At 56.2% G+C, this 56337-nt stretch carries 54 protein-coding genes (1 of these 54 only partly in view); 28 read left to right on the top strand and 26 right to left on the bottom strand.

Translation table 11 applies throughout. The features are described 5' to 3' along the window. Positions 1-358 carry the beginning of an inner membrane protein YpjD gene (locus J1C54_RS10580; RefSeq protein ID WP_229147253.1) on the bottom strand. It extends 443 nt beyond the left edge of the window, so the window shows 358 of its 801 coding nt (coding positions 1-358); it begins with the start codon at positions 356-358; its stop codon lies beyond the left edge, outside the window. 141 nt (positions 359-499) lie between these two features. Between J1C54_RS10580 and ffh the strand changes: the two genes are divergently transcribed. From ffh to rplS, 5 genes are all read left to right on the top strand, one after another. Further along, positions 500-1891, top strand: a complete 1392-nt coding sequence (ffh, locus tag J1C54_RS10575) for a signal recognition particle protein (protein WP_229147246.1) — start codon at positions 500-502, stop codon at positions 1889-1891. 178 nt (positions 1892-2069) lie between these two features. Continuing rightward, positions 2070-2321 carry a 30S ribosomal protein S16 gene (gene rpsP / locus J1C54_RS10570; RefSeq protein ID WP_229147242.1) on the top strand — a complete coding sequence of 84 codons (252 nt, stop codon included), beginning with the start codon at positions 2070-2072 and terminating at the stop codon, positions 2319-2321. After that, positions 2321-2851 carry a ribosome maturation factor RimM gene (gene rimM, locus J1C54_RS10565; protein WP_229147238.1) on the top strand — a complete coding sequence of 177 codons (531 nt, stop codon included), beginning with the start codon at positions 2321-2323 and terminating at the stop codon, positions 2849-2851. The genes rpsP and rimM overlap by 1 nt, the downstream gene beginning before the upstream one ends. A gap of 22 nt (positions 2852-2873) precedes the next feature. Next, on the top strand, positions 2874-3644 hold the full coding sequence (trmD, locus tag J1C54_RS10560; protein ID WP_229147535.1) for a tRNA (guanosine(37)-N1)-methyltransferase TrmD: 771 nt from the start codon (positions 2874-2876) through the stop codon (positions 3642-3644). 38 nt (positions 3645-3682) lie between these two features. Then, positions 3683-4048: a 50S ribosomal protein L19 gene (gene rplS, locus J1C54_RS10555; RefSeq protein ID WP_229147236.1), complete on the top strand. Its 366-nt coding sequence runs from the start codon at positions 3683-3685 to the stop codon at positions 4046-4048. Positions 4049-4117: 69 nt separating this feature from the next. On the opposite strand, the gene J1C54_RS10550 is transcribed toward rplS, so the two are convergent. After that, a complete protein-coding gene (locus tag J1C54_RS10550) occupies positions 4118-5935 on the bottom strand; it encodes a beta-ketoacyl synthase (protein WP_229147234.1) in 1818 nt (605 codons plus the stop codon). A 147-nt stretch (positions 5936-6082) separates the two neighbouring features. After that, complete coding sequence (locus J1C54_RS10545; RefSeq protein ID WP_229147231.1) at positions 6083-7297, bottom strand: CaiB/BaiF CoA-transferase family protein; 1215 nt, start codon at positions 7295-7297, stop codon at positions 6083-6085. A gap of 124 nt (positions 7298-7421) precedes the next feature. Between J1C54_RS10545 and J1C54_RS10540 the strand changes: the two genes are divergently transcribed. The 3 genes from J1C54_RS10540 to J1C54_RS10530 are packed head-to-tail and all read left to right on the top strand — an operon-like array spanning position 7422 to position 12134. Then, on the top strand, positions 7422-7967 hold the full coding sequence (locus J1C54_RS10540; protein WP_229147229.1) for a TetR/AcrR family transcriptional regulator: 546 nt from the start codon (positions 7422-7424) through the stop codon (positions 7965-7967). Further along, positions 7964-9082 (top strand): efflux RND transporter periplasmic adaptor subunit, encoded by a 1119-nt coding sequence (locus tag J1C54_RS10535; protein WP_229147227.1) that lies wholly within the window; start codon positions 7964-7966, stop codon positions 9080-9082. The genes J1C54_RS10540 and J1C54_RS10535 overlap by 4 nt, the downstream gene beginning before the upstream one ends. Before the next feature lie 4 nt (positions 9083-9086). Further along, the gene (locus tag J1C54_RS10530) at positions 9087-12134 is read left to right on the top strand and encodes an efflux RND transporter permease subunit (RefSeq protein ID WP_370635649.1); all 3048 of its coding nucleotides are present in this window, start codon (positions 9087-9089) and stop codon (positions 12132-12134) included. Here J1C54_RS10530 and J1C54_RS10525 read toward each other — a convergent pair. Beyond that, positions 12105-14048, bottom strand: a complete 1944-nt coding sequence (locus tag J1C54_RS10525; protein ID WP_229147215.1) for a hypothetical protein — start codon at positions 14046-14048, stop codon at positions 12105-12107. The genes J1C54_RS10530 and J1C54_RS10525 overlap by 30 nt on opposite strands. Positions 14049-14128: 80 nt before the next feature. Between J1C54_RS10525 and J1C54_RS10520 the strand changes: the two genes are divergently transcribed. Together J1C54_RS10520 and J1C54_RS10515 are read left to right on the top strand one after the other, a co-directional pair. Then, positions 14129-14818: a methyltransferase gene (locus J1C54_RS10520; protein ID WP_229147214.1), complete on the top strand. Its 690-nt coding sequence runs from the start codon at positions 14129-14131 to the stop codon at positions 14816-14818. A 75-nt stretch (positions 14819-14893) separates the two neighbouring features. Beyond that, entirely contained in the window at positions 14894-16267 is a 1374-nt protein-coding gene (locus tag J1C54_RS10515; protein WP_229147213.1) for a DegQ family serine endoprotease, read from the top strand. Positions 16268-16329: 62 nt separating this feature from the next. On the opposite strand, the gene J1C54_RS10510 is transcribed toward J1C54_RS10515, so the two are convergent. Further along, positions 16330-17931, bottom strand: coding sequence for a GMC family oxidoreductase (locus tag J1C54_RS10510; protein WP_229147210.1), 1602 nt, complete (start codon positions 17929-17931; stop codon positions 16330-16332). A 100-nt stretch (positions 17932-18031) separates the two neighbouring features. On the opposite strand from J1C54_RS10510, the gene J1C54_RS10505 reads away from it, so the two are divergent. Together J1C54_RS10505 and J1C54_RS10500 are read left to right on the top strand one after the other, a co-directional pair. Beyond that, on the top strand, positions 18032-18637 hold the full coding sequence (locus tag J1C54_RS10505; protein WP_229147207.1) for a DUF3047 domain-containing protein: 606 nt from the start codon (positions 18032-18034) through the stop codon (positions 18635-18637). Between the two features lie 68 nt (positions 18638-18705). Then, positions 18706-19263 carry an HNH endonuclease gene (locus J1C54_RS10500; protein WP_229147205.1) on the top strand — a complete coding sequence of 186 codons (558 nt, stop codon included), beginning with the start codon at positions 18706-18708 and terminating at the stop codon, positions 19261-19263. 26 nt (positions 19264-19289) lie between these two features. On the opposite strand, the gene J1C54_RS10495 is transcribed toward J1C54_RS10500, so the two are convergent. Genes J1C54_RS10495 through J1C54_RS10485 form a run of 3 tightly spaced genes read right to left on the bottom strand, consistent with a single transcriptional unit; the run spans position 19290 to position 22443 of the window. Then, positions 19290-20339 (bottom strand): ABC transporter ATP-binding protein, encoded by a 1050-nt coding sequence (locus J1C54_RS10495; RefSeq protein WP_229147202.1) that lies wholly within the window; start codon positions 20337-20339, stop codon positions 19290-19292. Continuing rightward, complete coding sequence (argF, locus tag J1C54_RS10490) at positions 20336-21241, bottom strand: ornithine carbamoyltransferase (protein WP_229147200.1); 906 nt, start codon at positions 21239-21241, stop codon at positions 20336-20338. Before argF ends, J1C54_RS10495 begins: the two co-directional genes overlap by 4 nt. Then, entirely contained in the window at positions 21238-22443 is a 1206-nt protein-coding gene (locus J1C54_RS10485) for an aspartate aminotransferase family protein (RefSeq protein ID WP_229147197.1), read from the bottom strand. The genes argF and J1C54_RS10485 overlap by 4 nt, the downstream gene beginning before the upstream one ends. A gap of 291 nt (positions 22444-22734) precedes the next feature. Between J1C54_RS10485 and J1C54_RS10480 the strand changes: the two genes are divergently transcribed. After that, entirely contained in the window at positions 22735-24837 is a 2103-nt protein-coding gene (locus J1C54_RS10480; RefSeq protein WP_229147196.1) for a TonB-dependent receptor domain-containing protein, read from the top strand. Between the two features lie 100 nt (positions 24838-24937). Next, on the top strand, positions 24938-25267 hold the full coding sequence (grxD, locus tag J1C54_RS10475; RefSeq protein ID WP_229147195.1) for a Grx4 family monothiol glutaredoxin: 330 nt from the start codon (positions 24938-24940) through the stop codon (positions 25265-25267). 46 nt (positions 25268-25313) lie between these two features. On the opposite strand, the gene J1C54_RS10470 is transcribed toward grxD, so the two are convergent. Together J1C54_RS10470 and rnt are read right to left on the bottom strand one after the other, a co-directional pair. Beyond that, a complete protein-coding gene (locus J1C54_RS10470; RefSeq protein ID WP_229147194.1) occupies positions 25314-27956 on the bottom strand; it encodes a serine/threonine-protein kinase in 2643 nt (880 codons plus the stop codon). 138 nt (positions 27957-28094) lie between these two features. Continuing rightward, a complete protein-coding gene (gene rnt / locus J1C54_RS10465; protein WP_229147193.1) occupies positions 28095-28808 on the bottom strand; it encodes a ribonuclease T in 714 nt (237 codons plus the stop codon). A gap of 131 nt (positions 28809-28939) precedes the next feature. On the opposite strand from rnt, the gene J1C54_RS10460 reads away from it, so the two are divergent. From J1C54_RS10460 to J1C54_RS10440, 5 genes are all read left to right on the top strand, one after another. Next, positions 28940-30160, top strand: coding sequence for an argininosuccinate synthase (locus tag J1C54_RS10460; RefSeq protein WP_229147192.1), 1221 nt, complete (start codon positions 28940-28942; stop codon positions 30158-30160). An 86-nt stretch (positions 30161-30246) separates the two neighbouring features. Further along, complete coding sequence (gene gloA, locus J1C54_RS10455) at positions 30247-30633, top strand: lactoylglutathione lyase (protein WP_229147190.1); 387 nt, start codon at positions 30247-30249, stop codon at positions 30631-30633. Positions 30634-30697: 64 nt separating this feature from the next. Beyond that, positions 30698-31132: an ATP-dependent zinc protease gene (locus J1C54_RS10450; protein WP_229147189.1), complete on the top strand. Its 435-nt coding sequence runs from the start codon at positions 30698-30700 to the stop codon at positions 31130-31132. A gap of 2 nt (positions 31133-31134) precedes the next feature. Further along, complete coding sequence (gene rimK, locus J1C54_RS10445; protein WP_229147188.1) at positions 31135-32043, top strand: 30S ribosomal protein S6--L-glutamate ligase; 909 nt, start codon at positions 31135-31137, stop codon at positions 32041-32043. Further along, positions 32040-33104 (top strand): succinylglutamate desuccinylase/aspartoacylase family protein, encoded by a 1065-nt coding sequence (locus J1C54_RS10440; protein ID WP_229147187.1) that lies wholly within the window; start codon positions 32040-32042, stop codon positions 33102-33104. The genes rimK and J1C54_RS10440 overlap by 4 nt, the downstream gene beginning before the upstream one ends. Here J1C54_RS10440 and nth read toward each other — a convergent pair whose 3' ends face one another. Genes nth through rsxA form a run of 7 tightly spaced genes read right to left on the bottom strand, consistent with a single transcriptional unit; the run spans position 33105 to position 39629 of the window. Beyond that, positions 33105-33746, bottom strand: coding sequence for an endonuclease III (gene nth / locus J1C54_RS10435; protein ID WP_229147185.1), 642 nt, complete (start codon positions 33744-33746; stop codon positions 33105-33107). A 3-nt stretch (positions 33747-33749) separates the two neighbouring features. Continuing rightward, a complete protein-coding gene (locus J1C54_RS10430) occupies positions 33750-34457 on the bottom strand; it encodes an electron transport complex subunit E (protein WP_229147183.1) in 708 nt (235 codons plus the stop codon). Further along, positions 34450-35097: an electron transport complex subunit RsxG gene (gene rsxG / locus J1C54_RS10425; RefSeq protein WP_229147181.1), complete on the bottom strand. Its 648-nt coding sequence runs from the start codon at positions 35095-35097 to the stop codon at positions 34450-34452. Before rsxG ends, J1C54_RS10430 begins: the two co-directional genes overlap by 8 nt. Beyond that, the gene (gene rsxD, locus J1C54_RS10420; protein WP_229147178.1) at positions 35094-36116 is read right to left on the bottom strand and encodes an electron transport complex subunit RsxD; all 1023 of its coding nucleotides are present in this window, start codon (positions 36114-36116) and stop codon (positions 35094-35096) included. The genes rsxG and rsxD overlap by 4 nt, the downstream gene beginning before the upstream one ends. Then, entirely contained in the window at positions 36113-38467 is a 2355-nt protein-coding gene (rsxC, locus tag J1C54_RS10415; RefSeq protein WP_229147177.1) for an electron transport complex subunit RsxC, read from the bottom strand. The genes rsxD and rsxC overlap by 4 nt, the downstream gene beginning before the upstream one ends. Further along, on the bottom strand, positions 38464-39048 hold the full coding sequence (gene rsxB, locus J1C54_RS10410; RefSeq protein WP_229147176.1) for an electron transport complex subunit RsxB: 585 nt from the start codon (positions 39046-39048) through the stop codon (positions 38464-38466). Before rsxB ends, rsxC begins: the two co-directional genes overlap by 4 nt. Next, complete coding sequence (gene rsxA / locus J1C54_RS10405) at positions 39045-39629, bottom strand: electron transport complex subunit RsxA (RefSeq protein WP_229147175.1); 585 nt, start codon at positions 39627-39629, stop codon at positions 39045-39047. Before rsxA ends, rsxB begins: the two co-directional genes overlap by 4 nt. A 264-nt stretch (positions 39630-39893) precedes the next feature. On the opposite strand from rsxA, the gene J1C54_RS10400 reads away from it, so the two are divergent. Genes J1C54_RS10400 through J1C54_RS10390 form a run of 3 tightly spaced genes read left to right on the top strand, consistent with a single transcriptional unit; the run spans position 39894 to position 40881 of the window. Further along, on the top strand, positions 39894-40163 hold the full coding sequence (locus J1C54_RS10400; protein ID WP_229147172.1) for a hypothetical protein: 270 nt from the start codon (positions 39894-39896) through the stop codon (positions 40161-40163). Continuing rightward, positions 40163-40600, top strand: coding sequence for a phage holin family protein (locus J1C54_RS10395; RefSeq protein WP_229147170.1), 438 nt, complete (start codon positions 40163-40165; stop codon positions 40598-40600). Before J1C54_RS10400 ends, J1C54_RS10395 begins: the two co-directional genes overlap by 1 nt. Before the next feature lie 8 nt (positions 40601-40608). Then, positions 40609-40881 carry a hypothetical protein gene (locus J1C54_RS10390; protein WP_229147168.1) on the top strand — a complete coding sequence of 91 codons (273 nt, stop codon included), beginning with the start codon at positions 40609-40611 and terminating at the stop codon, positions 40879-40881. Here the strand turns inward: J1C54_RS10390 and J1C54_RS10385 are convergent. Beyond that, positions 40841-42892 carry a site-specific recombinase gene (locus tag J1C54_RS10385; protein ID WP_229147165.1) on the bottom strand — a complete coding sequence of 684 codons (2052 nt, stop codon included), beginning with the start codon at positions 42890-42892 and terminating at the stop codon, positions 40841-40843. The genes J1C54_RS10390 and J1C54_RS10385 overlap by 41 nt on opposite strands. Then, the gene (locus J1C54_RS10380) at positions 42889-44781 is read right to left on the bottom strand and encodes an ATP-binding cassette domain-containing protein (protein WP_229147163.1); all 1893 of its coding nucleotides are present in this window, start codon (positions 44779-44781) and stop codon (positions 42889-42891) included. The genes J1C54_RS10385 and J1C54_RS10380 overlap by 4 nt, the downstream gene beginning before the upstream one ends. 104 nt (positions 44782-44885) lie before the next feature. On the opposite strand from J1C54_RS10380, the gene dbpA reads away from it, so the two are divergent. From dbpA to J1C54_RS10365, 3 genes are read left to right on the top strand one after another with little or no spacing between them, the layout of a single operon-like run. Then, on the top strand, positions 44886-46265 hold the full coding sequence (dbpA, locus tag J1C54_RS10375; protein ID WP_229147161.1) for an ATP-dependent RNA helicase DbpA: 1380 nt from the start codon (positions 44886-44888) through the stop codon (positions 46263-46265). Between the two features lie 11 nt (positions 46266-46276). Continuing rightward, complete coding sequence (locus J1C54_RS10370) at positions 46277-46651, top strand: oxidoreductase (RefSeq protein ID WP_229147159.1); 375 nt, start codon at positions 46277-46279, stop codon at positions 46649-46651. Positions 46652-46670: 19 nt separating this feature from the next. Further along, a complete protein-coding gene (locus J1C54_RS10365; protein ID WP_229147157.1) occupies positions 46671-47576 on the top strand; it encodes a glutathione S-transferase family protein in 906 nt (301 codons plus the stop codon). 19 nt (positions 47577-47595) lie between these two features. On the opposite strand, the gene J1C54_RS10360 is transcribed toward J1C54_RS10365, so the two are convergent. Further along, positions 47596-48258: a cupin domain-containing protein gene (locus tag J1C54_RS10360; protein WP_229147155.1), complete on the bottom strand. Its 663-nt coding sequence runs from the start codon at positions 48256-48258 to the stop codon at positions 47596-47598. A gap of 99 nt (positions 48259-48357) precedes the next feature. Between J1C54_RS10360 and J1C54_RS10355 the strand changes: the two genes are divergently transcribed. After that, positions 48358-49632, top strand: coding sequence for an NAD(P)/FAD-dependent oxidoreductase (locus tag J1C54_RS10355; protein ID WP_229147153.1), 1275 nt, complete (start codon positions 48358-48360; stop codon positions 49630-49632). A gap of 12 nt (positions 49633-49644) precedes the next feature. Here the strand turns inward: J1C54_RS10355 and J1C54_RS10350 are convergent, their stop codons facing one another. Next, the gene (locus tag J1C54_RS10350) at positions 49645-51279 is read right to left on the bottom strand and encodes an NAD(P)/FAD-dependent oxidoreductase (RefSeq protein ID WP_229147152.1); all 1635 of its coding nucleotides are present in this window, start codon (positions 51277-51279) and stop codon (positions 49645-49647) included. A gap of 3 nt (positions 51280-51282) precedes the next feature. Continuing rightward, on the bottom strand, positions 51283-51918 hold the full coding sequence (locus J1C54_RS10345; protein WP_229147151.1) for a TetR/AcrR family transcriptional regulator: 636 nt from the start codon (positions 51916-51918) through the stop codon (positions 51283-51285). Positions 51919-52069: 151 nt separating this feature from the next. Between J1C54_RS10345 and J1C54_RS10340 the strand changes: the two genes are divergently transcribed. After that, a complete protein-coding gene (locus J1C54_RS10340; RefSeq protein WP_229147150.1) occupies positions 52070-52795 on the top strand; it encodes a pseudouridine synthase in 726 nt (241 codons plus the stop codon). Here the strand turns inward: J1C54_RS10340 and J1C54_RS10335 are convergent. Further along, on the bottom strand, positions 52780-52965 hold the full coding sequence (locus J1C54_RS10335; protein ID WP_229147149.1) for a DUF6435 family protein: 186 nt from the start codon (positions 52963-52965) through the stop codon (positions 52780-52782). The genes J1C54_RS10340 and J1C54_RS10335 overlap by 16 nt on opposite strands. 228 nt (positions 52966-53193) lie before the next feature. Between J1C54_RS10335 and J1C54_RS10330 the strand changes: the two genes are divergently transcribed. Continuing rightward, positions 53194-54183: a nitronate monooxygenase family protein gene (locus J1C54_RS10330; RefSeq protein WP_229147148.1), complete on the top strand. Its 990-nt coding sequence runs from the start codon at positions 53194-53196 to the stop codon at positions 54181-54183. 15 nt (positions 54184-54198) lie between these two features. On the opposite strand, the gene J1C54_RS10325 is transcribed toward J1C54_RS10330, so the two are convergent. The 3 genes from J1C54_RS10325 to J1C54_RS10315 all read right to left on the bottom strand — a co-directional run. Continuing rightward, positions 54199-55041: an HAD family hydrolase gene (locus tag J1C54_RS10325; protein WP_229147147.1), complete on the bottom strand. Its 843-nt coding sequence runs from the start codon at positions 55039-55041 to the stop codon at positions 54199-54201. Between the two features lie 10 nt (positions 55042-55051). After that, the gene (locus tag J1C54_RS10320; RefSeq protein ID WP_229147146.1) at positions 55052-55384 is read right to left on the bottom strand and encodes a hypothetical protein; all 333 of its coding nucleotides are present in this window, start codon (positions 55382-55384) and stop codon (positions 55052-55054) included. A 129-nt stretch (positions 55385-55513) separates the two neighbouring features. Next, on the bottom strand, positions 55514-56337 hold an 824-nt coding region (locus J1C54_RS10315), incomplete at its 5' end, for a DUF5666 domain-containing protein (RefSeq protein ID WP_229147145.1).

Genomic DNA, 56337 nt, shown 5'->3' with positions numbered 1-56337 from the left:
GTGGGCCAGGTTGATATCCGGTTTTTATAAATAGTGCTGCAGCTATAAATATTGCATTGAACGGGAACACCATCAGGCTGACCCATTCCAGTCGTCGATACAGGCTGGACAGAATGACAATGGCTGCCCCGGTGGCGCCAATCAGTGAGGTGACAGGGAATAGGCCAAGGTGCACTCCCTGCTCGCTGACGATCAGGTGCCAGAGGGCACAGGCGTGGAACAACAGCGCCAGCGTGCCCAGCCCAAGAAAGCCAATCCGTTGGGGGGCGTTGGTGCTGCGCAACTGTTGTGCCGCCAATGCGCTGGCAAGCACGTACAGGATAAGGGCGACCAGTCCGGTCCAGAGTGCGGTTGTCATGGAAATCCTCAAACAGGCTGCCCCGGCAAGGGCGCCACTGAGCGCCAGAGTGTGTCACAGGGTTGGCCCTATTTGAAGGCACGGCATGACGGCGGTGCCGGGGCATGGCTATAATCGCCGGCCTGATGGAGGAACTGCACCATGTTCGAGAATCTTACCGAGCGCCTTGGCGAATCCCTGCGTGGCCTGACCGGCCAGAGCCAGCTGACCGAGGACAATATCCGCGACACCCTGCGAGAGGTGCGTAAAGCTCTGCTCGAGGCGGACGTGGCCCTGTCGGTGGTCAAGGATTTCACTGAGCAGGTCAAGGAGAAGGCGCTGGGCGCTGAGGTGCTGAAGAGCATCAATCCGGGTCAGGCCTTTGTCAAAATCGTCAACGACGAAATGATTCATGTGATGGGCGACAGTAATGTCGGCCTCGATCTGGCGGTCAAGCCGCCGGCAGTAATCATGATGGCGGGTCTTCAGGGTGCTGGTAAAACCACCTCCGTGGGCAAGCTGGCGCGTTTCCTGAAAGAGCGTGAGAAGAAGAAAGTGATGGTGGTATCGGCGGACGTTTACCGTCCGGCGGCTATTGATCAGCTTGCCACCGTGGCAAAAGAAGTGGGTGCTGAGTTCTTCCCGTCGACCACGGATCAGGATCCGGTGGCCATCGTTAACGGGGCGCTGGACGAGGCCCGCCGTCGCTACATGGATGTGCTGATCGTTGATACGGCCGGTCGTCTGGCCATCGATGAAGCCATGATGGCTGAGATCAAGCGCTTGCACAGCGCCATTAACCCGGCCGAGACCCTGTTTGTAGTCGATGCCATGACCGGTCAGGATGCCGCCAACACCGCTAAGGCATTTGGTGATGCCTTGCCGCTGACCGGTGTCATCCTGACCAAGACTGACGGTGATTCCCGCGGTGGTGCTGCATTGTCAGTGCGCGCCATTACCGGCAAGCCGATCAAATTTATCGGTAGCGGTGAAAAGTCCGATGCCCTTGAGCTATTCCATCCGGAACGTATTGCCTCGCGCATTCTTGGCATGGGTGACGTGCTGTCACTGGTCGAGGAGGCGGAGCGCAAGCTGGATAAGTCCAAAGCCGAAAAACTTGCCAAGAAGTTCAAGAAAGGCAAGGCCATGGACTTCGAGGACATGAAGGATCAGTTCCAGCAGATGCGTAATCTGGGTGGTATGACCTCGTTGCTGGACAAGCTGCCGGGTCTTGGTCAGATGGCGCAGATGGCCCAAGACCAGAAGTCCATGAAGCAGATGAAGCATATGGAGGCGCTGATTGATTCCATGACTCCGGATGAGCGGCGTGATCCGGAGATGATCAAGGGCTCGCGCAAGCGTCGTATCGCCCATGGAGCAGGTCTGGATATCCCGGATCTTAATCGTCTGCTCAAACAGCAGAAAATGATGGCCAAGATGATGAAGAAGATGCGTACCCAGGGCGGCATGAAGCAGATGATGCGCGGTATGCAGGGCATGATGGGTGGCGGTGGCGGTGGCGGTATGCCGCCAGGTGGCTTCCCGGGCATGTAAGTGGGCGAAAGCGACAGGGTGGAAATAAGTCCCTGAACCCCTTTCACTCTGCTGCCGAACTGGCTAGAATCTGCGCCCTTCGCAGTCTGCCTGTGTGAAAACGGGCAGATATTCAGGCGGATACGATGGCTCACAGGTCGTGGGCCGGGAAACCGGATTGAACTAAGGTGCTGAAATAATGGTAGTTATTCGTCTCTCCCGCGGTGGTTCCAAGAAGCGTCCATTCTATAGTCTGGTCGTAACCGACAGCCGCAATGCCCGTGACGGCCGCTTTATTGAGCGTGTTGGCTTCTTTAACCCGATCGCCCGTGGCGGTGAAGTGCGTCTGCAGATCAATGCTGAGCGCGTTGATCACTGGGTTGCTCAGGGTGCCCAACTGTCTGATCGCGTTAGCGGTCTGGTCAAGGAGTCCCGCAAGCAGAGCGCCTGATGGCCACTGCGACGGAACTCTTGCTTGTGGGCCGCATTGGTGCGGCCCACGGCATAAAGGGATGGGTAAAGCTGAATTCCTTTACCGACCCGCTGGATAACATTCTTCACTATCAGCCATGGACACTTCGTGGGCCTGATGGAGACAGAACGGTCAAGGTGACCGGCAGCCGCATGCAAGGCAAGGGCCTGGTGGTGCAGCTGGAAGGTGAATCTGATCGCACCCGTGCAGAAGCATTGTTCTGCGGCAGGGAAGTTCTGGTACCGGCGAGCGCATTGCCAGTATTGGAAGACGACGAGTTTTACTGGCGTGACCTGATCGGGTTGCGGGTTTGTCATAAGGACGGCCGCGATTTGGGCAAGTTGACCAGCATGATGGAAACCGGCGCCAACGATGTATTGGTGGTACGTGGCGACGGTAGCAGCATCGACACACGCGAGCGGCTTATTCCCTGGCTGCCTGACGACGTGGTGCTGAACGTGGATACCGCCGCCGGTGTGATTACGGTGGATTGGGACACGGAGTTTTAAAGTGACCCTGCAGAAGAAGACCCTGCAGGTCGCAGTGGTGACCCTGTTTCCGGGAATGCTTGAGGCAATCACCGGATACGGAATTACCCGGCGAGCAGTGGAAAGTAACGTGCTGGCGGTGGAAGCGGTGAATCCAAGGGACTTCACCAGCGACAAGCACCGTACCGTGGATGACCGCCCGTTTGGCGGCGGCCCGGGGATGCTGATGAAGGTAGAGCCGCTGGCAAAGGCGATTGGCCACGCTCGCGAGCAGTTACCCGAGGCAAAAGTGATTTATCTGTCGCCTACCGGCAAAAAGCTGGATCAGGTGAAAGTGCAACAACTCGCAGCGCAGCCGCAGCTGATTCTGGTGGCGGGGCGTTACGAGGGAATCGATGAGCGACTGATCGATACCGTCATTGATGAGCAGATATCCATCGGTGACTTTGTATTGAGCGGCGGAGAGTTACCCGCCATGACGTTGATCGACGCGGTGGCCCGCTGTATTCCCGGTGTGCTGGGAGACGAAGCCTCCGCCGAGCAGGATTCTTTCAGCGGTGATAACCGCAACCTGCTTGATTGTCCCCATTACACCCGACCAGAGGTGTTTGAGGAGCAAGCGGTGCCGGCAGTGCTGATGAGCGGGCATCACGAAGAAATACGGCGCTGGCGACTTAAACAGTCACTGGGGCGAACGGCAACATTACGGCCTGATTTGTTTGACGCGCGGCGACGCGAACAGGGATTAAGCCGGGAAGAAGAGAAACTGCTGGCGGAATATCTTCAGGAAATGAAGCACCGCGAGTTTGAATAGCAACAAGACAGCGAATTGAGTAACAGGAGCAAACAGTCATGAGCGGCAAGAAACCTCTGGTTCAGGAAGTTGAACAGGCACAGCTGAAGAGCGACGTGCCGGCGTTTGCTCCGGGTGACACCATCACCGTTCAGGTGAAAGTGAAAGAAGGCACCCGCGAGCGTCTGCAGGCGTTTCAGGGCGTTGTCATCGCGCTGAAAAACCGTGGTCTCAACTCCTCCTTCACCGTGCGCAAAATCTCCCATGGTGTTGGTGTTGAGCGTGTATTCCAGACCCACAGCCCTATCGTTGACAGCATCAAGGTTGACCGTCGCGGTGATGTGCGTCGTGCCAAGCTGTATTTCCTGCGTGACCGCGCAGGTAAGTCGGCTCGCATCAAGGAAAAAGTACGCACTGCCAACTGATCACGGCAGCTGCGTAAATAAAAACGGCCACCTTAAGGTGGCCGTTTTTGTTATCTGAAAAAGCGTCTCTCAGAGAAAGTCCTTGAAGTCAGGGTCGTCCCTGAATTCCACTGCCATTGCCTGTCCTGGCAGATTAATGCGGTCTGAGTGAATCTGCAGATCACTACCATCAAGTACCCCGGTACCGAACTGATAGATCGGTTTGGCTTCGCCACTTAGTACGGATTGCTCGTAGTCTGCCACCGCCGCCGTAGTGGCTTCCCGTTTGCCCTGCCACTGATCGATTGCTGCAGTGCCGTGTTTGCGTTGTAACAGCTCAAGACTGTGCTGCGCGGATAGCACCAACGCGGTGGCATTGTTGCCACCAAACCCCTTCGAGTTGAGAAATGCCGCTGCGGGCTGCTCCAGTTGACGGTGCTGCAGGACGAAGTCCAGATGTTTGCGATGCACGTCTTCGGCGATGCTGGTGGTGCTGGTAATGCCGGGTAGCCAGCCGCTATGAAATGTTCCCAGAGCGGACATCAACTGATCACCGGAGGCACTGGCCAGTGAATGACCAAGATAGGCCTTGACCGCATGAACCGGCCATTGGTCGATACCAAAGGCGCCGCCAATTCGATCCAGTACATCGGACTCTGTGACTCGGTTCTGTGGTGTGCTGGTGCCATGGGCGGAAACAAAACTGTGTCTCTGCAGAGTCTGCTCGCCGATTAATTGGCGGGCCAGGGCGGTGGCTCGGCCGAGGGTCAGGTAGTTACCAATACCGGGTGCGGAAATGGATTTCTTTACCCCGTCCGCATGGACAAATACATCTGGTACGGCGGCGAGAATATCGGCTCCCAACTCAAGCGCCAGAGCATCATCCATAAGCAGGAAAAATTGTGCAGACTCGGCCAGGGTGAAACCGCAGTTGTGGCCAAACGGGCGTACCGCGCGGCGCCAGTCCGGAGTACTTCGCTGGGGGTCCAGTTTGAGCAAATCCTCGTCTTCCGCCAGCGCTCCCATGGCCCGGTAGCCCTCAAAAATTTCCGCCACCAGAGGCGCCTCGGCGGCGCCCACCAGGGCTACTCTGGCGCGGCCGGAGCGGATGTCATGAACGCCAAGGGACAGGTTGTACAAGAAGCTGGCGCAGGCACCAAGCATGCCGCCGGTGCGACCGACGCTGCCCAGCACGTAGGCGTTGATAAAATCTGCTGGCATTTCTCCGAGGCCCAGCGGACATTGTTTGGAGGTAATGCGCTTGCCTTGGTGAGGGTACTTGAGCATCCCTCCCAGTCCATTGTCATCCAGCTGGCTCATGGCGCCGGAGGCGTAAACAGCAATTTGCTCCGGGGGTACGCTGGCTGCGATGGTCTGCCATGGAATACCGGCCATGCCGACGCATTCTGAGGCGCCAAAAATGGTCATCTGCAAGGCTCGTGGGTGGTGCCTTGATGCATATCTGGTGGACGGATCGAAGCCCTGCGGTAGTTGACCCGCTGCCTGCACCCGGGCCTGCTCGCCGGCGGGTAATAGCAGGTCGCCGGCGGGAATGGTCAATTCACTGCGGCTGCGATCCACTGGTTTGACCTGCCAGTGCGGCGGCAGTGGTGTCGGTAGATCCATATTGCGGACGGTAACGGTCATCGGAGCGCTGTTGCTGGCGGCCACATTGACCGGCACACGGCTGCTATCGAACAGGTTGTTATCCAGCCGTCTGACCAGCGTGCCATCAAGCAGTTGTTGCTCGTTCTGGTGGCCGCACAGGGAGCTTAGAGAGCTAAGGGTCTGCTGCCGTTGAGTGTCGCTCAGGACATCGAAGATCAGTCGCTGGAAGCCGTGGTGGCAGGCGCTACGTCCGGCAGGGCTGATGCCGCCGAGTGCGGTGATAACGGGCAGTACAGACAAGGGTGGGCTCCATATGTGACCACGAGGTCACGAATGGTAGCGGGGCGGCCGGCAAAGCACACCCACCAGACCACAGTCTGCCGCAGACAAGTTGAAACCAAATGTGAAGGGCTGCGTGATAACCCGCTCTAGCCCGGTGCTGACTGGTCAACCAGCACTGATAACGCCGCTGCGGGTCAGAGCAGCATAATCCTCTGGGGAAAGTCCAAGTCCCTCTAGCAGAACTTCCCTATTGTGAGCGCCCACTTCCGGTCCTGGCCAGGCTGTGCGGCCCGGAGTGCCTGCCAGTTTGGGTAGAATGGCAGGGATCTTCAGGGGCTTGCCATTGATTTCTACCTGCTCGAACAGGTTACGGGCCTGAAAGTGTGGGTCGGCCAGCATGTCAGCGGCGCTATAGATCGGCCCTGCAGGGACATTGGCCTGCTCCAGCGTGGCCAATACCTCGGCTGAGGAACGGTTGGCGCACCAGTCTGATAGGGCCTGATCGATTTCCTCCTCGTGCTCCACCCGACCGGCATTGCTGGCGAGGCGCGGGTCGCTGGACATATCCGGGCGGCCGGCGGCCTTCATCAGCCGTTGGAAAATCGAGTCGCCATTTCCCCCAATGATGACGTACTTGCCATCGCCGCATAGATAAGTGTTGGTCGGTACGATGCCGGTGACGGTGGAGCCAGAGGGCTCGCGGATCACACCAGCGCCATCGTATTCCGGAATAACACCCTCCAGAAGATTGAATACGGACTCGAACAGGGCCACATCGATAACCTGACCATCGCCACCACGTTCCCGTTCGAACAGCGCCAGCACGATGCCCAGAGCGGCATGGATGCCTGCAACGGTGTCTCCCATGGATAGATTCGGCCGCACCGGCCGGCCACCGGGGAAACCGTTGACGTAGCGGAATCCACCAATGCCTTCGCAGACAGAGGCATAACCAGGCTTGGGCGAATAGGGGCCGGTCTGGCCGTAGCCGGAAATACGCGCATACACCAGCTTCGGGTGGCTGCTGGAAAAATCATCCGGTCCCAACTGCCAGTTTTCCATGGTGCCGGGTTTGAAGTTTTCAATGACCACATCAGCGCTACCGATCAGCTTGCGCACAAGTTCAATACCGGCGGGCTGCTTCAGGTCGATGGTGACGCACTTTTTATTGCGGCCGAGGCTGCGCCACCAGAAGGACGTGCCGTTTTCATCCAGCTTGCGCCAGCCGCGGATCGGGTCGCCGCCAGGAGGCTCCACTTTGATTACTTCAGCACCGAAGTAGGCCAGCAGAGTGCCGGTAAAGGGGCCTGCCAGTAGCTGACCGAGTTCTATCACGCGAATGCCGGCAAGTGGCAGGCGGGGGGTGGGGGCGTCAGTCATCAGGGTCTCCAGCAGGCAAGGAAAGCGGATTGTATACAATCAACATTGGCCCGTCCTGCCTGTTTTTACTATACCGTCCAGTTGGTATAGTATCCGCCTACGAAAATATACTCAGGAGCCCGCCATGGGGCAGCCATCAACCCGGGACACCATTCTTGATGCAGCTCAGCGCATTGCTGCCGAGCGAGGTGCCGGGCGAATCACGCTAGACGAGGTAGCCAAAGAGAGTGGCCTGAGCAAAGGCGGCCTTTTGTATCACTTTGCCGGTAAGGAAGCGCTTATTAAGGCCATGCTGGAGCGGCTTATCGAGCGTAGTAGTGTGGTCCGCGAGGAGCATGCCAGCAGTCTGGTTGGCAAGCCGCATGCGACCTTGCGAGCAATGCTGGCGACCCGCAATCGCGACGATGTGCTTGACCCCCATGTGGCCATGGCGATTCTTGCCGCTGCGGCCGAGCAGCCCACCTTGCTGGATCCGTTACGTCAGCACATTGCTCATATGCGCGAGCAGATCATCGCGGAGTCCGGCGACCATCCAGCCTTCTGGTTGTTGTGGGCGGCGGCGGATGGCCTGTTATTTCAACAGTTGCTTGGCGTTGAGCCGTACTTGCCAGAGCAGCGCGATGCCATGCATCAACAACTGCAATTGCTTGCCGAGGGCATGCTGAAATGAACAAGACCCAGAGTTTTCTTACTTCCATGCGGCAGCATCACGATCGCTTGCCCCGGCTGGTGCAGATTGCGGGTTGGGTGCTATTGGCCCTGCTAATCGTTCTATTGGCTCGTTGTGGTAGTCATAGCGATGAACAGCCGGTTGAATCACTGCGCCCGGTAAAGTTGTATCAGGTTGGAGAAAGCAACCTGCTGGCAGTGCGTCATTTTGTTGGCAGGGTAGATGCGGTAAGTACGGTTGATCTTTCCTTTCAGGTGGGAGGCCGCATTACCGAGCTGCCGGTTCAGCAAGGCACCATACAGCGAGCGGGTTCCCTGATTGCGGCGCTTGATCCGGCGGATTATCAATTGGCGGTTCGCGAAGCCGAGTTGCAACTGGATCAGGCCAACAGGGATCTGGAGCGAGCACGGTCATTGTTCGAGCGCGGCAGTGTCTCTCAGGCCAGCCTTGATCAAGCGCAGACAGCGCACAACCTGCGCAGGGTGGCATTAGATACCGCCCGCCGCAATCTTGCCTATACTCGTATTACTGCGCCATTTGATGCGTTGGTAACACGTCGTCTGGTTGACCCCTTTACCAATGTAAGGCCGAACATGGAGATTGTTCGGGTGCAAAACGTGGAAGAGTTTCGGGTTCATATAAGTGTCCCGGAAAATCTGATGGGTGGTCTGGATCAGACTGACTCAATCAGTGCAGAGGCCGTGTTCCAAAGCAGGCCGGATAAGCCTGTAGCGCTGACCTACCGTGAACATGAAACCGAGCCGGACGCCGTGGCGCAAACCTACCGTGTAACTTTCGGTATGCCACGGGATGAAGAGTTTAATGTGCTGCCAGGGATGACGGTCACTGTGCGTTTGCGCGCGGCCATTCCTGATGAGGTTGCCTTTTTCGCTGTTCCTCCTTCTGCAATAGATAGCGACGAGCAGGGCGATTTCCGCGTTTGGGTGTATCAGCCAGAAAGTGGCAGCGTCACACCACGCCCAGTGAAGATGCTTGGCTTGAATGAAGAAGGTCAGGCTTTGGTGGGCGGCCTGGCAGGCAATGAAGAGATTGTCAGCGCTGGCTTGCATCTTCTTCATGACGGCATGCGTGTTCTGCCGTTTGAAGGCTTCTGAGGAGATGTCGGTGGATATTGCGCGCGCCTCCATAGATCGCCCGATCAACACTTGGCTAATTATTCTGGCCTGTCTTTTAGGGGGCTGGTGGGGCATTAACGGCATCGGCCGTCTGGAAGACCCGGCGTTTGCTATCAAGATGGCACTTGTGATTACGCCATATCCCGGTGCCTCAGCGGCGGAGGTCGAAGCAGAAATCACTGAGCCACTGGAGTCTGCAATCCAGCAGTTACCACAGTTGAAAAGACTGACTTCCCGATCCCGTCCCGGTGAGTCGATCATCAAGGTAGAAATCAAGAATACCTATGATGGCCATGCTCTACCGCAGGTGTGGGATGAACTGCGGCGCAAGGTCAGTGATGCGCAAAGAAGTCTGCCCCCTGCCGCCATGCAGTCTATGGTGCAGGATGACTACGGCGATGTATTTGGAATTTTCTATGCCGTCACAGCGCCAGAGTTTAGTGACGCTGAAATTCGTGAGCTATCCAGATTCTTGCGTCGAGAATTACTTACGGTGCCGAATGTTTCCAAGGTGACTACTTCCGGTGAGCCCGAAGAAGTCATCTACGTGGAAATTTCCGAGGAGCGTTTGGTTAGTCTTGGTCTACCGCTGGAAGTGGTGCTGAATAGTCTGCAAACCGAGAATCGGGTGCAGGATGGCGGTGCCATTACCGTGGATGGGCGTCGTCTGAGAATTTCCGCCCGTCCTGGCTTTGATTCTGTGGCCAGTATTGAATCGCTACGTATCGGCCGTCCAGGCACTACCGAACAGATCAGTTTGGTGGATGTGGCGACGGTTCAGCGTGGCACTACAGATACGCCAGACAACCTGATAATGCACAATGGGCTACCGGCATTTACTCTGGCCGTGGCCGGTCTTCAGGAGGCAAATATTGTTGAGGTGGGCAATGCGGTTAGCGCCCACCTGGAAAAGCTTAAACATAATGTGCCGATTGGTGTAACTATCGAGCCAATCTATGAACAGCATGTGGTGGTGGATAGAGCCATTAACAGCTTTCTGGTCAGTCTGGCGCAGTCTGTAGTTATCGTTATTTCAGTGTTATGCCTCACTATGGGTTGGCGCGTGGGCATGGTGGTGGGGGCCACTTTGCTACTAACAGTGCTAGGCACCGTATTTTTCATGCGCATATTTGGTATTGAGATGGAGAGAATATCTCTGGGTGCGCTGATTATTGCCATGGGCATGTTGGTGGACAATGCCATCGTTATTGCTGAGGGAATGCTGATTGGTATTCAGCGCGGGCAGTTGGCCCGGGACTCGGCCAGTGATGCCAGTGCCCGTACTCAGATTCCGCTGCTTGGCGCGACCGTCATCGGCATTATGGCATTTTCCGGGATCGGTCTGTCTTCGGATGTTACCGGGGAGTTTCTGTTTTCATTATTTGCGGTGATTACTATTTCACTGCTGCTTTCCTGGCTGTTGGCGATTACCGTAACGCCACTGATGGGGCACTATCTTTTCGATGGCCATCAGTACAACGAAGGGGAAGATCCTTACGCCCACTCAATCTATGTCAAGTATCGCAACGTGCTGGTGGAAATTCTACGTAACCGTGGCCGCACTCTTATGGTTCTGGTGCTAATCACGGTGCTGTCGGTGGTGGGTTTTGGTTTTCTTCGCCATGCGTTTTTCCCTCCCTCCAACACACCAATGTTTTACCTGAACGTAATGTTGCGGCAGGGCTCGGATATCCAGCTCACCGCTGAGCGATTGCGCGACATGGAAAACTATTTACAGAAGTATGAACAGATAGAAGCGGTCACTGGCTTCGTTGGTCAGGGCGGTAGTCGCTTTATGCTCACCTATGAGCCCGAGCTGCCGAACCCGGCCTATGGGCAACTGATTATCAGGGTGTCCAAGCGCGATCTGATCGATGACTTGATAGCAGATTTGCGTAGCGAGTTGCCAAAGCATTTCCCGGATGTGGAGATCTATCCGCAGCGACTGATGTTCGGACCGGGTGGTGGTGCCAAAGTTGAGGCGCGTTTTAAGGGGTCTGATCCGGCGCTGTTGCGCAGTCTGGGTGAGCAGGCCAGGCAGGTATTTGCGCAAAGTGGTGTGGTACATGATGTTCGTACAGATTGGCGTCAGCAGGAAATGGTTATCGTCCCACACTATGACGAAGAGCGAGGTCGCATAGCGGGCGTCGGTCGTAGTGATGTGGCAACAGCTTCGTTATTTGCTTCCACCGGAGTGCGGGCCGGGGTCTATCGAGAGAGTGATAGTCAGATTCCGATTATTGTCCGGCCGCCGGAGCAGGAGCGCAGCAGCGTCAGTCGGTTGGCAGACCGGTTGATGTGGAGCAGTGCGGAGCAGGCCTATGTGCCGGTTAGTCAGGTAGTCAGCGGCTTCGGTGTGGAGACCGAAGAGTCCTTGATCCACCGCCGCGATAGGCTACGGGCGTTGAAGGTTCAGGCCGACCCCGTGGGGGATCTGACCGCTGATCAGGCCCTGCGAGCTCTGCGCAAGGATGTTGAAGCAATCAGTCTTCCGGATGGCTATGTGCTGGAGTGGGGCGGTGAGTATGAGGGCGCGCGGGAGGCGCAACAGGCGCTGGCAACCCAGGTTCCATTGGGGTTTCTGATAATGCTGGTGATCTCCATACTGCTGTTTAGCAAAGTTCGCCAGACCATGGTGATCTGGCTGGTGGTGCCCATGTCAATCTGCGGCGTCACGGCGGGGCTGTTGATTACTGGTCAACCTTTTACCTTTATGGCACTACTTGGCTTCCTGAGTCTATCCGGGATGCTGATGAAAAATGCCATCGTTCTGGTGGATGAAATCGAGGCTCAGGAGCGAGATGGAAAACCACAGCCAGAGGCATTGATTGATGCCAGCGTTAGTCGTCTGCGGCCGGTTTTTCTGGCCGCACTGACTACGATTCTTGGCATGATCCCGCTGATCTCTGATGCTTTCTTTGCCAGCATGGCAATTACCATCATGGCGGGCCTTGCCTTTGCAACAGTGCTGACCATGGCCGCAGTGCCGGTTTTGTATGCACTACTTTTCAGAATCAGGGTTGCCCGGTAGAGGGCGGCCCTGATCATCAGCTGGTATTGATTTTTGTGGCTCAATCCATGGCCGCACCACATGGCTGGGCGGGTTTTTCACTTGCCAGTGGAAGTCTGCTGGTCCGCCCTCGCCAACCCAGTCTGGCAGCCACAGGGTATTGTCCATGGAGCCATAACGAAGTGCCGCAATATCTATGTTGCGGCTTTCTGCAAGCCGAACCATTTCCGCCAGTATCTGGCCGTGGCGCACATCGCCAGGGTCTTCAACCGTTTCAATAATGGCATCCCTTATCAGACCATTCAGAGTTTCCCGTGGCAGCCCTGTGAATCGCATTCTGTCCATATCCGCAATAAACGCATCAGCCAATTCGGCAGCATTGGTAATGCGGCCCTGATCGCGCAGTTTGCTGAGTACCTTGCTGGCGACCCGGTCATAGGCATGCAATTTACTTTCGCTTTGTGAGTCCTTGTCGGCAAGCAGGATAATAGCTTCGCCAAGAGTTTCGACGTCAGAAAAGTCCAGCTTTGGCATTGCTCCCAGAAGGTCAATGACATAGTGAGGCAAACCACTGCTGGTAAAGCCGAAGCGTGGCGTGGCACCGGGAAAGCGCTCATGGGGTAAGGTCGCAGCGTGATCATCCCGATACAACATGGACAGACTCATGCCGTCCAGAAAGGAATCGAAAAGACCATTCTCAACAACGGGCATATGATTGGCAAAAAACATTTCCCAGCCACGATTGGAGTCCATATGTACCCAGTCTCCCGGCAACCGGGTTGCTGCCATGCGCTGCTCAAATTCGCTCATTTCCCCATCGACCACGCCACGGTCCTTATCCTGTTTGAACACGCTGTCAAAAGTGACTCGTGCTCCATCCAGGTTGTGGAAGTCAAAGCTCAGTTCAATGCGTGGCTCGCGCAGGAACATAAGAAAATAGCGCAGTGTACGCATGCCATCGATAGCAAAGCGGCTTGGCACCATGATGCCTTGCTCATAGAAATGTACGGTGAACTGTTGGTTGAAGAATGTGGGTAGATACAAATACCAGACGCGCGTGCGTATCAGCAGGCTGGCCCGAATTGGACCATCTTTGACCGCGATAGGTACGGCGCGGATATTTTTGCCGCCTTCCAGGCTCATGCGTACGTTCTGGTTAAGGATGCCTGTGCTGATGTTGAGATAAACGCTGTCGAATACGTTAACGCTGTGGTGAGCCCCGACCTTGCTGGCAATATGTTCAATTTCGATAAGGTTCTTCGGGTTATAGCTCATTTCCATGACTGTTGTGTCGAGCCGGCCACTGTCCAGGTCCGCCTGCACATAGTCCGCCTCAGAGCGCTCCGGGTTGTCCAGCATCAGGTAGACATAGCGTGGATTATTACGCGGTGAATCAAGTCTAATTTCATGTAATACACGGCCCTCGACCCGTCCATGCTGGTTCGGATCGTAGGTGAGCTGTCCGCCGTCGCGAAACATAAATACCAGCTCATCAAAATCATCAAAGGTGTTTGGCTCGCCTTCCGCGGGAGCCTTGTTGGCACCCTCAATCCAGATCAGTCCGGTACGATCAAATTCGTCAATCTGGAATGGGATAGGAATCAGCTTATCACCGCGTACCGCCATCAGAGATAGTCGTCGTATGGGGGTGCCACGCACCGCCGGTAGCTCGTGGCCGCGCATGGTCATTGGGTAAAGATAGGTGAAGTGAGTGGTGTCCAGACTGATCACTGCCCGGTGCAACTGCTCGGCAGTGATGTTGCGCAGGCCGCCAGGGTAGCGGGTCAGGGCGCTTGGGTCGTTGCGGTAAAACTCCATGAAGGTGTCAAAAAAGCGGTCCGCCAGCGGGACTATAGGTTCCGGCTTCTGTTCTGCCCTGCCAGTGGTACACAGGCAGGCGAGCAGACACAGACACGCTGCACTCCATAACCGCATTTTTGTTATTCTCCCTGCCTTGATTGTCTGTTCATCCAGGCCCATAGCAGACTTGGAGAACAAAGGATGACTGAGTGTACATGAGCGGTGAGCGCAGCATAGACCCCAGCGCCGGTGATGTTCGGGCGCAATTGCAGGCGGAGCTGCGCCAGCTATTGCCTGAGGCGACGCTGCGCCGGCAGGCTCCGCCGCTAATCCCAGAATTGCCGCTATGGCTGCTGGCGGATATCCAAGCCGGCCAGAGGCTGGAAGCCAGTGTTGCCGGGGCATTGATGGAAACACCTCCCTACTGGAGTTTTTGCTGGGCCAGTGGACAGGTATTGGCCCGCTGGTTGCTCGATCATGCTGATCAGGTTAGGGGTCGTACGGTGGTGGATGTGGGGCCCGGTTCCGGGGTGGTGGCCTTGGCTGCAGCTTTGGCAGGCGCCGGTCGGGTGATTGCCTGCGATATTGATCCGCAAGCATTGCTGGCGGTGACCATGAATGCTCGGGCACTGTCTTTAGCTGTTGAGCTTAGTGACGACCTGCATGCCTGTCTGCCCCAGGCAGATCTGGTGACGGCGGCGGATATTCTCTATGACCGGGACAACCTGCCGATGCTGAAAGTATTGCAGGTGGCGCCTTGGGTGTTACTGGCCGACTCCCGGGTGCGCAACCTGTCGTCTCCGGGCTACCAGCAGGTCAGCAGGTTCAGCGCAGTAACATGGCCGGATCTGGGGGAGTCCAGCCAGTTCAATCAGGTTACTGTGTATCAATCTCGACTTTCCTGACTTGCAGGTTGAACCGATGGCTACAGTGCTAGTCGAACTGCTCGTTCCGCTTTTTGATAAGGAGATATGCTGATCATGAAGTCACAACGTCATGCTGCAATTCTGTTGGCAGCGGTCTGGCTGCTGTTTCAAGCAGCTGCTGCCTCTGCGGCCCTGCCTGGCGCGCTAGCGACCGGGGAGCCGCTGCCTTCTTTGGCGCCGATGCTTGACCGGGCCATTCCAGCAGTGGTGAATATCGCCACCCATGGACGGGTCAGGGCTCAGAATCCACTAATGGAAGATCCTTTCTTTCGGCGCTTTTTTAATATGCCGGATGTCCCGCAGGAACGTCGCACCGCCAGCGCAGGCTCGGGGGTGATTGTTGATGCGAAGCAGGGCTATGTCCTGACTAATGCCCATGTTGTGCGTAATGCGGAGCAGATAGAGATTACTCTGATTGATGGTCGAACTCTGGAAGCGGAACTTGTAGGAACTGACACCGAGGTTGATCTGGCGGTGCTAAAGGTGCCGGCCGAAGATCTGGTGCAGATGCAGATTGCCGACTCTTCGACTCTGCGGGTGGGAGACTTTGTGGTCGCCATCGGCAATCCGTTTAGCCTTGGTCATACGGTGACCTCGGGTATTGTCTCCGCGTTGGGCCGTACAGGTCTGCGTATAGATGGTTATGAAAATTACATCCAGACTGATGCTTCCATTAACCCGGGTAATTCCGGTGGCGCATTGGTCAACCTGCGTGGGGAGCTGGTGGGTATCAATACCGCAATTATTGCCCCGGCTGGGGGCAATGTGGGTATCGGCTTTGCCATTCCCACGGAGATGGTGTCGATTATTATGGCCCAGCTGATTGAGCACGGTGAGGTACGTCGCGGGTCGCTCGGCGTTAATATTCAGGATCTTACTGCGGAGCTCGCTGAGGCCTTCGGCGTTAGCAAGGACCAGCATGGTGTGGTGATTACCCAGATCGTTGAAGACAGCACCGCCGAGAAGGCAGGTCTCAAGGCCGGGGATGTGGTGGTGGAGGTAGATGGTCGTCCGGTGCGCCGGGTGGCGGACCTGCGTAACAAGGTGGGCATGTCACCAGTGGGCGATCGTATCACTCTGACGGTGGTGCGAGATGGCAAGAAACGAGACATCACCGCGGTGATTCGCGAGACCAAACTTACCACTGCGGACGGCGGATCGCTGTCGGTCTATTTAAAGGGTGCCAGTGTCCGTGACTTGCGCAGCGGCGAGCTTGGTCATGCCGATAAGGGCGTGCTGGTGGAGTCTGTTGAGCGTGGCAGTGCGGCGGCTCGGGCAGGGTTGCGGCCCGGTGATGTGATCATCAATGCTAACCGTAAAGATATTGCCAACATGGAACAGATGCGCGCCGCTATTCCGGACAAGGAGGCAGCTATTTTACTGCGTTTGAATCGGAACGGAGGCATGTTCTTCGTGGTGATTCGGTGACTTGATACACGGGCCCGCTGGCAGTTTATCCAGCGGGCCCGTGCAGTTTTTTGCAGGCGTGTTCAGGCCGCCGGTTTTCCAAGAATCAGATCAGAAGCCTTTTCCGCAATCATCACGGTGGGTGCGTTGGTGTTTCCGCCGATCAGAGTCGGCATAATGGACGCGTCCACCACGCGCAAGCCTTCCAGCCCGTGCACCCGCATACTGTCTGGTGCAACTACGGCCATGTCATCCACGCCCATCTTGCAACTGCCCACCGGGTGATAAATGTTGTCGCACTTGGCGCGCAGGAATGCGCGAATTTCCTCGTCGCTCTGCAGGGCTGCGCTGGGGAAGATTTCTTCCCCACGCCATGGCTCCAGTGATGCTTGGGAAAGTATGTTGCGCACATGCTTGATGCCGCGAACCATGCCCTCCATATCGTCCGGGTGGCCGAGCAGGTTGGGGTCAATCAGCGCATCTGCCATGGGGTCCGCGCTTTGCAAGGTAATGCTGCCGCGTGCTTTGGGGCGCAGAATGCACACATGGGCGGAGTAGCCGAATCCGAAACTAAAGCCCAGATTGAGGCCGTGGTTATCCAGCAGTGCGGCGGTCAGGTGTAACTGTAGATCAGGAATTTCTTCCTCAGGGCTGGATTTGATAAAGCCGCCGGATTCCGCAACATTGGAAGTCAGGCTGCCCTGTCTCTTGGTCAGAAAATCGAACACACCCTTGATCGCCGCTGGCAGGCCTATGGGGCCAAGACTGAGGGTATCGCTGCGCTTTGAGCGAGTCACTACCAGTGCATCTGGGTGGTCCTGCAGGTTTTTACCAACGCCGGGCAGTTCATGTATCTGCTTGATGCCGTGCGGCTCAAGGTCTGCTTTGGCCCCTACGCCCGAAAGTAGCAGCAGCTGGGGGGAGTTGATTGCACCTCCTGAAAGAATGGTTTCCGCTGCCTCAACTCGCACGGTCTTACGCCCCTGACGATACTCAACACCGATAGCCCGCTTGCCATCAAACAGCACGCGGGTAGCGCGGGCATTAGTAATAACCGTCAGGTTGGGGCGGCCCATTACCGGGTGCAGATAGCCGGCCGCGACACTCCAGCGCTCACCATTTTTCTGGTTGACCTGGAACAGGCCGACACCCTCCTGAATATCGTTATTCAGTTCTTTCGACTTTGGGAATCCTGCCTCACCAGCCGCTTCGATAAAGGCAGCGCTCACCGGGTGATGAAAGCGCAGGTCGGCAATATTGAGCGGGCCATCAACGCCGTGAAAAGTATCTGCGCCACGCTCGTTATTCTCTGCGCGGCGGAACAGTGGCAACACCTCATCCCAGCTCCAGCCAGTGTTACCCAATGACGCCCAGTGATCATAGTCCCAGGGATGGCCACGGGTGTAGCACATGGCGTTGACTGCACTGGAGCCGCCCAGCGTCTTACCACGGGGCACGTATACTTGACGGTTGTTTAACGCTTTCTGTGGTACTGAGTTATAGCGCCAGTTGCGCTTTTTGGAGCGCATCAGGGCTATGATGCCAGCGGGCATACGCACCAGCAGACTATTGTCATCAGGGCCGGCTTCCAGCAGGCATACTCGGGTAGCGGGATTAGCTGAAAGACGGTTGGCTAGTACGCAGCCGGCGGAGCCGCCACCAACGATCAAATAGTCATATTGCATGTCAGGGTTCCGATACATCAGGAGTCAGGTGGTGCATTGTAGGCAAATTAAGGGGTAATTCAGAAGGGTTTCCTCACAATCAACGATGAGACGTCGCTCAATGACAAGATTACTGCTACTGATCACGGCCATTTTTACCCAGCCGGCATTGGCTCGCTGGGAGGCGTCGCCCATTGAAGGGTGGCAGGAGATCCGTTTTCAGGGGCAAACCCGCTACAGCCAGCAGCCAGACTGCGTTTTGGCACAGGCCCAGAGTAGCGCTTCGGGGCTAATTCAAGCGGTCGAGTCGACCCTGAAGCAGCGACCTTTGCTGAGCTGGAGTTGGCAGGCAGATCAACCACTGACACCGCGGCCAAAGGCAGGGGAGAAAGACAAGGCCGGGGATGATTATCTGGCCCGGGTATACGTGATCAAGGAGGGTTTCTTTCCGTGGCAGACCAAGGCGATTAATTATGTCTGGTCGCGCCAGCACCCGGTTGGCAGCCACTGGCCGAACCCCTTTGTCAGTAACGCCATTATGGTGGTGGTTCAGACTGGCGACGAGGGGTTGGGTCAATGGCAGTCTTTTCAGCGGGACGTGGCTGCAGACTTTCGCCGTTACCACGATATGGAAGTGGAGAAAGTCGACGCAGTGGCGGTGATGACCGACTCTGATAATAGTGCCGGTCAGGCCACTGCTTGCTACCGGCTACCACAATTTCGTTGAGTGCGGTTGTGCCGGTCATGGAATTGCTGTTTATTATTTGCCCAATCCGATGTGATTGAGGGTGTTATATGGATCGCATTTTGCGTCTGGATATCACTGGCAAGCCGGTTCAATGGCTTGATTGGCAGTCGGCTGCGGTGTTGTATGCTCGTGGCATGGTGACCTGGACTTTGGGTGAGGTGGTCTATCAGTTACAAGGTGGCTTGTGCCGTGCCACCGGGCAGCGTTCATCATTAAAGTTGCATTCAATCGTGGCCTGCAATGGCCGGCCCAACCCCCATCCTCGTAGTCATCCCCCTTTGACCAACCGTGCCCTGTTTCGCAGAGAGCAGCATGTCTGTATGTATTGCGGTAACCGCTTTAGTGACCATGATCTGACCCGCGACCATATTATTCCGGTGTCCAGAGGTGGGCGTGATAGCTGGCTGAATGTGGTGGCGGCGTGCCGGCGCTGTAATCAGCACAAAGGCAATCGGCGGCCAGAGGAGTGCAATATGGAATTATTGGCGCTGCCCTATGTGCCAAACATGGCCGAGTATTTGGCGTTGATAAATAGTGCGCGGATTCGTGGCGATCAGATGGAGTTTCTACGCGGACAGTTCTCGCGTAACAGCCGCTGGCTGTGACTTTTCAAACCGGACGGTGAAAGATTCTAGCTGCGCGAAAATACCACCAGATGTTTGGCCGCTATCTGTACCCGGCATTCACGGCCCACTGCCAGATCCACATGGCTGCCAGTCAGGCAGGTGAGGTGTTCACCGTTAGCCAGACCAAGCCGATAAAGAATATTGGCGCCGGTGAAGGTGCGCTCTAAAACCCGGGTGGCAATGGGGCCGTCAACATCCGGTACGATATCTTCCGGACGCAACAGAACGTCTACATCTGCTCCTGCTGGCAATGACAGAGGCTGGTCTGAGGCCAGCTGGCCAACAACCGTTGAGACCTCGCTACCGGCGATCACTTTACCTTCAAGAAAAGCACCCTGACCGGCAAATTCGGCGACAAAGCGATTCCCGGGGGAGTGGTAGATACGATAGGGCGAGTCCCACTGCACCAGCTCGCCGGCCCGCAGGATGGCAATATGGCTTGCCATGGCAAAGGCCTCTTCCTGATCGTGCGTGACCATCACTGCGGTGATGCCTTCCAGTTTCAGAATGCCTAGTAGCTCGCGGTTAAGCTGCCGGCGCAAATCCAGGTCAAGACTGGCGAAGGGCTCGTCCAGCAGCATCAGGCGGGGCCGTGGAGCTAATGCTCGGGCCAGTGCTACGCGCTGTTGTTGCCCACCTGATAACTCGTGGGGGAAACGTCCACCAAGATCATCCAGGCGGACCATGGCGAGGCATTCGCGTACCCGCTGTTGGCGCTCATGGGATGACAGCTTGCGCAGTGCGAAGGCCACGTTGTCGGCAACGCTAAGATGCGGGAACAGCGCGTGTTCCTGAAACACCATGCCCAGACCGCGCTTCTCTGGTGCCAGAGTCCGCCCGGGCCTGGATGCTTCCTGACCGGCAATCATGATGCGCCCATCGGTCAGTGGTTCAAGACCAGCAATGGCTCGCAGGGTGGTGGTTTTGCCGCAGCCGGATGGTCCCAGCAGACAGGCGATCTGTCCCGAATCCAGTGAGAAACTGATGTCCCTCACCACCTGCTCGTTATCGTAACGGCAGGCGATGTGATCCAGTGTCAGCAGCGCAGTTGTCATTGGTTCAGGAGAAACTCAAGCAGAGCCTTTTGCGCATGCAGTCGGTTCTCGGCTTCATCCCAGACTACTGCACGTGGGTCGTCCATAAGTTCGTGGCTCACCTCTTCTCCGCGGTGCGCCGGCAGGCAGTGCATGAACAAGGCATCTTTGCATGCGCGGTCCATCAGGGCTGTATTGACCTGATAATCAGCGAACGCACTTTCCCGTGCGGCCTGCTCTTCCTCCTGCCCCATAGAGGCCCAGACATCGGTGACCAACAGATGCGCGCCTTCAGCGGCTTTGCCGGGATCGCGCTCGATGATCACGCGGCCACGCTCGCGCTCAACCAGGTCAGCACGCGGCTCAAAGCCCTCCGGGCAGCTGACCACCAGCTCAAAATCAAACTGGCGGGCGGCATTGATATAGCTATTGCACATGTTGTTGCCATCGCCGATCCAGGCAACACGCTTGCCCTGAATGCTGCCGCGATGCTCTACAAAGGTTTGTACATCGGCGAGCAGTTGGCAGGGATGAAAATCATCCGTTAGGGCATTGATTACCGGCACTGCCGAGTGGGCAGCAAAAGTTTCCACGGTCTGATGAGCAAATGTGCGGATCATGACAGCGTCCACCATCCGTGAAAGAACCCGGGCGGCATCTTCGATCGGCTCGCCACGGCCAAGCTGAGTATCTCGCGGTGACAGGAATATGCTGTCGCCACCAAATTGGGTCATAGCCACTTCAAAAGACACGCGGGTGCGAGTCGAGGACTTTTCAAAAATCATGCCCAGCGTTTTACCGCGAAAAATATCGTGGCGCTCGCCCCGCTTCTGCATGCCCTTCAGTTCAATGGCACGGGAAATCAGCGTGTTCAGCTCGGCCGGAGTCAGATCCAGCAAAGTTAGAAAGTGGCGCACGCTCATGCGGCCTCCTGTTGGTTAACAAATGCGCGGACGGAATCATTGAGGCGTGATACCAGTTCGTCAATTTCCGCTTCGCTGATAATCAAGGGAGGCACCAGGCGGACCACACTACCTGCAGTGACATTGATCAGCAGGCCGCGCTCACGGGCCAGCGCGACTAGCTCTGGACAGTCGCGATCAAACTGGATGCCTGTCATAAGGCCCAGGCCACGCACCTCCCGGACCATGTCCAGGTCAGCAAACTGTTTGCGTAGTGCACCACGCAGGTATTCACCGCGGGACTGGACTTGGGCAATGACACCATTACCCAGAGTGTCGACCACGGCGCAACCGACAGCGCAGCCGAGCGGGTTGCCGCCATAGGTGCTGCCATGGCTGCCTGGGCCAAAAAGGGCTGCGGCCTTTCCCTGCGTGAGGCATGCACCAATCGGGAAGCCATTTCCCAGACCTTTCGCAGTGGTTACTACATCGGGCAGCACAGCCATTTGTTGATAGGCAAAGTAACTGCCGGTGCGGCCGTTGCCGGTCTGAATTTCATCGAGCATCAGCAGCCAGTCATGCTGATCGCAAATTTGCCGTAGCTCTTGCAGGTAATTCGTGGTCGGCACATGAATGCCTCCTTCGCCCTGCACCGGTTCGACCAGCACGGCAGCAATCTGCCGGTTGCTTGCAGCAACCTTGCGTACCGTATCAAGGTCATTGAATGGTACCCGGATAAAACCCTGTACCAGCGGTTCAAAACCAGCCTGCGCTTTACGGTTGCCGGTGGCGGTCAGCGTCGCCATGGTGCGGCCATGGAAAGCGTTTTCCATAACGATGATGTATGGCACTTCAATGTTTTTGCTGTGGCCGTGTAAACGGGCCAGTTTGATGGCCGCTTCATTCGCTTCAGCACCGGAATTGGAGAAGAAAACCTTTTCCATACCTGCCGCTTGGCAAAGCTTTTCTGCCAGCGCTTCCTGACGTTCGACTCGGTAAAGGTTCGATGTGTGCACCAGGGTGGCGGCTTGCTGGGAGATCGCTGCGGTGATCGCCGGGTGGCAGTGGCCCAGATTGCAAACCGCAATGCCCGCGACTGCGTCGAGCCAGCGATTGCCTGCGTCGTCAAATAACCAGCAGCCCTCGCCACGGTGGAACATCACTGGCTGGCGAGCGTAGGTAGGCATCAGGTACTGATCGGGTGTTTTCGTCGTATCACTCATCACCGGCTCCGGGACGACTCCGTCCTGAAACGAAAAACGGCAGCCAGAGCTGCCGGGGGAGGACGGATGATAGCTTCCTGATTTCGGGGCTGCAATGCCCGCCAACTCTGCCCTGCGCCGGTAATCGCGGTGCTGGGGGAGTGTCAGGAAAGATTTTACTGAATACAAATGAGAATGGTTTGCATTAAGATTGTCGATTGATTAGGATGCCCGCCAATCAATCGCGGGTTCTGGCTGCCGCCCATCCGGCGCGGCTCGCCGAATCTGGTCATCATATGGGGAGTAAAAAGCATGAATAGGGTGGTTACTGAGGGTTCTGTTTTTTCGGCCCGCCGAGCATTGATGGTGGCGGCTGTGGCGCTGTCCTGCGCTGCCACGGCCCCGGCATTGGCGGAGGATGAGGTAGGGGGCGCTCGCCTGCCGGAAGTGATAGTAACCGGGGCAACCGAGCAACAGGCGGCGCGCCAGCCGGGGGCCGTTGCTCAGATAAGCCGAGAGGAAATGGACAAAACCCAGCCCAAGTCCACGGAAGAGGCCCTGCGCAGTGTGCCGGGTGTGTACATCAAGCAGGAAGAAGAGACCGCAGTGGTAGTTAACATCGGTGTTCGCGGCCTCAGCTCAGCTGACTACAAAACATTGGTACTGGAAGACGGTGTACCTGTGGCGCCGGGCCTGTTCGTCGGTAACGGCCGTTACTACAACCCTCGCATCCAGCGCATCGACAACATCGAAGTGCTCAAGGGGGCTTCATCGCTGCGTTATGGCCCGAGCACCATTGGTGGTGTGATCAACTATCGCACCAAGCAGCCAGCGGATGGGGTGGTGTTGGAAAGCAGTGTGGGATCGTGGGACACATACAAGAATATGGTGGAGCTGGGAGGCACTGCCCCCTCCGGTGATGGCATATTCGGTGCTGTGCTAAGTACGGCTAAAAGTGATGGCTTTATGGGTAAGGGCTATGACATGTCCGATGCGATGATCAAAGCCGGCAGTGCAATAGGTGAGGATCAATGGGTCGGCGTCAAGTTCAGCCATTATGAGAACGACGCCAATATTTCCTACCGGGGTCTGTTCCTTGATGATTACAAAGCAGGCAAAACCTACAACCCGGCCCCGGATGATTGGTTCCTTACTGGCCGTACGTCATTCGATCTGAACCATGCATGGGATGTCAGTGCCACGGTAAGGGTTAACACTCTGCTCTACTGGAGCGAGATGTACCGGGACTACTGGCGCTATGCCACGGATAACCCTGCCTCGGTCAGTGCCGGCCGCTGGGTGTATACCAATAACCTGAATGGCAATAACCGTGCATTTGAGCGCAAGGGGGCCGAAACCCGTATAACCGTGCTGAATCAAATGTTTGGGATAAACGGCGAGGCAGAAGTGGGCCTTCGCTACATGGTCGAGACCATGCATGACCAGACCATCGGTGCTACTCGTGCCACGCCTCGTACCGGGACAATTAACCGTGATCGGGTTGATTCGGCAGATAGCTACGCAATTTTTGCCCAAAACCGTTTCGATATGTCGGATCGCCTGTCCGTAACTCCGGGGGTGCGGGTGGAGCACTACCAGCAGTCTCGCAAGGATCTGCGAGTGCCGGACAGTGCCAGTACCTCGAATACGGAAGTGATCCCCGGTTTGGGCGCTACATTCCAGATGAATTCATCTGTGCAGCTGTTTGGCGGCGTATACAAGGCTTTCGCTCCGGCGCTCAATGGCGATGCCTTGGATGGTCTACAGGATCAGGATCTGGAAGCAGAGCGTTCCATCAATGTGGAAGTGGGCCTGCGTGGTCGCGATGGTGCATGGAGTTATGAAATGGCTGCCTTTCGTATGGATTTTGATAATCAAATCATTCCGGCTAACAGCACCAGCGTTTTCCAGAACACCAATGGCGGCAAGACATTGCACCAGGGCCTGGAGGGTGGGGTAGGTTATCAGTTCAATGGTGGCTTCAGTGTCGAGGCAAATGCTACCTGGGTGCCGGTGGCCGAGTTTGTTGGTACCCGTTTTGAGCCAGACGGTATCACCATTGATATCCCGGACGGTAATCGTGTCACCTATGCGCCGGAGCTGGTTGCCAATCTGGTGCTTGGCTACACGGCGGGCAACCTGAGAACCTTGCTTAGCGCGAACTACACCGGCTCGCAGTACACCGACACGGACAACACCAAGGCCATTCAGGAAAATACCTCTGGCTTCTTCACCGGCCAGGTGGAGGCCTATGCAACGGCAGATCTGAGTGCTCGCTATCAGGCCACTGCCGATCTGGAGCTGTTTGGGTCGGTCAAGAACCTGACCGACGAGAGATACATCGCCAGTTTGCGTCAGGGTATATATGTTGGCCCGGAGCGTAGCGTTGAGGCAGGCTTCCGCTATCGTTTCTGAGGGGTGGCCGGTTGCTGCCTTTGCAGTCACGGGAGGCAGCGGCAGGCGCAGCGGTTCAATGCTACAATCGCTGCCCCCGGCCCCCCATTAGGAGACCCCCATGGACATCATGCAAGTCATCAAAGAGCAGATTGAAGGCAACCCGGTCATTCTTTACATGAAGGGTACGCCGCAGTTTCCCCAGTGTGGCTTTTCTGCCCGGGCGGTGGAGGTGATGACTTCCGTTGGTCAGCCGTTCGCCTATGTGAATATCCTTGAGGCTCCGGAAATCCGCGCGAACCTGCCACAGTATGGTAACTGGCCGACTTTCCCCCAGCTGTGGGTCAAGGGTGAGCTGGTTGGAGGTAGTGATATCCTGCTGGAGATGCACCGTAGTGGCCAGTTAGCCGAGATGGTTGAGGCCGCAGCAAGCGCCCAGTCGGAACAGTGATAGCAAAGGTCATCACCGTTGCGGTGATGACCTCTATCCAAGGCTGCTAGGAGAACTCTTTCCGTTTTGGATTGAGAATATTGAAGTTGATTTGCTCAATGATTTCGTCCGGATTGAAGACGCCGCTGTCCTCATACAGACGAATTATTTTGGGCAGCTGCCCAACCCCGTCCTGACCTGCGGGCAGCGCGTAGTGGCGCACACTGGTGTCAACGTCGTTAAGGCCTTCCAGCTCAATGTAAATGGTGATTTTAGGATAGCGCTTGCAAATCCTGATCACGTCGACCAGACATTTCTTGCGCAACTTATCCATGTCCCGCTGGACCATTTCCGGGGTCACTCGGCGCTGATCAATCTTGAGTATTTTCTCCAGCCAGGTGACTACTGCTCCTCGTTCTTTGTTGACATCCATCACCGCATCGCGGAGCTGATCCTTCATATCCTCCATGGCCGGCGTGTAAGCATCCAGAATCTTCTTGAATTCTGAATAAAGCATTTCCGGATCAAGCAATGGATCTGCACGCTGCGCACCACCCGGAACAAACAGTGTGTCTCTGCGTTTGTCCATCAGTGACAGATACGCCATCATCTTCAGATCCAGATCCTGGGCGGCGGTACTGAAGGTTGCGGCGAACTGGCTGCTGAAGTCGCGGACTTCACATGCCAGCTGGATAATGAACTGCCGCAGGTGGTGAAACAGGTATTCGAAGTCGTCTCTGGTTTGCGCCATCTCTTTAAGGGCTTTAGGAATCTTGGCAAGAATCTGTACCGTCAGAGCCTGCTCGTACTGCAGGATTTTCTCTGCAATTGCTGCCTCGAGCTCCGTGCCGTCGGCGCTAATTTCTCTTCTCAGTATGGGGCCGAGCTTTTCGGAGTAGGCCTTCTCCATTTCCTCCACCAGCTCAGTGATTCCCGGGCTAAGCTGGCGCTGCAGGGTTACGATCCTGCTGATACTCCATTTCAGATGTTCTATCAGCTTTTCATTGCGGATCTGAACTGCAGGTATGGCGACCACGTTGAAATAGACGACTTTGCCCCCCATTGCTGACTCTTCATTCAGGAAGCGCCGGGCAGAAAATGGATTCTGGCCAAAGTTGCGTACCGGACCGACCATGAACCAGGCCTTCTCGGTGCGGATAACATCGCATTGACGCACTCTGGCTTCTTTGGCCACGTGTTCGCGTATCAGCTCCTGTGAATCATTGTCCAGAGCGGAAAGGGGCGTGCTGCGGAAGCGATAGCCCTGCATCATCTGTTTAAGGTAAACGTGAGCGAAGTAGTAGCGGATGATATCGCTGGTCAGGCCGCGGCGGTTCTCTGCAACCTGAAACTCACTGCCACGAACAATCAATACCAGATCATCCAGCAGCGCCTGACGCACTGCCTTCTTCCCTTTCTGCAGGGTAAGGTTTTCCTGAACATCAAAGTTGTCAATGATGCTGATACTGCTTTCCATCAGGTCAGCAAAAGCCTGAGGGTCGCGGGTGGTGCGTAGCATTTCCTCGGCCTTGAGCAGCTTGGCGACTACTTGTTGCAGGGCTGCGCTTGAAATGCTGGTGCTTAAGCCGGCGACACTCGGGCGACCCTCAAAAACAAGGCGCTTCGATTCCTTGTCGTGGGTAATCCCCTTTTCAGAAAGGTAGTTGGAGAACGCATAGCTACGCTGTGGCGCCGTCATGGTTTTGAAAAGTGCTACTACTTTCTGATACCAGTCGGGATCGAAAAGCGGGTCGAGCTCTCGCAGCTCAATGGATGTTTCGCGCGACAGCCTGTGGTCGGCTACAGATAGCAAGCTGCCGCCGACGGTCGGCGCCGGTCGGGACTTCTGTTCGCTCATCTGGGCCTGAGCTTTCAGTGCCACTGATGCAGAGCTGACAATCGATTCGGGGTCTTTTTTGCCGGTCAGAATCTCGCGAAGCACCTGCGCCAGTTCCTGTGCGGAGGCAAAGCGCTTTTCAGCCTCTTTCTCCACCATCCGTTCAAACAGTCGCTGGTAACGACGGAATCGCCCAGGGAGATTCGGAATAGGGTCCTTGCAGTGCATTACTGCGAGAGTGGTGTAGTCCGCGTGCTCGTAAGGCACTCGTCGCGCCAGCATCTCGTAGAACATGATGCCAAGGGAGTAGATATCGGCGCGACCATCCAGCTGACGGCCCTGAATCTGTTCCGGGCTCATGTAGCTTGGGGTGCCAAGTACCTGACCGACCATAGTCACCTGATCGGCACCATTTTGCAGGCGAGCGATGCCAAAGTCGGTCAGGACCGCCGAGCCGTCCTCGCGAAACATGACGTTGTCTGGCTTGATGTCGCGATGGACGAAGCCCTTCTCGTGGACCAGATGCAGGGCATCGCCCAGCTGAGCGAGGATATTCAGGCACTCTTCTTCTTTCAGTCCGGCCTTGATACGGGCTTTAAGGTCACCGCAGGGCAGGTACTCCATGATCATGTAGTAGCTGTCGTCAACCTTGCCGAAATCATAAACCGGAATGATGTGCGGGTGGCCCATGCTGGCAACGGTCTTGGCTTCGCGCAGGAAGCGCTCTACGAACTCCTTGTTCTCGGCAATCTGTGGCAGCAACACTTTGATAGCAACTTTGCGGCCAAATGACTCCTGAGTGGCCAGATAGATTCTGGCCTGTCCCCCAACCCCGATTTCCCCGTGAACCTTGTACCCGGGCAGATTCAGCATGTCCCTCACCCCACCGCACCATGCGGCCGTAGTTATTCCTTAGTCCTTGTTATTGCCCTGACGAGCCCCCTGCGATAATGGCAGTCTAATGCCGCTTCGTGAACATGCAAGACCTTCTCGAATGCTGCGGTAGTTCTGTTAGAGACCGAACTCCTTACTAAAGTCCATATCATCATCACGGATACTGACTGGATTTTTCGCCAGCGTTGGTGGCATCTCGGACGGGGGCACCGGAGGCCAGCCACCAAGAGTGTGCCAGTGATTAACAATGGTGCAGAACAGTTCGGCAGTGCGCTGGGCGTCGTAAAGTGCCGAGTGGGCTTCGCGCTGGCTAAAGGGAATGCCGGCCATTTCACAGGCCTTGGCCAGCACCGTCTGGCCGAACGCCAGACCCGCCAGAGAAGCGGTATCGAAGCAGGAGAAAGGATGGAAGGGGTTGCGTTTGTGATTGATGCGGCCGGCAGCGGCCTTAACGAAATCACTGTCGAAAAAGGCGTTATGACCAACCAGCACAGCCCGGTTGCAGCCCTGAGCGCGCAATGCCTCGCGTACGGCATCAAAGATATTGTTTATGGCGACACTTTCCGGTACCGCCCCGCGCAGCGGGTTGTGAGGGTCAATGCCAGTGAATTCCAGCGCTGCGGGTTCAAGATTGGCGCCGTGAAATGGCTCCACATGGTAGTGATAGTAGCGGCCCGGCTGCAGTTTGCCGTCTTCGTCCATCTCCACCAGAACGGCAGCAATTTCCAGCAGTGCATCGGTTCGGTGGTTGAATCCGCCGGTTTCCACATCCACCACCACGGGTAGGAAGCCACGGAAGCGGGCAGCTAGCGAACTATTACGGTCATTCATGGGGGCTCCAGTCAGGGCGCTCATGCTAACCGATCCCGGCCTGCGAGAAAAACGCCGGTGCATGGATAACTGGGCGCTGGCCCCCTACAATACGCGCCCTGTTAAACCGAATTCTCACCACGGGGTGCTGCATGTCCGATATCAAGAAGGTGGTTCTGGCCTATTCCGGAGGTCTCGATACCTCTGTCATCGTCCGCTGGCTGCAGGAAACCTATCAGTGCGAGGTGGTTACATTTACGGCTGATATCGGTCAGGGCGAGGAGGTCGAGCCGGCTCGGGCCAAGGCTCAGGCGATGGGGGTGAAGGAGATTTATATCGAGGATTTGCGCGAGGAGTTTGCCCGCGACTTCGTGTTCCCCATGTTCCGCGCCAATACTGTTTATGAGGGCGAGTACCTGCTGGGGACTTCCATTGCCCGGCCGTTGATTGCCAAGCGCCTGATCGAAATCGCTAATGAAACCGGTGCTGATGCCATTTCCCATGGGGCCACCGGCAAGGGCAATGATCAGGTCCGTTTTGAGTTGGGTGGCTACGCCCTTAAGCCAGGGGTCAAAGTGATTGCACCGTGGCGCGAATGGGATCTGACTTCCCGTGAAAAGCTCATGGATTACTGTGAAAACCACAATATCCCCGTGGACTTTGCCAAGAATAAGAAGAAGTCACCGTACTCGATGGATGCCAATTTGCTGCATATCTCCTATGAAGGCGGCAATCTGGAAGACCCGTGGTGGGAGCCGGAAGAAGATATGTGGCGTTGGAGCGTTAGCCCGGAAGCTGCACCGGACCAACCAACTTACGTAACGTTGACTTACCAGAAGGGTGATATCGTTGCTATTGATGGCAAGCCCACCAGTGCTGCGCAGGTTTTGGAGCAGCTAAATAAGGTGGCCGGTGCCAACGGTATCGGTCGTCTTGATCTGGTAGAAAACCGCTACGTTGGTATGAAGTCCCGTGGCTGCTATGAAACCCCTGCCGGTACGGTAATGCTCCGCGCCCACCGTGCTATTGAGTCGCTGACGCTGGATCGTGAGTCTGCTCACTTGAAAGACAGCATCATGCCCAAGTACGCGGAGCTGGTTTATAACGGTTACTGGTGGTCGCCAGAGCGTTTGGCCATGCAGCAGCTGATTGATGCGACCCAGGAATATGTAAACGGCGAAGTGCGAGTGAAGCTGTATAAGGGTAATGTCATCGTGGTTGGTCGTCGCTCTGATGACAGTCTGTTTGATCCCTCGATTGCCACCTTTGAAGATGATGCCGGCGCCTATGACCAGAAGGATGCCGAAGGCTTTATCCGTCTGAACGCCCTGCGCTTGCGCATTGCTGCCAAGAAGGGCCGTCGCATGCAGTAACGCGGGCTTTGCTTGACGTTTGCTTCAGGACGCCCGACGCTAGTCGGGCGTTTTCGTTTGTGCGTCTGAATTGAGGAGATGGCTGTATGCGCATTCTTCACACCATGCTGAGAGTGGGTGATCTGGATCGTTCCATTGCTTTCTATACGGAAGTGCTGGGCATGCGTTTGCTACGCCGCAAGGATTTCCCGGAGGGTCGCTTCACCCTGGCTTTTGTCAGCTATCAGGATGAGTCTGAGGGGGCGGCTATTGAGCTGACGTATAACTGGGATACCAAGCATTATGATCTCGGCACAGGCTATGGCCATGTGGCGCTGGCCGTAGAAGATGTTTATGCCGCCTGTGATCGAATTCGAGAAAAAGGTGGCAGGATTACTCGCGAGCCCGGCCCTATGAAACATGGCAGCACCGTTTTGGCATTTGTGGAAGATCCAGATGGTTACAAGATCGAGTTGCTCGGAGAAAAGCACTAAGGCTGACTTTGTTAAACAGGCGCTGTGGGTATCAGAGCCAATATTTTTCGTCAGGAAGTAAAGCATGCAGACAATCGGTTGGCGGGAGTGGGCAAGCCTGCCTGCGCTTGGCATAGAGCACATCAAGGTTAAGGTCGATACCGGTGCACGTACTTCGGCTTTGCATGCCTTCGAAGTAAAAACCTATTTTGAGGATGGTCAGGAGTGGGTGCGGTTCCGAATACACCCATTACAAAAGAACACGGAATTGGTGAATGAATGCAGCTGTCCGGTTCTGGCGCGCCGTCAAGTGACTGATTCCGGTGGCCACACGGAAGAGCGTATAGTGATTCGCAGTGATGTGGTTATTGGTGCTCACCAGTGGCCTATCGAGATTACCCTGACGGATAGAGAGAATATGAAATTTCGCATGTTGCTTGGGCGCACTGCGATGACGGGCCTGCGGGTAGATCCTAATGAATCCTTTCTGCTGGGACGTAGAAAGCATCACAAGAGTTGACCATGAAGATTGCTATTTTATCGCGTAACAAAAATTTGTATTCCACTCGACGGTTGGTCGAGGCAGGACAGGCGGCGGGTCATGAAGTGCATGTCATTGATACGTTGCGCTGCTATATGAGTATGGCCTCGCACAAGCCAGAGATTCACTATCGTGGACAAGTGCTGGAAGATTTTGATGTGGTTATTCCTCGCATCGGTGCGTCGGTGACTTTTTATGGCACGGCAGTTTTACGCCAGTTTGAGATGATGGGTGTCTTCCCGGTAAACGAATCCGTAGCCATTACGCGTTCCAGAGACAAGCTCCGCTCTCTACAGCTTTTGGCTCGTAAAGGGATTGGTATGCCAGTGACTGGCTTTGCTAATGCGCCGGATGATATTCCCGATCTGGTTAATATGGTCGGTGGTGCGCCGTTGGTGATTAAGCTGCTTGAGGGTACTCAGGGTATTGGTGTAGTGCTGGCGGAAACTCGCCAGGCGGCCGAGTCGGTGATTGAGGCCTTTATGGGCCTGTCTGCCAATATCATGGTGCAGGAATATATTAAGGAAGCAGGCGGCGCGGATATCCGCTGCTTTGTGGTAGATGGCAAAGTGGTTGCTGCTATGAAGCGCCAGGCCAAGGAAGGAGAGTTCCGTTCCAACTTGCATCGGGGTGGCAGCGCCAGTCTTATTCGTATCACGCCGGAAGAGCGGGCTACCGCGGTGCGGGCCGCGCAGGTAATGGGCTTGAATGTGGCCGGTGTGGATATTCTTCGCTCGGAGCGTGGACCATTGGTGATGGAGGTTAATTCATCGCCAGGACTGGAAGGTATAGAGAAAGCGACCGCCAAGGACGTGGCTGGTTTGATTATCAAGTTTGCTGAGCGCAATGCCCGTCCGCACCGGACGCGTACTAAAGGAAGCCGTGGATGAGTGCCGAGGAAGTTGCTGTTCCATTCGAGCTTGCTGGTGTTAGCGTGGCGCCGGGCCGGCGTACGGTAGTTGAAATGCCAGCGGCGCAGCTCTATACCAATACGCCTCTCAATATTCCTGTGCATGTGGTGCATGGCCGCCGCCCGGGGCCGGTATTGCTGGTCTGTGCTGCCATTCATGGCGATGAGCTAAATGGTGTGGAAATTATTCGCCGAGTGCTGCAGTCGCAAAGTCTGCGGAATCTGCGTGGCACTCTGGTGGCTGTGCCCGTGGTCAACGTTTTTGGTTTTATCCACAAATCTCGCTACTTGCCAGATCGGCGTGACCTTAACCGCTGTTTCCCCGGCTCAGAGACTGGCAGCCTTGGTGCGCGTATGGCCTGGTTGTTCAAGAACCAGATTCTGGACCGCTGCACGCATGCCATCGACCTACACACTGGGGCGGTTTATCGCAGTAATCTGCCGCAGATTCGGGCCAACCTGGATAGTAGTGCAACGGCTGAGATGGCTCAGGCTTTTGGTGTGCCACTAATCCTTAACTCGGTGCTGCGTGACGGTACTCTGCGGGAAGTGGCGGAAGCCCAGAACATTCCGGTAATTACCTATGAGGCAGGTGAGGCACTACGTTTTGATGAGGCAAGCATTCGCGCCGGTGTCCGGGGGGTGATCAATGTTATGCGTCATCTCAGCATGGTGGCTCCAGCGCGCAAGCCTCATCCTTTGGTAGAGCCGTCGGTGGCGCGTAGTTCGCTTTGGGTGCGTGCGGAGCGTGATGGGGTCTTTCGTTCGTTGGTGGCCTTGGGTGACCGGATTAAGAAAGATCAGCTGCTGGGCAGGATTAGCAGCCCATTTTCCAGTGATGAAATGCAAATCCTGGCACCCTGTGCCGGTATTTTGGTGGGCCGAGATAATCTGCCGTTGGTCAATGAAGGTGAGGCCCTGTTCCACATTGCCCGTTTTGAAGAGGTAAAAGAGGTTGCTGAACAAGTACAGGCTTTTGCTGCCGATATTCTTGAAGGGGTAACACTGGGGACATCAACGGAACCGCCGATTGCGCCCTGATCAGTAATCGGGGCGCTTGCTTGGCGGGTACTCGCACAGATCTTCGATGATGCAGCTGCCACACTTTGGTTTGCGTGCTACACAGGTGTAGCGTCCATGGAGGATTAGCCAATGATGTGCATCAAGCTTGAACTCTTCAGGGATTACCCGCTCCAGACGCCGCTCCACTTCCAGGACGTTTTTGCCGGGTGCAATTTTCGTTCTGTTTGAAACCCGAAAAATATGGGTGTCCACGGCAATGGTGGGCTGACCAAATGCAGTGTTCAGCACCACATTGGCGGTTTTTCTACCGACCCCTGGTAGAGCCTCCAGGGATTCACGATCCTGGGGTACTTCACTGTTGTGCTTGTCGATAAGGATGCGGCAGGCCTTGATCACATTCTCGGCCTTGGAGTTGAACAGGCCGATGGTCTTGATGTACTGCTTCAACCCATCCACGCCGAGGGCAAAAATCTTCTCCGGGGTATTGGCCACGGGAAACAGCTTTGCAGTCGCCTTATTGACTCCCACGTCTGTTGCCTGAGCTGATAGCGTAACAGCCACCAGCAGCTCAAAGGGTGTGGAGTAGTTCAGCTCTGTCCTTGGCGCCGGGTTGTGATCGCGCAGCCGGGCAAAGATTTCTGTTCTTTTGGCGCGGTTCATCGGTCAGGTGACTGTTCCGGTGGTGCGTACTCGACGGCTGGTTTTTGGTTCGGCTGCCTCGCGGCGTTTGGCGGCATCTTTGAGACGCTTATCAATCACATTCTTGCCGGCGATGATCAAGCCGAGTCCGATAAATGCACCGGGTGGCAGGATGGCCAGCAAAAACCCACGGTAATCAGCAATCAAAGTAATTTGCCAGTTTTCAGCCATGGGACCGAACAGCAACTGCATATTGCTGAACAGGGTGCCTTGTCCTAACGCCTCGCGCATGGCGCCAAGCAGTAGTAGTACAAATAGAAAGCCTGCGCCCATCATCAGACCGTCAAGCACCGCCGGCAGAGGAGCATTTTTGGACGCGAAGGCATCGGCGCGCCCCAGCACCGCACAATTGGTGACGATTAGCGGAATAAAAATGCCGAGAATCTCATACAGCTCGAAGGTGAGAGCCTGCATCAGCATCTCAATGACCGTCACCAATGCTGCGATGATCATAACGAATGCAGGCAAACGCACCGCCGGGGTAACAAAGTGACGGATCAGAGAGACGGCAAAGTTGGAGCCGGCCAATACCAGCATGGTTGCCAAGCCAAGCCCCATGGCATTGACCACACTGCCTGATACGGCGAGCAGCGGACACAGGCCAAGAATCTGCACGGTTGCCGGATTATTATTCCACAGACCATCCATGCTGATTTTTTTATAATCAGTCATTGCAGCTCTCCTGATGATCGGTGTCTGCCGGAAGACTAAAAATAGCAGCCTGCTCATTGGCGACGTATTTAAGGGTGCGGTGTACCGCACCGATCACCGCCCGCGGCGTAATAGTGGCGCCGGTGAAGGCATCGAACTTGCCTCCATCCTTGCGTACTGCCCAGTCGCTGTCATCCGTATTGCTCAGGCTTTGACCATTGAATCCTGTTATCCAGTCGGACTTGCGGATGTCGATATTATCGCCAAGGCCTGGCGTTTCGTTGTGTGGCGGAATCATCCGCACTCCGGTCAATGTACCATTCTGATCTACTCCGATTAGCAGACGAATGGCGCCGCCATAGCCATCCGGCGCAGTGGCCTGAACCACCATGCCGGTGGGCTGATCGCCCATCCGGGCACGATAGATCATATGCTCACCACGACCTAGCAACGGGTCTGTGGCGACCACGGAGTCGGCGAGCAGAACATTATCGAACCTGTCTGCCGGGATAACTTCCAGCAGGGAATTCTTCAGTGCCAGCTCACGATTACACTGAATCTGTGGCAGGGTGCTGTTGTTGGTAATTGCCAGCACGGCTGCAGTGCCAATGGCGAATAGGGCAAGCACCAGTGCGTTGCGAGTAATGGCTTGGCGCATCATCGGCTGGCCCCCCGTTTCGCTTTGCGGTGGCCGTAGCTGCGCGGCTGGGTATAGTAATCAATAGTTGGCGCCGCCATATTCATGAGCAGCACCGCAAAGGCGACAGCATCCGGGTAGCCGCCATTGCTACGAATCACCCACACCAGAACGCCAATCAGGGCACCATATATCAGCCTGCCGTAACGGCTGGTGGCAGCGCTCACCGGGTCGGTGGCGATAAAGAAAGCGCCAAACATGGCCGCACCACTAAACAGGTGAAACAGCGGGCTGGCGTAGCGTACATCATCAGCCAGCCAGAAAGGCAGGGCGATCAGCGCCATGCCAGCCAGCATGCCGACGGGGATATGCCAGCTAATAATTTTACGCGCCAGCAGGTAGATACCGCCAAGCAGAAAGGCCAGATTCACCCACTCCCAGCCAGCACCGGCGAAGCTGCCATGCAGGATCGGCTGACTGGCCAGCTGCTCCGCATTACCTGCCCAGGTGCGCAAGCTGTCCAGTGGTGTGGCTCCGGTAATTGCATCCACATTGGCGCTGGCCAGCACCATGCGGAAGGAATCAAACCAGCTCGGCGCTTCGTGGGGGGCAATCCAGCGAGTCATTTCCAGTGGAAAAGAAATGAGTAGCACCACGTACCCGACCATGGCCGGGTTAAACGGGTTCATGCCAAGGCCACCATAAAGCTGCTTGGCAACAACGATGGCGGCAACAATGCCAATCACGATCAACCACCAGGGGGAGGTGGGGGGAATGGCGATGGCGAGCAGCACGGCGGTGAGCACTGCACTCCAGTCGCTCAAGGCAAAACGCACATCACGGCCACGGGCTTTGAGCACCGCTGCTTCTGCAATAAGGGCGGCGGGGACGGCGATAATCAGGTTGAACAGAGTGCCCCAACCAAACAGCCAGGTCAGCACGGCCACACCTGGAATCGTTGCGTAAATAACCTGACGCATAAAAGCGCCAGTGTGATTGCGCTGCCCGGTGGTGTGCGGTGAGGTGACAGTAATCAGGCTCATGAGTCGGCCAGCCCCTGTTCATCAATGGCTGCTTTGAGGGCGCCGGCAGCAACCTCGGCTTCCCGTTTCAGAGCTTCCAGTTCCCGAGTCAGCACATTAATACGCTGGTCGTCACCGTTGATTTTTGCTGCATCCAGTTCCCTTGCTTTCTGTCTGGCGGCAGCCTCCGTTTGGGCAGCTTCAATTTTGAGTGACTTAAGATCACTGCCACTGGCACGGATATCCGCTTTTGCCTGATCAACCAGCAGGTTGAGGGCTTCCTTGGCTTTGTCAGACTTCAGTTTGAAGCGCTCCACCTGCTTGCGCAGCTCGTCGAGATTGTCACTACCATCCCGCTCGGCACGTTCCAGCGCTGCGCTGGCTTCCTTGAATTGTTTATGTGACACGTTATAGGCAGTTTTCAGCGCCTTCATTTTCTGTGCCCGCTGCGCTGTATCATCGGATTTTTCCGGCACCGCTGCGCTGGCGCTTGATGGCGCTGCCGTCTGGATGGCTGGTCCTGCATCGCGCACCGCAGCCTTGGCCGCATCTGCTTTTGCTTTGAGGGCATCTGCTGCGCTGCGTAGTGCGGAGACGTCCTCGCCCGCCGCTTCAGCAGCCTTCATTGCCTTGACCGCTGCCTTGTACTCCGCCGATGCAGCCAGAGAAGCAGCCTTCAGTGCGGCAACATCAACGACTGGTGCGGCCGGAGCGTTGCCAGCGTCACGTACCGCCGCCTTGGCTGCGTCCGCTTTAGCCTTTAGTTGCTCGACTTCACTGGTCAGCGCAGCAAGTTGATCGCGGCCATCCACCTCGGCTGCCTTTAATGCCTTAACAGCGGCCTTGTAAGCAGCCGAGGCCTGCAGGGAGGCCGCTTTCAGTGCCGCCATGTCCACGCCGGGTGCGGCACTGGCCTTGCTGCCTTGCAGGCGTGCCTTACGACGAGCTTCTTTTTCCGCCTGCTCGTCTGCCAAACGCTGCTGACGTGCTTCGAAGCGCACTCGGGCGCGATCCGCTTTCTGTTGTTCTTGCAGGGCATTGCGTACTTCGCCCTTGGCAAAGCGATAGTACTGTACCAGCGGAATATGGCTGGGACAGACATAGGCGCAGGCACCGCATTCAATACAATCCATCAGGTTGTATTGTTGTGCGCGTTCCAGGTCCTGATTTTTTGCATACCAATAAAGTTGTTGTGGCAGCAGATCCGCGGGGCATACATCCGCACAGCTGCCGCAACGGATGCAGGGTTGTTCGGTAGCCGGAGCGGGCAGTTCCTGCTCGGTGGCAGCGAGAATGCAGTTGCTGGTTTTGACCACCGGAATGGCCGTACTGTGCAGGGTAAAGCCCATCATTGGGCCACCCATTACCAACCGGCCTATCTTGTCCATATCCGCACCAGCAGCTTTCAGCAGGCTGGCTACCGGGGTGCCTATCAGTACTTCAAAATTTCCGGCCTCTGCCAGTGCTTTGCCGGTTAACGTGGTAATGCGCGAAACAAGTGGCTCGCCATAAACAATGGCGCGGTAGATGGCCAGAGTTGTGCCTGTGTTATGACAAACCACTCCTATTTGTGCCGGAATGCCACCGCTGGGGACTTCCTTGCCGGTGAGCATATAGATCAGCTGCTTTTCACCACCGGAGGGGTACTTGGTTGGTACCACGGCAATTTCTATACCGGTGCCAGTTGCTGCGCGACGCATGGCTTCGATGGCTTCAGGCTTGTTATCTTCAATGCCAACGATGGCTTCCTTCGGTTTGAGGATATGCCGCAGGATTTCTATACCACCGATAATCTGCTCTGCTCGCTCGCGCATCAGCACATCATCAGCGGTGATATAAGGTTCGCACTCCACCGCGTTAATAATCAGCTGATCGATTTTATGCTCTGGCTTTGGGCTAAGTTTGATCGCGGCTGGAAAGCCAGCACCGCCCATGCCGGCAATGCCGGCTTCACGCAGGCGCGCTACTAATGCACTGGGCGGGCAGCAGGTTTGCCAGTCCGGCAGTGGATGTAGTTCGCACCACAGGTCCTTGCCATCCGGCTCCAGCACAATGCATGGTGCATCGAGTCCTGAAGGGTGTTGAATGGGGCGCGGGCCGATGGCTACGATTTTGCCGGAAGTCGGGGCGTGTACGGGCAGGCTAACAGCGCCTTGCGCTTCGGCAATTTTTTCGCCTTTCAGTACCGTGTCGCCAACTTGCACGATGGCTTTTGCAGGCGCCCCCAGATGCATATTCAGGGGCAGGATCAGTTGTTCCGGCAGCGGCGCCTGACGAATTGGCCGCTGGTTGGACAACTCCTTGTTTTGTGGCGGGTGAATGCCGCCATGAAAATCAAACAATGGGCGCGGCTTACCGATAGAGGCGTTCACAGGTTCACCACCGGGATCTGATTGCTTGGCTTGCTGCCGATGCCCGGCGGCCGTTGCCAATGCCAGGTGTTAAGTGTGGGTGCCACTTCCACCATATCAATACAGTCCACCGGGCAGGGTTCAACGCACAGGTCACAGCCGGTGCACTCATCGGCAATCACGGTATGCATCAGTTTGGCGGCACCGACAATGGCATCCACCGGGCACGCCTGAATGCATTTGGTGCAGCCGATGCATTCGTCTTCGCGAATCACCGCCACCCGTTTGACGTCACCGGCACTACCTTCCTCCGCATCCAGTGGCAGAACTTCGCGGCCCAGCAGCTCTGAAAGAGCAACCACAGTGGTTTCACCACCGGGGGGGCAGCGATTGTGTTCTTCACCAGAGGCGATGGCCTCTGCGTAGGGGCGGCAGCCGGGGTGACCGCATTGTCCGCACTGGGTTTGCGGTAACAGGGCGTCAATTTGATCAACGATTGGATCGCCTTCGACGCGGAATTTTTCCGAAGCAAAGCCGAGCAGGGCACCGAACACGGCGGCCAGAGCAAATAGCGCAGCGACGGCGAGCAGGATCGTAGTCACAACTTGATCAACCCGGAAAAGCCCATGAATGCCAGCGACATCAGTCCGGCAGTAATCAGGCCGATGCTGGGGCCACGAAATGCCACTGGCACATCAGCAACGGCGATACGCTCTCGCATGGCAGCAAACAGCACCAGTACCAGGGAAAAACCCAGTGCGGCGCCAAAGCCGTAGGTCAGGGATGACATAAAGCTGGCGTCTTCTTTGCGCACATTGAGTAGTGCCACGCCTAGTACCGCACAGTTTGAGGTGATCAGTGGCAAGAAAACGCCAAGCACCCGATACAGTAGCGGGCTGGCCTTGCGGACGAACATTTCGGTGAATTGCACCGCTACGGCGATAACCAGAATGAAGGAAATGGTGCGCAGGTACTCAAGCTCCAGCGGTACCAGAATCCAGCTCCATGTCAGGTAGGCGAGCACCGAGGATAGGGTGAGCACGAAGGTGGTGGCCAGCGACATGCCCATGGCCGTTTCCACTTTGTTGGAAACACCCATAAACGGGCACAGGCCCAGAAACTGGACCAGCACAAAGTTGTTTACCAGCACGGCGCTGATCAGGATCAGGATAGTCTCTGTCATAACGGCGCGGCTAACCCCTATACAAAACGTCTACCTGTGGCGAAGGCGCATAGTATGGGCCACCGGCCAGAGCGCCTCAAGAATGATTCTGAATAAGCTTAAGTGGTTGATCGGTCAGAAATAGACATCCGCAGTGTAGGGGGCGGCCAGGGCAGCCGTCGGGACTTCCGAAGGGTGCCGTTTTTGACACATGGGCACAGTCCCTGATTGAAGCGCAGCGGTTGGCGTGGTTCCATGATGGATATTGTCAATGGAGTCCAGATCATGACTGAACCTGTGTCCGGTGCGCCACGCACGGCTCGAGTCGCCGAGAATCTGCATGACGCAGTTGATGCCGCCGCGGAAAAGGTCGGCGGTGCTGAGGAAAGTCTGCGAGAACAGGCAGAAAAGGCCCGGCAGACGGCGGAATATGCCAAGGCGCGAGGTGCTGAAGTGATTGATTCAATGGCTCGCTATACGCGGGATAACCCACTTGCTGCGGTAGGTGTGGCGTTTGCTGCGGGCTTTCTGCTGGCTTCACTGACCCGGCGCTGATGAGCAATACAGAACAACCACCTGCCACTGAGTCGGAACGCCCGGAGGCGCCCTCCCGGATTTTGATGGATGACCTTAGCCGAATCAGTTCGGGCTTTGGTGATCTCGCCCGTGACGCTGTAGCACTGCTCAAGGCGGAATCCCGGCTGGCTGCTTCGGCACTGGTTCTGATCGTTGTGTTGACCATTGTCACTGGCTTTTTGCTTGCTGGTGCCACGTTACTGCTGGTCGCGGCCCCGGTGGTGGTATTGATCGAAATGGGTTGGCTCGGTCCTTCGCTGGCAGTATTGGCGGTGGTGGTAATGTTGTTGCTGATGTCCCTGTTTCTGCTTTGGGTTGTCAGTCGATTGGGGCGTGACCTTCTGTTCCCGCGCAGTCGAGCCGCCTGGCGGCAGCGACCGGGTCAGCCACTGCCACCAGCTGATGAAAGGGAGTAACAAGGGGCATGTTTTTGCGTCACCGTCGCCATCGTCAGCAGGCTGATCAGGCAAGCAAGAATCTTGATGTTAGCCGTGAGGCGCTGGCCGAGCATATCCAGCAGCAACGTGAGCGCTGGCGGCAGCGCTATCCATGGCTATTACCCTTGTCGTTTGTTGCGGGTTTGCTGGTGGCCCGTTTTCGCCCAGGGCAGAAGCTATGGCAGCTTGCCCAAGGGCTCATGGTTGTCGGTGACTGGGTCAGTCGCCGCGATCCGGTTTATCGCCGCCCGCCGCAGTAGCTTCTTTATCCGTGTCCTTCGGCGGCCAGAGCAGGGCGCTTGGCTGTTGGCGAACTTCACTGGCCAGTACGCGTAACAATTTGCTGGTGCTTTTGATTTGTACGCCGCGGGCTCGTAATGCCACTGACAGAGCCAGAGCGAAACTGACCGCCAGATTAATCAGGCCAATCAGTAGCACCACACCAAGCAGTTCGGCAAACAGCCGTATATCGGTTACCCCTGCATAGCCCAGATTGGCAGATGAAAACGCCACATGGCGGATATCCAGTGGCAGGTTCATCAGTGAGCCGAAGTAGCCGGTGGCGCCAAGCAAAACACCAAAGATAAAATTTCCGGCAATGGCGCCGTTATGTTTAGCCAAATACTCGCCAGTTTTCTCTCGCCAGTGCAGCGGCATTAGCCGACGGGTCAGGGGATGATGTTTGAAGCGTTCTGCTATTGAAAGATAGGCGGCGCGGTTATCAAAAAAGCCGGCAATCAGTCCAGACAGGAACAGCCAGACCCCGGCAATGGCGGCATGAAGCAGGGCCAGGCTGGCAAAGGGACTTAGTGAATACTGCTGATATTGCTGTTGCTGCGCATCAAGTAGTGGTTCGCCAAGCCAGTGCTGGTAGCCGAGACTGAGCAGCATGGCAATGCTAAGGGCTACAGAAACATTGCCGGCAATGGCGATAAACTGTGAGCGTGTTACCTGAACCAGCAGTTGGGCGAGACGTTTCGGGTTGGCTCCACCGCGACCTTCTTTTTCTACCGCGCTGGCAAACCGGGCCGCGGTCATGGCCGGCTGTTTGGTGGCAATAGTAAAGCCACAGATATGAATCAGGACAAAGCCAAGTCCGTAGATCAGGCAGTACAGTAATGTCTCTGTGCCCGCATCAAAGCCCACTTCATGGGTGTGAATTTTCAATAGCGCCATCAGCGGAATAATCAGACCTGCTCCCGCAGCAGAGCGGAGCATGGAAAAATACTCGCTGCGGTCACGGGTAACATAGTGCTCACCATAATCGCTGGCGTTCTCGGTAACAGTGCGCGATAGCAGGCGAATACTTTGGCGCCACAGGGCGCGCACACTGTTGCGCATTGTCGTAGCACTTACCAGCTCGCGGAACAGGGCTAGTGTGGTTTCGCGGCTACGCTGTATGTCGGACAGGTTGACGATGTCGAGAATATGCTCGATACGTGCCAGTGTTTGCTCCAGCCGTTCCAGCAAATAAGTGAGAGAAATACTTGTGCCACGGGTGACGGCACGGCGCCTGAACGCAGCCACCTCGGTGGCACACTGGTCAAGCATTACCCGGGCATGGGAGGCGTCGTGCCAACGGCTATGATCGCCCTCCAGCCAGGCTTCATAGTCGCGCACAAAGCTGGCCAGCTCGCGCTGCAGGCCAACAAAGGCAGACTCACGAATCTGCATGCGAGGTTCCAGGCGCACCAGATCCGGTTCCAGTTCTTCCGCCGCCACCCAGATCGACAGCATCTCAAGTGCATACAGCAGCTCGTCCAGAGCGCGCACCATAAATGGCCGCATTTCTCCTTCCGGGGTATGCCACAGGGTCATAAACAGGCCCAGCCAGGCATCGTCAGATACGCGGGCGACCCATTCGCCGTCTTGGGGGTGGGTGAATATCAGCGACAACATGCTGGCCAGATCAGCGGGGTCCTTGGGTGCCGGATTGAGATGCTCGTAAATGCGTCGCCTGAGCTCGCTGCGAAAGCCCTGTCGAGGCAGAATCCCCAAGGAAGCAAATGCGGGAAAAAAATGTGTGTCGGCTAGCCAGGTACGCAGGCACTCAGAAATGTTGGCTCGTAACTCCGGACGAGTCTCAAGAGCGGCGCGCAGGTCGTTAATACGACTCCCTACTTGTGCCCCAGCCTGTTCGGAGTCAGCTGTAGAGGGGCGCAGCCATGCGACAATTTTTCGCAAAATTGTCAGGGTGCCAGCACCGGCTTGCTGCTCCAGCTGGTTTAGCAGGTCAGTGGCAGTGGGGTGAGCGCGGCGCCACAGGCTCATGGTTCCAGCTCTGACCAGCGGTTGAATGCTTGTTCCAGAGCCTGCTCCTTTTCTGTCAGTGCTGTGGTGGCCGCGGCAACCTGTGCGGGATCACCCTTGAAAAAATCCGGGTTGCTCATGGTCTGCTGTAGCTGACTGATTTCTGTTTCCAGTTTTTCAATCAGTAGCGGCAGCTCTTTTAGCTCCGTTTGCTCCTTGTAGCTGAGCTTTTTCCTGGCGGGTGAGGCTGACGGGGTGGCGGGTGCCAGCTTGGCCGCCACTTTTCTGTCACCCTGCTCATTAGCGGATTTGCTCTTTGGCTTGGCCCGTTGACGTAACCAGTCTTGATAGCCGCCTACGTATTCATTGACCTCACCCTGTTCAAAGACCAGCGTCGAGGTGACCACGTTGTCGACAAACTCCCGGTCATGACTGACCAGCAGCAGGGTGCCCTGATACTGCATCAGTTGCTCTTCAAGAAGGTCCAGCGTGTCAGCATCCAGATCGTTGGTTGGCTCATCCATTACCAGCAAGTTGAATGGTCGAGTAAACAGTCTGGCTAGCAATAGTCGGTTGCGCTCTCCACCGGAAAGTGCCTTGACTGGCTGGCGGCATCGGGCCGGCTCAAACAGGAAGTCCTGAAGGTAGCCAATGATGTGCTTTTGCTGGCCGTTGACCTCAATAAAGTCGCTGCCCTCAACAACGTTTTCAATAATGGATTTATTCTCGTCCAGTGTTTCACGCAGCTGGTCAAACCAGGCAATTTGCAGGTTAGTACCAAGGCGCACGCTGCCGCTTTGCGGTTCTTGACGGCCAAGCAGCAACTTCAACAAAGTGGATTTGCCGCAGCCGTTCGGGCCGATCAGACCGATGCGGTCTCCACGCTGGATAGTGATGGCAAAATCCTTGAACAGAGTATGACCACCGAAGGCCGCGCTCAGGTGTTCTGCTTCGATAACCAACTTGCCGGACTTGTCTCCCTGTTGCACGGTCAGGCTGGCCTGGCCGGTACGCTCACGGCGTGCCGCACGTTCCTGACGCATGGCCTTGAGGGCGCGCACCCGGCCTTCATTACGAGTCCGCCGTGCCTTAACCCCTTGACGGATCCAGCGTTCCTCCTGGGACAGCTTTTTGTCGAATTCACTATTGGATTTTTCTTCCGCATCCAGCTGGGCTTGTTTGCCTTGCAGGTAGGTTTCGTAGTTTCCTGGCCAGCTGGTTAAGCGGCCACGGTCTAGCTCGATAATGCGGGTGGCCAGGGCGCGCAGAAAGGCACGGTCATGGGTGATAAACAGTAAGGTGCCATTCCAGCCTTTCAGAAATTCTTCCAGCCAGCGGATTGATTCGATATCCAGATGGTTAGTTGGCTCATCCAGTAACAGGATATCCGGCTCCTGCACCAGTGCTTGAGCCAGCAGCACACGTCGCTTCATCCCTCCTGACAGGCCGGCAAAGTCAGTTTGGCCGTCAAGGGCAAGACGGGTCAGCACGGTGTCGACCCGCTGTGACAGGGTCCAGCCATCGCGACTATCCAGCTCGTGCTGCAGATCCTCGAAACGCTGCATGTCAGCATCAGAGGCATCGCCTAGCGTCAGCGCCAGTGCAGCATGCTCGGCAACGATGCCGCCAAGATCGCCGAAACCGCGCGCCACCACATCGAACACACTGCCTTCGGTGTCCGCCGGTACTTCCTGCACCAGCCGCGCGATGGTCAGGCCGGGCTGCTTTTCCAGATCTCCGTCATCCGCCTGAATTTCATTGGCAATCAGCTTCATCAGGGTCGATTTTCCGGCGCCATTGCGGCCCACCAGACAAAGCCTTTCCCCCGGCTCAATGGACAGGTTGACGCCATCAAGCAGCGGCGCGGCGCCATAGGCCAGCTGGATATTGCGCAGGGTAAGCAGGGGCATAAAGGTCAGACTCAGAATATCCGGGGGCGCAGTGTACCACCGCCGGGGAATCGGCAGGGCACAGCTGTTACACTAGCGGCCATTTTACTAATCAGGCTTGCTCCGTGACCGTCTCCGCTTTTTCTGCCTTATCGCTGCCGGCCGACCTGCTGGCCAACCTTGACTCCCTCGGTTACACGGAGATGACCCCAGTGCAGGCCCAGAGCCTGCCGCTAATCCTCGCCGGCCAGGATGTGATCGCCCAGGCTCGCACCGGCAGTGGCAAAACCGCGGCTTTCGGGATCGGCCTGCTGCAGGCGCTGGATGCGCGCTGCTTCGATTGTCAGGGGCTGGTGCTATGCCCAACCCGTGAGCTGGCGGATCAGGTGGCCAAAGAAGTGCGTCGGCTTGCTCGCAGTGCTGGAAATATCAAGGTGCTGACTCTGTGTGGCGGCGTCGCCATGGGGCCTCAGGTGGGCTCGCTGGAGCATGGAGCACAGATTATTGTCGGCACCCCTGGGCGAGTGCAGAAGCATTTGCTGAAAGGCTCGCTACGCCTTGATGCGCTGCGCACTCTGGTGCTGGATGAAGCAGACCGGATGCTGGATATGGGCTTTTACGACAGCATTGCCGAAATTATTGGGCAAATACCGACCCAGCGACAGACGTTATTGTTTTCTGCCACCTATCCGTCCGGCGTCAAGCAGCTGGCTGCTTCTTTTATGCGTGACCCACAGCAGGTGCGGGTTGAATCACTGCATAGTGATAGTGAGATTGAGCAGCGATTCTACGAGATCGATGCGGAAGAACGTATGAAAACGGTGATGCGAGTGCTGGCCTGCTATCGACCGGAATCCAGTGTTGCGTTTTGCTTTACCAAACAGCAGTGCGATGAGTTGACTGGCGTCCTGCGTGCCAGCGGCATTTCTGCCGAGTCTTTGCATGGCGACATGGAGCAGCGAGACCGGGATCAGGTGCTGGCCTTGTTTGCCAATAAAAGTCTGTCGGTACTGGTGGCCACGGATGTTGCTGCCCGTGGGCTGGATATCGATGCGCTGGACATGGTCATCAATGTTGAGCTGGCGCGCGATGCGGAGACTCATATTCATCGAGTTGGTCGCAGCGGCCGGGCAGGGCGCAAGGGTATGGCGATCAGCCTTGTGGCGCCGCCAGAGGCACGCCGTGCTCAGGCTATCGAGGCGATGCAGAAGACGCCATTGAATTGGCATCCACTAAACAGCCTTAAACCACAACCAGGCGAGCCTTTGCAGCCACCCATGCGCACCCTGTGTATCGCCGCCGGGCGCAAGGACAAGCTACGCCCCGGGGATATTCTGGGTGCATTAACTAAAGATGCCGGCATTGCCGGGGATCAGGTGGGTAAGATATCGGTATTTGATTTCCAGTCCTATGTGGCAGTGAAGCGTGGTGTGGCAGATACGGCGCTGGCCCGGCTTAGTGCTGGCAAGATCAAGGGACGTTCGTTGCGAATAAGAGCTCTCTAGCGGAGGCAGATATGAGCGGCAAGAAGGAGTTTACTCCACTGCAGGCGGAGTCATTTCCTAAACACTGCAGGATCTGCGGTAAGGTCTACGAAGATCAGATGCAGTTTCTTACCCAAACTACTCCTGTGACTTATGCTCCCTCCTCTATCCGGGAGGTGGCTCAGGAAGATGGTAGTCACGATCTCTATCTGGAAGTGTTTCGTCACTGTGGTTGTGGCGCAACATTGATGGAGTTTTTTCATAGTCGGCGTGATCTCAGTGAAGACGGAATTACCCGCCGCCAGTTATTCGATAGCATGGTCAAGATTCTTGAGGAGACCGGGCAGACTCGTCAGCAGGCTCGTGCAGCCTTGCTAGAGCGACTCAAAGCCTTTCGGGAAAATTAATTACTCTGGTGAGCCAGTTATGTCTGATTTGATTCTGCACCATTACGCTATGTCGCCTTTTGCCGAGAAGATCCGTGCCATGTTGGGTTACGCGGATCTTTCCTGGTTGTCCGTGGCCGTGCCGGAGATGCCGCCGCGCAAGGCTCTGCAACCTCTGGCGGGGAAATATCGTAAGATTCCGGTGATGCAAATCGGAGCAGACGTATTTTGTGATACGCGCGCCATCAGCAGTGAGATAGCCAGGCTGTGTGGCAAACCTGAGCTGGCGTTGGAAAACTGCAGTGAAGAAGTTCAGTCCTTTGTTCGCCATACGGATCTGCAGGTGTTTCTGGCTTGTGTGCTGTCGGCGCCAGGTGGAACCTTACTGCGCAAACTGTGGAAAGGATCTTCGTTGTTGAATGTGGCCCGTTTTCTGCGTGATCGAATCAATATGGGGCGCACGGCAAGTGTCAAAGCGGCTGGACCCAAGCGTGCCAAGGTGATTGTCCGGGAGCAGTTGGAAGATATGGAAGGGCGTCTTGCTGAGCAGCCTTTCCTGTTTGGTGACAAGCCCTGTATTGCTGATTTCAGTGCCTATCATGGCATGTGGTTTATCCGTGATTTGGGTGAGTCTCGTTTTATTGACCGCTACTCAAAAGTGAGTGAGTGGATGAACCGGATGCGTGGTTTCGGTCACGGCGATGTGACGGTCATTAGCGCTGATCAGGCTTTGGATGCTGCACTGGCAGTGCAGCCCCGTGCTTTGGCGGGTGATGCTGATGGCGCGTTGATAACTATTGCTCCCGATGACTACGGCCAGACTGCGGTTCAGGGAAAATTGGTTGCAGAGACTGATCAGGGTTGGGTGATTGCCAGAGAGAATTCCCGAGTGGGCAGGGTGCATGTGCATTTTCCCAAGCAGGGCTATGTGGTAACCACTGGCTGACTCTGGATGCGGGCACGTTCTACTCCGCAATGTGCCCGACTTTTACCAGCAGCGTACAGCCTTCACGACTAAACGGATGGTGCCGACTCCAGGGCGGGTTACGTAGCCAGCTACCCGTTGGGTACTGCCCGTATTCATCTTCGAACACCCCCTCAATAACAAAAATTTCTTCGCCGCCCGGGTGGTTGTGTGGTTGAAACACAGTGCCCGGCGCCCAGCGCACCAGTGCGGTATGGATGACCCCATGGCTATGTAGTGACATTACGCTGAGGCCATCCACTAAACCCGGCCGCCAACTGCACTCCCCCGTGCGGACACGGATGCTGGCATCGTCATCCGCAGCAAACTGATTCAGCTTTACCAGAATGGTGCAGCCCTCTTCGCTAAACGGGGCATGGGACGAGCCGGGTGGGTTGCGCAGATAGGAGCCGGCGGGATAATCGCCATGCTCGTCACTGAACACGCCGTCCAGTACCAGAATTTCCTCGCCTAGCGGATGCTTGTGGGCGCTAAATCGTGTGCCCGGCTCATAGCGGACAATACTGGTCACTTGGCCTGACTCCGCCGCTTCTCGTTCCAGCTTTTTGCGCCATACCCCTTCGACCGGTGAGCTCTCCCAGTCCAGATCAGTGGTATTGATAAAAAGTCGCTGGCTGCGATCCATATTCAGCGGTGCGGACATCAGGCCTGCCTTTAGGTGGTAAGTGATGCAGATCAATTGTAGTTCTTGTTGGTGAGAGTAACGTGACTGAGCGGCATAAGTCATAGGTGGGAGTTGATCATGGCAGATATCGTTATTGTTGGTGCGGGTCTTGGCGGCATGCCGATGGCTTTTGAGATGAAAGATATAGCTCGTCCGCAGGATCGAGTCGTGATGGTCAGTGACAAGGACTACTTCCACTTTGTCCCGTCGAATCCATGGATAGCGGTGGACTGGCGTAAGCGCGAAGATATTGTTGTGCCACTAGGCAAGCCGCTGGCCAAGCGTGGTGTTGAGCTGGTGGTCGGTAAAGTGACCAGGGTGGTCCCCGAGTCAAACCATATCGAGATGGAGGATGGCAGTACTATCCGCTATGACCATCTGATTATTTCCACTGGCCCGCGACTGGCCTTCGAAGAAATTGCAGGGCTGGGCCCGGACGGCCATACCCAGTCCATCTGTCACATTGATCACGCAGAGCAAGCCAGGGACCGCTGGCTTGAGTTCGTTAACAAACCGGCGCCGATTGTGGTCGGTGCAGTGCAAGGGGCATCCTGTTTTGGCCCCGCCTACGAATTTGCCTTCATTATGGACAAGGACCTGCGTGATCGGAAAATCCGTGATCAGGTGCCGATGACGTTCGTCACATCTGAACCATTTATTGGCCATCTGGGCCTCGACGGTGTTGGTGATAGCAAGACCATGATGGAATCGGAGCTTCGCAAGAGGCATATCGACTGGATCTGCAACGCCAAGGTGGACCGAGTGGAAGACGGCGTTATGTATGTTGTCGAGTGCGATGAAAATGGTCAGGAAAAGAAGCGCCATGAGGTGCCATTCGGTTTTTCCATGATGCTGCCGGCCTTTACCGGCATCGAGGCGGTGCGTGATGTTGAAGGCCTGGTTAATCCCCGGGGCTTTATTGTTATTGATAAACACCAGTGCAACCCAGTACATCGCAATATTTGGGGTATTGGCGTGGCCGTGGCGATTGCTCCTAAAAAGCCCACTCCGGTGCCCACCGGCGTGCCCAAGACTGGCTTTATGATTGAGAGCATGGTGACTGCCACAGCGCACAATATTCGCGCCCGTCTGGACGGCAAGGAAGAAAGCGCTGAGGCCACCTGGAATGCGGTTTGCCTTGCCGATATGGGTGATACCGGTATTGCCTTTGTGGCCATGCCGCAAATACCGCCCCGCAACGTCAACTGGATGAAGGCCGGTAAGTGGGTCCATGTAGCCAAGGTCGCCTTCGAGAAATACTTCCTCTACAAGATCAGAAATGGCACCAGCGAACCTCTTTACGAAAAGGTGGTAATGAAGTCGCTGGGTATCGACAAGCTTAAAGCCAAATAGCGCACCGTCTGATTAGCTGGCGAAGAATCTCTTCGCCAGCTTGGCACCATCCTTACCGCTAATCACCACGGCAGTGGCCAAGCCACCAATCATGGCACCGGCCACGCCGCAGGTGACCACGTCCTGACCGGTCAGATACAGCCCGGGAATACTGGTTTTCGGCTTCAGCCATTTCTGCTCAAAGCGCGAAGGATCATGATCCAGACCGTAGATCTCGCCTTCTGCATAGCGACAGAAGAAGTCCGTGGAAAGCGGCGTGGACAGTTCGTAGTAATCAATCTTGCCGCGCAGTTGCGGGAAGTGTTCATACAGGCGCTCCAGCAGGCGCTGCGACCATTTTTCCTTCAATGCATCGTATTCCTCGCCACGCTTGCCCCAGGGCTTATCAGCCCACTGGGCAAACCAGTCATGGGGGCCAGGCGCAACGATCTCGATGGTGGCGCGGCCCGGATACTTGTTCAGGAACTCCGGGTCTTTGGCAGACGGGAACGAGATGTACACCAGCGGTACTGGTTCGTTCTCCGGGTCGGCAAAGAATCTGTCCAGCGAGCCTTCGTAGTCCTCACTGGTGTAGAGCCAGTAATTGGTTTTCGGCAGGCCAAGATTTTCGGCGGTGTCCTGAATGCCGATATACATGCCAAGGCTGGCCATTGAGCGTTTCACAGTATCCAGTTTTTTCAGATAACCGCTTTGCTTGGCGACCTTTTCTGGCAATAGCTTGCCGAAAGTGTTGAACACGCCTGCGTTGCTGATCACCACCGGGGCGCGCACTTCGGTGCCATCGGCCATCTTTACGCCAACCGCCTTGCCGCCTTCAATCAGGATTTGCTCCACGGAGGCATAGGTAAACAGTTCGCCACCATTTTTCTGGATCTGCGGAATAATGGTCTCGGCCATGCGCGAGGCACCGCCAATCGGATAATAGCCGCCATAAAGATAATGCCGGGCGATTAGCGAGTGAATGATAAAGCTGGACTGTGCTGGCGGCAGACCGTTATCGCCCCATTGGCCTGTGAGAACAGCAATCAGTTTCTGGTTCTTGGTCAATGATTCCAGTACTTCTCGGGTGGTCTGGTTAAGCCACTTCGGCGCTTTGATTTTACTCAGCAGTCTTACCAGGGTTGCCGCCGGTGCTGGCAGCAGCTTCTCCATGGTAATCAGGCGCATGGCATCCGCCGCTTTGGCAATGCGCTTGAAGTATTCATCAATGGCTTTTTCTTCTTCCGGGAAATGCTTGAGCAATTCGGCCCGGTATTTTTTTGGTGTGGCGACCAGATCGAATGACTCCTTGCCAATAAAAATGCGGTCGAAATGGTCATCCATTGGTGCCCATTCCAACTTGCCGCCACTGACAAAGTCGAACAGCCGTCGGGCCAGCGTGTGCTTGGCGCCAACATCACCGATGTAATGCACGCCCACGTCCCATTCGTAGCCATTGCGCGAGTAGCTGTGGGTAAAGCCGCCAGCGGTGTAGTGCTGTTCCAATACCACCACCTTTTGGCCCAGTTCTGCCAAACAGGCTGCTGCGGTCATACCGCCGATACCGGAACCGATGACAATAGCATCGTAGGGACCGTCAAGGCGGTTGGCGCGATAGCGATGGCCGATACGAATGGTGCTGGGGGCAAGCCCGGATGACGTAGACATAAATTACTCCGCAGGTTGGGCCAGATGCTTTAGCGCCGTGGCCAGCATATGGGTAAAGGTTTTGCCAAGTTCAGCACTGGCAGGAAGTTGTTTGTCGTTGAGCAAGTTGTCGTTGCTGAGTGTGGACAGGCCATGCACCAGCGACCAGGCCAGTGTGCTTAGCAGGGGCACCGGTACGGCGGGAAGATCACCGCAGGCCACCGCGTCGGCCACGGCCTGTTCAAGCATTCCATAGCTGTGCGCCGAGGCCTTCGATAGGGCCGGGTAGGCGGCTCGCTCGACCATACGCTTGCCAAACATCAGTCGATAATGGGCCGGGTGGGCAACGGCATAATTGACGTAGCCCTCGCCAAGAATTACCAGCTGGCGCAGTGTGTCCGCATCCGGCTCCTGGGCCAGACGGGCGCTCATTTCCGCGCTCAGACCCTCGAAGCCCTCGGTGGCGATAGCGGCCAGCAGGTCATCCTTGTTGGCGAAATGGCGGTATACCGCGGTGGCGGACACGCCAACACTGCGCGCCAGAGCGCGCAGGCTAAGGGCCGCCGGGCCGTCCTGCTCCAATGCGGTCAGGGCGCTACCGATCAGGGCGCTACGCAGGTTGCCATGGTGGTAGTTGACGGGTTCGGGGCTGGCGGACATGGTTCTACTCAATATGTTGACGGTGTAAACACTGGAGGCAAATTTAGCCCGCTAAGTTAACGGTGTCAACATGGCTTTGTCCGAATGGCTTGACCGGCACTCTTGCCGATACCATGCTGCGGCGCTTATTTCGCCTCTCCCGGATGCCTGCATGAGCTCGAAACACGCCCGGCTGGACCGCTTTCTCAGTCAGCGCCTTGGCCAGAGCCGGCGCGAGATCCAGCATCTGCTGGCGGCGGGCCGGGTGCAGGTTGACGGTGTGACAGCACGGGATGGGCAGCAGCGTATCGGCCCTTTCTCCCGGCTGCAGCTTGATGACCAGTTACTGCAGGCCAGGCAGGCTCGCTACCTGATGCTGAACAAGCCTGCCGGGGTGGTCAGCGCCACCTGGGACAGCAGGCATGCCACGGTGATTGATTTGCTGGATAACCAGGTTGGCGATGACCTGCATATTGCCGGACGCCTCGACTTCCACTCCACCGGCCTGCTATTGCTGACCAATGACGGCGACTGGTCGCGCCAGCTTAGTGCTCCGGAAAACCGGGTCAGCAAGCACTACCGGGTGACGTTGGAAAAGCCGATTAACGAAGAGTATGTGGACGCTTTTGCTGCCGGCATGTGGTTTGAGTACGAGGGTATTACTACCCGCCCAGCGCAGCTGCATATTGTTGCTGAGCATGTTGCCGATGTGGTTCTCACCGAGGGGCGCTACCACCAGATCAAGCGCATGTTTGGCCGTTTTGGCAATCGGGTGCTGACCCTGCACCGCAGCGCCATTGGTGGACTGCAGCTGGACCCGTCATTGCGCCCTGGCGCCAGTCGATTCCTCACTGCCGCAGAGATGCTGGCGATCAATGCAGATTACCCGCCTGCCTGATCGCTGCCTTCCAGCCTGGTGATTTCTTTATACATGGCTTCTGCCTGCTCGGTGAGGAAAGAGTACTGGCGGATGTCGCCACTGCGCTGACATAACATGGCTTTTTCCAGAGTATCCGCATACTCCTTGCGCAGCTTCTTTAGTGGGTCTGACTTGAAAAGTGAAAACATCGGGGTGCTCCGCCGTTGAGGATGTGGTAAACCTTGCCTCCCACAACTGTCACATGAATATGTGGGTGATACCGTGAATGCCTGTGCGGAAGTGGTAACATTCCAACGATCCGGACATATTCCTATGCTGGATTAACCGGTTCGGTTTCAGCGAGAAGTTCGCCCGCTTTCTTGCCCAGTAAAGGGTCTGTTCAGGCTTGTGCCTGTTAATCAATAAGGTGTTTGTGTATGTCTTTGCCTGAAATTCTGAAAAGCCGTCTACGTATACCCGTTGTCGCTTCGCCCATGTTTATCTTGTCTAACCCGGATCTGGTTATTGCCCTGTGCAAGGCCGGTGTGGTTGGTTCGTTCCCTGCTCTTAATGCACGCCCGGCAGATCAGCTGGAGGTATGGTTAAAGCGGATCACTGAAGAGCTGGCGGCCTGGGATGAAGCCAACCCGGATCGTCCCTCTGCTCCGTTTGCGGTCAACCAGATTGTCCACCGTTCCAATAACCGTCTGCAGCATGATCTGGAAATGTGCGTTAAGTACAAGGTGCCGATCGTTATTACCTCGCTGGGTGCCCGCGTCGATGTAAACGAAGCGGTGCACAGCTATGGCGGCATCGTTCTACACGACATCATCAATAACAAGTTCGCCAAAAAGGCCATTGAGAAAGGTGCCGATGGCCTGATTGCTGTAGCCGCTGGTGCTGGTGGTCATGCTGGTGTGCAGTCACCACTGGCGCTGATCCAGGAAATCCGTGAGTGGTTCGGTGGCCCCTTGCTACTGTCCGGTGCCATCGCTACCGGCGACTCGGTGCTGGCGGCCCAGGCCATGGGCGCAGACCTTGCTTATATCGGCTCAGCCTTTATCGCCACCGACGAAGCCAATGCTGATCCCAGCTACAAGCAGGCGATCGTCGATAGCAGTGCTGAAGATATCGTTTACTCCAGCCTGTTCACCGGCGTGCATGGTAACTATCTGCGTCGTTCCATCGAGCTGGCGGGCATGGACCCGGATAACCTGCCGGAAGGTGACCCTTCGCAAATGGACTTTGGCGAAAAGCCGGATCTGGGCGGCGCCAAGGCGTGGAAAGATATCTGGGGCAGTGGTCAGGGTATTGGTGCGGTGAAGGAAACTCAGCCGGCTGCCAAGGCGGTGGAGCGCTTGCAGAAGGAGTACGCTGCTGCTTGGGCCCGTTTGCAGCAGCAGGTCGCAGCATTTCCGCCGAAATAATTTCCCTGGTGGCGTTTAGTCAGCGCGCTTGTCTCGAGCGCGCTGCACGCGAAGATCCTGTGCCAGCATTAGTCGAGCCAGGTCGGTCACCTCGGCAATGGTATTAACCACTGCATCTGGTAGATGCGGGTGCCGCGGTGAGCCGGGGAAAATCTTGTCCAACCAGTTCTGGCTCCAGCCAGCACCGTTGTAAAAGATTGGGGTAATGCCGGCCAGTCGTGCAGCAATGACATCGGTGGTGCTGTCACCCACGTACCAGACATGTTGATCCGCTGGCAGCTTGAGTTGTTGCAGTGCGTAGTGAAGCGGGTCCGGGGCTGGTTTTCGTCTCGCAACGTCGGTGCCGCACACGGTTACATCAAATAGTTCCAGCCAGCCAGTTTCATCCACCAGTGCCAGTTCTCGCTCAAAAAAATCCCGACGCCGGTTAGAAATAACCCCCACGGGCAAGCCCACCGCCTTGAGTCGTTCAATTTGCTCGCGGATGTCGGGCTCCAGTGGATACACATCGGCGATATGTTGCCGGTAGGCCTCGTCGAACGCCCGATGCGCTTCAGTCTTGGCGCCTTCGTCGGTGCCGAACAGTACTTCAAAAATATCCGTACGAGAGATTTTTTTCTGCGCCACCACCTTGGGATGCAACTGCTTGTTAGTGCGCACATAGTTGAGCAGCTTTGCGTCTTCCGGCGTCTTCGATTCATCCGGGTCCAGCAGTAGCGACATCAGACCCAGCTCATCCAGCCGCGCCAGCATGTCGTCAATGGCCAGATACATGGCATTGTGAGTATCCACCAGCGTCGCATGCCAGTCGAAAAGAATGGCGCTGGGGCGACTGTGGGGCAGTTGCAGGATGCTCACATCTCAGGCCTCAGGTTTGTGCGACAAAATAATCCCGCATCCATTCATACAGTAAATCGGCTCGCAGGTTGCTCATCGGCAGCTGCTGGTAAGGTGCATCGGTATCCTGGTCTTTCAATGTGAACTGATAAATCAACTCGCCGGGCTGTTGATCATGCAGGATCAGCACAATCCGCTTGCCTGTGCGCAGGCAGTCTATGGTCAAGGCATCCGCAGGAATGCCTTTCTCTCTCATGCCGCGTCGTACGCCGACCACCGGGTTGATGTCCGCATGCTGCTGCTGGATGCGGGCATGGGCCTCGGTAACAAGGTCAGAGACAGTCTTGAGTGGTTCGCTGGTCATGTGAGCCCGTCGTTTTGGCGAAAGGAATAACCATTCTGGGCAGATTTTCCGGCGGTTGCCATCCTTGCATGGCCAAAAAAAGCCGGGGTCGGCTGCAACCGACCCCGGCTTTTTTAAGGATGTTGCTGGTTAGTCTTCCAGCTCCGCTTCCTCGGCGGTAATTACGCTGCCATTGTAGCTGCCTTCCACCTCAACCACCGTGCTGTCTATGGTGATGGCCGAGAAGAAAGTGGTGGCGTCAATGCTGCCGCTATTATCGTCCTCGAACTCGCTGCCAGACACATCTACCGGCACGCCAAGTATGCTCAGTGCGGTATTCGGGGTGGTGGCGGTGACCGGACCTTCCAGGACTACTTGCACCGGTAGCTCCAGATCAACGCGGGTAACCTCGGTAAGCACCAGTGTGTCGCCACTTTGGTATCCCTGCAGCTCGACATAGTCATTGATTGCCAGGTCGTCCAGACCAAAGAATGTCTCCTCCGCTTCACTATCATCTTCGTAGCGAGTGTTGGTGTTGGATACCAGAGTCAAGCCAAGCGCAGTGATGGTGCCTTCGTTCAGAGTCAGGTTAGTTGCAGTAATTGCCGAAACCTGAGCGTGCAGAGAAATATCCTCTTCCTGCTCAAAGTCCACTTCATCAGCGATGATAATGCCTTCTGACCAGATGCCTTCCACTTCAACAACTGCGCCAACCACCAGTAGCCCCGCATTGCCGCCGCTAAATTCAGCGCCAGGGGCAATGGTTACAGGGATGCCGTTTACGGCGATCTGGCTGCTTGATGTGACTTCGGTAATCAGGCCTTTCAGCTCAGCCTCGACGCCATCATCCAGATCGTCAAAGCCACTGCTAAAGCCCTTGACGGTGCTTGCATCCAGAATGTCGCCATTAAGGCTGCCGCGTACACGAACGGTGATGCCATTGGCGGGCACATTGCCCGGCAGTGAAGAAAGCG

The sequence above is a fragment of the Alcanivorax sp. 1008 genome (genome assembly GCF_020667895.1).
Classification (GTDB): Bacteria; Pseudomonadota; Gammaproteobacteria; order Pseudomonadales; family Alcanivoracaceae; genus PGZG01.
This window is presented reverse-complemented; position numbering and strand designations above follow the sequence as displayed.

What these genes read in the sequence shown, in the direction of transcription:
- ffh (WP_229147246.1), top strand. Translation starts at nt 500, where the DNA reads ATGTTCGAGAATCTTACCGAGCGCCTTGGCGAATCCCTGCGTGGCCTG.
- rpsP (WP_229147242.1), top strand. Translation starts at nt 2,070, where the DNA reads ATGGTAGTTATTCGTCTCTCCCGCGGTGGTTCCAAGAAGCGTCCATTC.
- rimM (WP_229147238.1), top strand. Translation starts at nt 2,321, where the DNA reads ATGGCCACTGCGACGGAACTCTTGCTTGTGGGCCGCATTGGTGCGGCC.
- rplS (WP_229147236.1), top strand. Translation starts at nt 3,683, where the DNA reads ATGAGCGGCAAGAAACCTCTGGTTCAGGAAGTTGAACAGGCACAGCTG.
- J1C54_RS10545 (WP_229147231.1), bottom strand. Translation starts at nt 7,297, where the DNA reads ATGACTGACGCCCCCACCCCCCGCCTGCCACTTGCCGGCATTCGCGTG.
- J1C54_RS10540 (WP_229147229.1), top strand. Translation starts at nt 7,422, where the DNA reads ATGGGGCAGCCATCAACCCGGGACACCATTCTTGATGCAGCTCAGCGC.
- J1C54_RS10535 (WP_229147227.1), top strand. Translation starts at nt 7,964, where the DNA reads ATGAACAAGACCCAGAGTTTTCTTACTTCCATGCGGCAGCATCACGAT.
- J1C54_RS10530 (WP_370635649.1), top strand. Translation starts at nt 9,087, where the DNA reads ATGTCGGTGGATATTGCGCGCGCCTCCATAGATCGCCCGATCAACACT.
- J1C54_RS10525 (WP_229147215.1), bottom strand. Translation starts at nt 14,048, where the DNA reads ATGCGGTTATGGAGTGCAGCGTGTCTGTGTCTGCTCGCCTGCCTGTGT.
- J1C54_RS10520 (WP_229147214.1), top strand. Translation starts at nt 14,129, where the DNA reads ATGAGCGGTGAGCGCAGCATAGACCCCAGCGCCGGTGATGTTCGGGCG.
- J1C54_RS10515 (WP_229147213.1), top strand. Translation starts at nt 14,894, where the DNA reads ATGAAGTCACAACGTCATGCTGCAATTCTGTTGGCAGCGGTCTGGCTG.
- J1C54_RS10510 (WP_229147210.1), bottom strand. Translation starts at nt 17,931, where the DNA reads ATGCAATATGACTATTTGATCGTTGGTGGCGGCTCCGCCGGCTGCGTA.
- J1C54_RS10505 (WP_229147207.1), top strand. Translation starts at nt 18,032, where the DNA reads ATGACAAGATTACTGCTACTGATCACGGCCATTTTTACCCAGCCGGCA.
- J1C54_RS10500 (WP_229147205.1), top strand. Translation starts at nt 18,706, where the DNA reads ATGGATCGCATTTTGCGTCTGGATATCACTGGCAAGCCGGTTCAATGG.
- J1C54_RS10495 (WP_229147202.1), bottom strand. Translation starts at nt 20,339, where the DNA reads ATGACAACTGCGCTGCTGACACTGGATCACATCGCCTGCCGTTACGAT.
- argF (WP_229147200.1), bottom strand. Translation starts at nt 21,241, where the DNA reads ATGAGCGTGCGCCACTTTCTAACTTTGCTGGATCTGACTCCGGCCGAG.
- J1C54_RS10485 (WP_229147197.1), bottom strand. Translation starts at nt 22,443, where the DNA reads ATGAGTGATACGACGAAAACACCCGATCAGTACCTGATGCCTACCTAC.
- J1C54_RS10480 (WP_229147196.1), top strand. Translation starts at nt 22,735, where the DNA reads ATGAATAGGGTGGTTACTGAGGGTTCTGTTTTTTCGGCCCGCCGAGCA.
- grxD (WP_229147195.1), top strand. Translation starts at nt 24,938, where the DNA reads ATGGACATCATGCAAGTCATCAAAGAGCAGATTGAAGGCAACCCGGTC.
- J1C54_RS10470 (WP_229147194.1), bottom strand. Translation starts at nt 27,956, where the DNA reads ATGCTGAATCTGCCCGGGTACAAGGTTCACGGGGAAATCGGGGTTGGG.
- rnt (WP_229147193.1), bottom strand. Translation starts at nt 28,808, where the DNA reads ATGAATGACCGTAATAGTTCGCTAGCTGCCCGCTTCCGTGGCTTCCTA.
- J1C54_RS10460 (WP_229147192.1), top strand. Translation starts at nt 28,940, where the DNA reads ATGTCCGATATCAAGAAGGTGGTTCTGGCCTATTCCGGAGGTCTCGAT.
- gloA (WP_229147190.1), top strand. Translation starts at nt 30,247, where the DNA reads ATGCGCATTCTTCACACCATGCTGAGAGTGGGTGATCTGGATCGTTCC.
- J1C54_RS10450 (WP_229147189.1), top strand. Translation starts at nt 30,698, where the DNA reads ATGCAGACAATCGGTTGGCGGGAGTGGGCAAGCCTGCCTGCGCTTGGC.
- rimK (WP_229147188.1), top strand. Translation starts at nt 31,135, where the DNA reads ATGAAGATTGCTATTTTATCGCGTAACAAAAATTTGTATTCCACTCGA.
- J1C54_RS10440 (WP_229147187.1), top strand. Translation starts at nt 32,040, where the DNA reads ATGAGTGCCGAGGAAGTTGCTGTTCCATTCGAGCTTGCTGGTGTTAGC.
- nth (WP_229147185.1), bottom strand. Translation starts at nt 33,746, where the DNA reads ATGAACCGCGCCAAAAGAACAGAAATCTTTGCCCGGCTGCGCGATCAC.
- J1C54_RS10430 (WP_229147183.1), bottom strand. Translation starts at nt 34,457, where the DNA reads ATGACTGATTATAAAAAAATCAGCATGGATGGTCTGTGGAATAATAAT.
- rsxG (WP_229147181.1), bottom strand. Translation starts at nt 35,097, where the DNA reads ATGATGCGCCAAGCCATTACTCGCAACGCACTGGTGCTTGCCCTATTC.
- rsxD (WP_229147178.1), bottom strand. Translation starts at nt 36,116, where the DNA reads ATGAGCCTGATTACTGTCACCTCACCGCACACCACCGGGCAGCGCAAT.
- rsxA (WP_229147175.1), bottom strand. Translation starts at nt 39,629, where the DNA reads ATGACAGAGACTATCCTGATCCTGATCAGCGCCGTGCTGGTAAACAAC.
- J1C54_RS10400 (WP_229147172.1), top strand. Translation starts at nt 39,894, where the DNA reads ATGACTGAACCTGTGTCCGGTGCGCCACGCACGGCTCGAGTCGCCGAG.
- J1C54_RS10395 (WP_229147170.1), top strand. Translation starts at nt 40,163, where the DNA reads ATGAGCAATACAGAACAACCACCTGCCACTGAGTCGGAACGCCCGGAG.
- J1C54_RS10390 (WP_229147168.1), top strand. Translation starts at nt 40,609, where the DNA reads ATGTTTTTGCGTCACCGTCGCCATCGTCAGCAGGCTGATCAGGCAAGC.
- J1C54_RS10385 (WP_229147165.1), bottom strand. Translation starts at nt 42,892, where the DNA reads ATGAGCCTGTGGCGCCGCGCTCACCCCACTGCCACTGACCTGCTAAAC.
- J1C54_RS10380 (WP_229147163.1), bottom strand. Translation starts at nt 44,781, where the DNA reads ATGCCCCTGCTTACCCTGCGCAATATCCAGCTGGCCTATGGCGCCGCG.
- J1C54_RS10370 (WP_229147159.1), top strand. Translation starts at nt 46,277, where the DNA reads ATGAGCGGCAAGAAGGAGTTTACTCCACTGCAGGCGGAGTCATTTCCT.
- J1C54_RS10365 (WP_229147157.1), top strand. Translation starts at nt 46,671, where the DNA reads ATGTCTGATTTGATTCTGCACCATTACGCTATGTCGCCTTTTGCCGAG.
- J1C54_RS10360 (WP_229147155.1), bottom strand. Translation starts at nt 48,258, where the DNA reads ATGTCCGCACCGCTGAATATGGATCGCAGCCAGCGACTTTTTATCAAT.
- J1C54_RS10355 (WP_229147153.1), top strand. Translation starts at nt 48,358, where the DNA reads ATGGCAGATATCGTTATTGTTGGTGCGGGTCTTGGCGGCATGCCGATG.
- J1C54_RS10350 (WP_229147152.1), bottom strand. Translation starts at nt 51,279, where the DNA reads ATGTCTACGTCATCCGGGCTTGCCCCCAGCACCATTCGTATCGGCCAT.
- J1C54_RS10345 (WP_229147151.1), bottom strand. Translation starts at nt 51,918, where the DNA reads ATGTCCGCCAGCCCCGAACCCGTCAACTACCACCATGGCAACCTGCGT.
- J1C54_RS10340 (WP_229147150.1), top strand. Translation starts at nt 52,070, where the DNA reads ATGAGCTCGAAACACGCCCGGCTGGACCGCTTTCTCAGTCAGCGCCTT.
- J1C54_RS10335 (WP_229147149.1), bottom strand. Translation starts at nt 52,965, where the DNA reads ATGTTTTCACTTTTCAAGTCAGACCCACTAAAGAAGCTGCGCAAGGAG.
- J1C54_RS10330 (WP_229147148.1), top strand. Translation starts at nt 53,194, where the DNA reads ATGTCTTTGCCTGAAATTCTGAAAAGCCGTCTACGTATACCCGTTGTC.
- J1C54_RS10320 (WP_229147146.1), bottom strand. Translation starts at nt 55,384, where the DNA reads ATGACCAGCGAACCACTCAAGACTGTCTCTGACCTTGTTACCGAGGCC.